57 protein-coding genes, 1 tRNA gene and 1 pseudogene (2 of these 59 only partly in view) are annotated in these 55,757 nt (G+C 63.7%); 31 read left to right on the top strand and 28 right to left on the bottom strand.

Features of this window, described 5'->3' with window-relative positions:
* A protein-coding gene (locus ACIA8C_RS13470; RefSeq protein WP_397134256.1) for a lysophospholipid acyltransferase family protein crosses the window boundary here: on the top strand, positions 1 to 264 show its 3' portion. The gene continues 612 nt to the left of window position 1, outside the view; the window shows 264 of its 876 coding nt (coding positions 613-876); its start codon lies beyond the left edge, outside the window; the stop codon is at positions 262 to 264.
* 20 nt (positions 265 to 284) lie between these two features.
* Here the strand turns inward: ACIA8C_RS13470 and ACIA8C_RS13465 are convergent, their stop codons facing one another.
* From ACIA8C_RS13465 to ACIA8C_RS13445, 5 genes are all read right to left on the bottom strand, one after another.
* Positions 285 to 731 (bottom strand): nuclear transport factor 2 family protein, encoded by a 447-nt coding sequence (locus tag ACIA8C_RS13465; protein ID WP_397134254.1) that lies wholly within the window; start codon positions 729 to 731, stop codon positions 285 to 287.
* A gap of 109 nt (positions 732 to 840) precedes the next feature.
* A complete protein-coding gene (locus ACIA8C_RS13460) occupies positions 841 to 1,038 on the bottom strand; it encodes a hypothetical protein (protein ID WP_397134252.1) in 198 nt (65 codons plus the stop codon).
* Between the two features lie 94 nt (positions 1,039 to 1,132).
* Positions 1,133 to 1,777: a class I SAM-dependent methyltransferase gene (locus tag ACIA8C_RS13455; protein ID WP_397134250.1), complete on the bottom strand. Its 645-nt coding sequence runs from the start codon at positions 1,775 to 1,777 to the stop codon at positions 1,133 to 1,135.
* Positions 1,778 to 1,876: 99 nt separating this feature from the next.
* Complete coding sequence (locus ACIA8C_RS13450; RefSeq protein WP_397134248.1) at positions 1,877 to 3,223, bottom strand: M14 family zinc carboxypeptidase; 1,347 nt, start codon at positions 3,221 to 3,223, stop codon at positions 1,877 to 1,879.
* 152 nt (positions 3,224 to 3,375) lie between these two features.
* Complete coding sequence (locus ACIA8C_RS13445) at positions 3,376 to 4,302, bottom strand: NADP-dependent oxidoreductase (RefSeq protein WP_397134246.1); 927 nt, start codon at positions 4,300 to 4,302, stop codon at positions 3,376 to 3,378.
* 79 nt (positions 4,303 to 4,381) lie between these two features.
* Between ACIA8C_RS13445 and ACIA8C_RS13440 the strand changes: the two genes are divergently transcribed.
* Positions 4,382 to 4,951 carry a TetR/AcrR family transcriptional regulator gene (locus ACIA8C_RS13440; RefSeq protein ID WP_397134244.1) on the top strand — a complete coding sequence of 190 codons (570 nt, stop codon included), beginning with the start codon at positions 4,382 to 4,384 and terminating at the stop codon, positions 4,949 to 4,951.
* A 40-nt stretch (positions 4,952 to 4,991) separates the two neighbouring features.
* Here ACIA8C_RS13440 and ACIA8C_RS13435 read toward each other — a convergent pair whose 3' ends face one another.
* Positions 4,992 to 7,310: a GH92 family glycosyl hydrolase gene (locus ACIA8C_RS13435; protein WP_397134243.1), complete on the bottom strand. Its 2,319-nt coding sequence runs from the start codon at positions 7,308 to 7,310 to the stop codon at positions 4,992 to 4,994.
* Positions 7,311 to 7,649: 339 nt separating this feature from the next.
* Here ACIA8C_RS13435 and ACIA8C_RS13430 point away from each other — a divergent pair, with 339 nt between their 5' ends.
* Positions 7,650 to 8,501: an EamA family transporter gene (locus ACIA8C_RS13430; protein WP_397134241.1), complete on the top strand. Its 852-nt coding sequence runs from the start codon at positions 7,650 to 7,652 to the stop codon at positions 8,499 to 8,501.
* Between the two features lie 3 nt (positions 8,502 to 8,504).
* Here the strand turns inward: ACIA8C_RS13430 and ACIA8C_RS13425 are convergent, their stop codons facing one another.
* Positions 8,505 to 9,434 carry a hypothetical protein gene (locus ACIA8C_RS13425; protein WP_397134239.1) on the bottom strand — a complete coding sequence of 310 codons (930 nt, stop codon included), beginning with the start codon at positions 9,432 to 9,434 and terminating at the stop codon, positions 8,505 to 8,507.
* Between the two features lie 137 nt (positions 9,435 to 9,571).
* Between ACIA8C_RS13425 and ACIA8C_RS13420 the strand changes: the two genes are divergently transcribed.
* Positions 9,572 to 10,387, top strand: coding sequence for an alpha/beta fold hydrolase (locus ACIA8C_RS13420; protein ID WP_397134237.1), 816 nt, complete (start codon positions 9,572 to 9,574; stop codon positions 10,385 to 10,387).
* Here the strand turns inward: ACIA8C_RS13420 and ACIA8C_RS13415 are convergent, their stop codons facing one another.
* From ACIA8C_RS13415 to ACIA8C_RS13405, 3 genes are all read right to left on the bottom strand, one after another.
* Entirely contained in the window at positions 10,388 to 11,419 is a 1,032-nt protein-coding gene (locus tag ACIA8C_RS13415) for an esterase/lipase family protein (RefSeq protein ID WP_397134235.1), read from the bottom strand.
* A gap of 561 nt (positions 11,420 to 11,980) precedes the next feature.
* Positions 11,981 to 12,313 carry a hypothetical protein gene (locus tag ACIA8C_RS13410; protein ID WP_397134233.1) on the bottom strand — a complete coding sequence of 111 codons (333 nt, stop codon included), beginning with the start codon at positions 12,311 to 12,313 and terminating at the stop codon, positions 11,981 to 11,983.
* On the bottom strand, positions 12,313 to 12,600 hold the full coding sequence (locus ACIA8C_RS13405) for a hypothetical protein (protein ID WP_397134231.1): 288 nt from the start codon (positions 12,598 to 12,600) through the stop codon (positions 12,313 to 12,315). The genes ACIA8C_RS13410 and ACIA8C_RS13405 overlap by 1 nt, the downstream gene beginning before the upstream one ends.
* An 88-nt stretch (positions 12,601 to 12,688) precedes the next feature.
* On the opposite strand from ACIA8C_RS13405, the gene ACIA8C_RS13400 reads away from it, so the two are divergent.
* The 4 genes from ACIA8C_RS13400 (at position 12,689) to ACIA8C_RS13385 (ending at position 16,032) form a co-directional block, all read left to right on the top strand.
* Positions 12,689 to 13,570 carry a phosphotransferase enzyme family protein gene (locus tag ACIA8C_RS13400; protein ID WP_397134229.1) on the top strand — a complete coding sequence of 294 codons (882 nt, stop codon included), beginning with the start codon at positions 12,689 to 12,691 and terminating at the stop codon, positions 13,568 to 13,570.
* A 236-nt stretch (positions 13,571 to 13,806) separates the two neighbouring features.
* Positions 13,807 to 14,415, top strand: coding sequence for a DUF4360 domain-containing protein (locus tag ACIA8C_RS13395; protein WP_397134227.1), 609 nt, complete (start codon positions 13,807 to 13,809; stop codon positions 14,413 to 14,415).
* Between the two features lie 172 nt (positions 14,416 to 14,587).
* The gene (locus ACIA8C_RS13390) at positions 14,588 to 15,145 is read left to right on the top strand and encodes a GrpB family protein (protein ID WP_397134225.1); all 558 of its coding nucleotides are present in this window, start codon (positions 14,588 to 14,590) and stop codon (positions 15,143 to 15,145) included.
* Positions 15,146 to 15,153: 8 nt separating this feature from the next.
* Entirely contained in the window at positions 15,154 to 16,032 is an 879-nt protein-coding gene (locus ACIA8C_RS13385; protein ID WP_397134223.1) for an aminoglycoside phosphotransferase family protein, read from the top strand.
* Here the strand turns inward: ACIA8C_RS13385 and ACIA8C_RS13380 are convergent.
* The 4 genes from ACIA8C_RS13380 to ACIA8C_RS13365 are packed head-to-tail and all read right to left on the bottom strand — an operon-like array spanning position 16,029 to position 20,642.
* Positions 16,029 to 17,453: a beta-N-acetylhexosaminidase gene (locus tag ACIA8C_RS13380; protein WP_397134221.1), complete on the bottom strand. Its 1,425-nt coding sequence runs from the start codon at positions 17,451 to 17,453 to the stop codon at positions 16,029 to 16,031. The genes ACIA8C_RS13385 and ACIA8C_RS13380 overlap by 4 nt on opposite strands.
* A 1-nt stretch (position 17,454) precedes the next feature.
* Positions 17,455 to 18,324: a carbohydrate ABC transporter permease gene (locus ACIA8C_RS13375; protein ID WP_397134219.1), complete on the bottom strand. Its 870-nt coding sequence runs from the start codon at positions 18,322 to 18,324 to the stop codon at positions 17,455 to 17,457.
* Complete coding sequence (locus ACIA8C_RS13370) at positions 18,315 to 19,274, bottom strand: carbohydrate ABC transporter permease (RefSeq protein WP_397134217.1); 960 nt, start codon at positions 19,272 to 19,274, stop codon at positions 18,315 to 18,317. Before ACIA8C_RS13370 ends, ACIA8C_RS13375 begins: the two co-directional genes overlap by 10 nt.
* A 6-nt stretch (positions 19,275 to 19,280) precedes the next feature.
* On the bottom strand, positions 19,281 to 20,642 hold the full coding sequence (locus tag ACIA8C_RS13365) for an extracellular solute-binding protein (RefSeq protein WP_397134215.1): 1,362 nt from the start codon (positions 20,640 to 20,642) through the stop codon (positions 19,281 to 19,283).
* Between the two features lie 279 nt (positions 20,643 to 20,921).
* Between ACIA8C_RS13365 and ACIA8C_RS13360 the strand changes: the two genes are divergently transcribed.
* A complete protein-coding gene (locus ACIA8C_RS13360) occupies positions 20,922 to 21,152 on the top strand; it encodes a hypothetical protein (RefSeq protein ID WP_397134213.1) in 231 nt (76 codons plus the stop codon).
* Positions 21,153 to 21,155: 3 nt separating this feature from the next.
* On the opposite strand, the gene ACIA8C_RS13355 is transcribed toward ACIA8C_RS13360, so the two are convergent.
* Positions 21,156 to 21,515: a winged helix-turn-helix transcriptional regulator gene (locus ACIA8C_RS13355; RefSeq protein ID WP_397134211.1), complete on the bottom strand. Its 360-nt coding sequence runs from the start codon at positions 21,513 to 21,515 to the stop codon at positions 21,156 to 21,158.
* Positions 21,516 to 21,661: 146 nt separating this feature from the next.
* On the opposite strand from ACIA8C_RS13355, the gene ACIA8C_RS13350 reads away from it, so the two are divergent.
* Positions 21,662 to 22,531 (top strand): NAD(P)-dependent oxidoreductase, encoded by an 870-nt coding sequence (locus tag ACIA8C_RS13350; RefSeq protein ID WP_397134209.1) that lies wholly within the window; start codon positions 21,662 to 21,664, stop codon positions 22,529 to 22,531.
* Between the two features lie 158 nt (positions 22,532 to 22,689).
* Positions 22,690 to 23,148 (top strand): CinA family protein, encoded by a 459-nt coding sequence (locus ACIA8C_RS13345; RefSeq protein WP_397134207.1) that lies wholly within the window; start codon positions 22,690 to 22,692, stop codon positions 23,146 to 23,148.
* Positions 23,149 to 23,309: 161 nt separating this feature from the next.
* Here ACIA8C_RS13345 and ACIA8C_RS13340 read toward each other — a convergent pair whose 3' ends face one another.
* Positions 23,310 to 24,185, bottom strand: coding sequence for a glycosyltransferase family 2 protein (locus tag ACIA8C_RS13340; protein ID WP_397134205.1), 876 nt, complete (start codon positions 24,183 to 24,185; stop codon positions 23,310 to 23,312).
* A 121-nt stretch (positions 24,186 to 24,306) separates the two neighbouring features.
* Here ACIA8C_RS13340 and ACIA8C_RS13335 point away from each other — a divergent pair.
* Positions 24,307 to 24,394: transfer RNA gene (locus ACIA8C_RS13335), tRNA-Leu, on the top strand.
* On the opposite strand, the gene ACIA8C_RS13330 is transcribed toward ACIA8C_RS13335, so the two are convergent.
* The 7 genes from ACIA8C_RS13330 to ACIA8C_RS13300 all read right to left on the bottom strand — a co-directional run bounded on the left by ACIA8C_RS13330 (position 24,373) and on the right by ACIA8C_RS13300 (position 32,939).
* The gene (locus ACIA8C_RS13330) at positions 24,373 to 26,112 is read right to left on the bottom strand and encodes a recombinase family protein (protein WP_397134203.1); all 1,740 of its coding nucleotides are present in this window, start codon (positions 26,110 to 26,112) and stop codon (positions 24,373 to 24,375) included. The genes ACIA8C_RS13335 and ACIA8C_RS13330 overlap by 22 nt on opposite strands.
* A 1,407-nt stretch (positions 26,113 to 27,519) precedes the next feature.
* Entirely contained in the window at positions 27,520 to 28,713 is a 1,194-nt protein-coding gene (locus ACIA8C_RS13325) for an AAA family ATPase (RefSeq protein WP_397134201.1), read from the bottom strand.
* 458 nt (positions 28,714 to 29,171) lie between these two features.
* Positions 29,172 to 29,528, bottom strand: a complete 357-nt coding sequence (locus tag ACIA8C_RS13320) for a hypothetical protein (RefSeq protein ID WP_397134199.1) — start codon at positions 29,526 to 29,528, stop codon at positions 29,172 to 29,174.
* Positions 29,501 to 30,214: a DUF1152 domain-containing protein gene (locus ACIA8C_RS13315; protein ID WP_397134197.1), complete on the bottom strand. Its 714-nt coding sequence runs from the start codon at positions 30,212 to 30,214 to the stop codon at positions 29,501 to 29,503. The genes ACIA8C_RS13320 and ACIA8C_RS13315 overlap by 28 nt, the downstream gene beginning before the upstream one ends.
* Positions 30,215 to 30,253: 39 nt before the next feature.
* Entirely contained in the window at positions 30,254 to 30,550 is a 297-nt protein-coding gene (locus ACIA8C_RS13310; RefSeq protein ID WP_397134195.1) for an MTH1187 family thiamine-binding protein, read from the bottom strand.
* 257 nt (positions 30,551 to 30,807) lie between these two features.
* A complete protein-coding gene (locus tag ACIA8C_RS13305; protein WP_397134193.1) occupies positions 30,808 to 31,701 on the bottom strand; it encodes a phosphotransferase enzyme family protein in 894 nt (297 codons plus the stop codon).
* Positions 31,698 to 32,939: an XRE family transcriptional regulator gene (locus tag ACIA8C_RS13300; RefSeq protein WP_397134191.1), complete on the bottom strand. Its 1,242-nt coding sequence runs from the start codon at positions 32,937 to 32,939 to the stop codon at positions 31,698 to 31,700. The genes ACIA8C_RS13305 and ACIA8C_RS13300 overlap by 4 nt, the downstream gene beginning before the upstream one ends.
* A 51-nt stretch (positions 32,940 to 32,990) precedes the next feature.
* Between ACIA8C_RS13300 and ACIA8C_RS13295 the strand changes: the two genes are divergently transcribed.
* From ACIA8C_RS13295 to ACIA8C_RS13280, 4 genes are read left to right on the top strand one after another with little or no spacing between them, the layout of a single operon-like run.
* Positions 32,991 to 34,280 (top strand): Gfo/Idh/MocA family protein, encoded by a 1,290-nt coding sequence (locus tag ACIA8C_RS13295; protein WP_397134189.1) that lies wholly within the window; start codon positions 32,991 to 32,993, stop codon positions 34,278 to 34,280.
* Positions 34,277 to 35,530, top strand: a complete 1,254-nt coding sequence (locus tag ACIA8C_RS13290; protein ID WP_397134187.1) for a DegT/DnrJ/EryC1/StrS family aminotransferase — start codon at positions 34,277 to 34,279, stop codon at positions 35,528 to 35,530. The genes ACIA8C_RS13295 and ACIA8C_RS13290 overlap by 4 nt, the downstream gene beginning before the upstream one ends.
* A 6-nt stretch (positions 35,531 to 35,536) precedes the next feature.
* On the top strand, positions 35,537 to 35,977 hold the full coding sequence (locus ACIA8C_RS13285) for an NUDIX domain-containing protein (RefSeq protein ID WP_397134185.1): 441 nt from the start codon (positions 35,537 to 35,539) through the stop codon (positions 35,975 to 35,977).
* Positions 35,978 to 36,030: 53 nt separating this feature from the next.
* Positions 36,031 to 36,378 carry a hypothetical protein gene (locus tag ACIA8C_RS13280; RefSeq protein ID WP_397134183.1) on the top strand — a complete coding sequence of 116 codons (348 nt, stop codon included), beginning with the start codon at positions 36,031 to 36,033 and terminating at the stop codon, positions 36,376 to 36,378.
* A gap of 155 nt (positions 36,379 to 36,533) precedes the next feature.
* Here ACIA8C_RS13280 and mobF read toward each other — a convergent pair whose 3' ends face one another.
* Positions 36,534 to 40,766 (bottom strand): MobF family relaxase, encoded by a 4,233-nt coding sequence (mobF, locus tag ACIA8C_RS13275; protein WP_397134181.1) that lies wholly within the window; start codon positions 40,764 to 40,766, stop codon positions 36,534 to 36,536.
* 421 nt (positions 40,767 to 41,187) lie between these two features.
* A pseudogene (locus ACIA8C_RS13270) lies at positions 41,188 to 41,454 on the bottom strand (arsenate reductase ArsC); the annotation flags it as partial.
* Positions 41,455 to 41,580: 126 nt separating this feature from the next.
* Between ACIA8C_RS13270 and ACIA8C_RS13265 the strand changes: the two are divergent.
* The 8 genes from ACIA8C_RS13265 (at position 41,581) to ACIA8C_RS13230 (ending at position 49,741) form a co-directional block, all read left to right on the top strand.
* Positions 41,581 to 42,696, top strand: a complete 1,116-nt coding sequence (locus ACIA8C_RS13265; RefSeq protein WP_397134180.1) for a hypothetical protein — start codon at positions 41,581 to 41,583, stop codon at positions 42,694 to 42,696.
* Positions 42,693 to 43,397, top strand: a complete 705-nt coding sequence (locus ACIA8C_RS13260) for a hypothetical protein (protein WP_397134178.1) — start codon at positions 42,693 to 42,695, stop codon at positions 43,395 to 43,397. The genes ACIA8C_RS13265 and ACIA8C_RS13260 overlap by 4 nt, the downstream gene beginning before the upstream one ends.
* A 29-nt stretch (positions 43,398 to 43,426) precedes the next feature.
* Complete coding sequence (locus ACIA8C_RS13255) at positions 43,427 to 43,954, top strand: hypothetical protein (RefSeq protein WP_397134176.1); 528 nt, start codon at positions 43,427 to 43,429, stop codon at positions 43,952 to 43,954.
* Between the two features lie 93 nt (positions 43,955 to 44,047).
* Positions 44,048 to 44,896, top strand: coding sequence for a Crp/Fnr family transcriptional regulator (locus ACIA8C_RS13250; protein ID WP_397134174.1), 849 nt, complete (start codon positions 44,048 to 44,050; stop codon positions 44,894 to 44,896).
* A 118-nt stretch (positions 44,897 to 45,014) separates the two neighbouring features.
* A complete protein-coding gene (locus tag ACIA8C_RS13245) occupies positions 45,015 to 45,797 on the top strand; it encodes a hypothetical protein (protein WP_397134172.1) in 783 nt (260 codons plus the stop codon).
* The gene (locus tag ACIA8C_RS13240) at positions 45,797 to 48,052 is read left to right on the top strand and encodes a hypothetical protein (RefSeq protein ID WP_397134170.1); all 2,256 of its coding nucleotides are present in this window, start codon (positions 45,797 to 45,799) and stop codon (positions 48,050 to 48,052) included. The genes ACIA8C_RS13245 and ACIA8C_RS13240 overlap by 1 nt, the downstream gene beginning before the upstream one ends.
* 10 nt (positions 48,053 to 48,062) lie before the next feature.
* A complete protein-coding gene (locus tag ACIA8C_RS13235) occupies positions 48,063 to 49,145 on the top strand; it encodes a hypothetical protein (protein ID WP_397134168.1) in 1,083 nt (360 codons plus the stop codon).
* 125 nt (positions 49,146 to 49,270) lie between these two features.
* A complete protein-coding gene (locus tag ACIA8C_RS13230; protein WP_397134166.1) occupies positions 49,271 to 49,741 on the top strand; it encodes a Pycsar system effector family protein in 471 nt (156 codons plus the stop codon).
* An 891-nt stretch (positions 49,742 to 50,632) separates the two neighbouring features.
* On the opposite strand, the gene ACIA8C_RS13225 is transcribed toward ACIA8C_RS13230, so the two are convergent.
* Both ACIA8C_RS13225 and ACIA8C_RS13220 read right to left on the bottom strand, forming a co-directional pair.
* Entirely contained in the window at positions 50,633 to 51,103 is a 471-nt protein-coding gene (locus ACIA8C_RS13225) for a pyridoxamine 5'-phosphate oxidase family protein (protein ID WP_397134164.1), read from the bottom strand.
* A gap of 50 nt (positions 51,104 to 51,153) precedes the next feature.
* A complete protein-coding gene (locus tag ACIA8C_RS13220) occupies positions 51,154 to 51,483 on the bottom strand; it encodes an SDR family NAD(P)-dependent oxidoreductase (protein ID WP_397134749.1) in 330 nt (109 codons plus the stop codon).
* Positions 51,484 to 51,794: 311 nt separating this feature from the next.
* Between ACIA8C_RS13220 and ACIA8C_RS13215 the strand changes: the two genes are divergently transcribed.
* A complete protein-coding gene (locus ACIA8C_RS13215) occupies positions 51,795 to 52,475 on the top strand; it encodes a phosphatase PAP2 family protein (protein ID WP_397134162.1) in 681 nt (226 codons plus the stop codon).
* Here ACIA8C_RS13215 and ACIA8C_RS13210 read toward each other — a convergent pair.
* Complete coding sequence (locus tag ACIA8C_RS13210) at positions 52,431 to 53,030, bottom strand: hypothetical protein (protein WP_397134160.1); 600 nt, start codon at positions 53,028 to 53,030, stop codon at positions 52,431 to 52,433. The two genes, ACIA8C_RS13215 and ACIA8C_RS13210, sit on opposite strands and share 45 nt — an antisense overlap.
* A 302-nt stretch (positions 53,031 to 53,332) precedes the next feature.
* Here ACIA8C_RS13210 and ACIA8C_RS13205 point away from each other — a divergent pair, with 302 nt between their 5' ends.
* The 6 genes from ACIA8C_RS13205 to ACIA8C_RS13180 all read left to right on the top strand — a co-directional run.
* Entirely contained in the window at positions 53,333 to 53,602 is a 270-nt protein-coding gene (locus ACIA8C_RS13205; protein WP_397134158.1) for a PAS domain-containing protein, read from the top strand.
* A gap of 44 nt (positions 53,603 to 53,646) precedes the next feature.
* Positions 53,647 to 53,955: an ANTAR domain-containing protein gene (locus tag ACIA8C_RS13200; RefSeq protein WP_397134156.1), complete on the top strand. Its 309-nt coding sequence runs from the start codon at positions 53,647 to 53,649 to the stop codon at positions 53,953 to 53,955.
* Positions 53,956 to 54,154: 199 nt separating this feature from the next.
* Entirely contained in the window at positions 54,155 to 54,445 is a 291-nt protein-coding gene (locus tag ACIA8C_RS13195; protein WP_397134154.1) for a hypothetical protein, read from the top strand.
* A gap of 410 nt (positions 54,446 to 54,855) precedes the next feature.
* Positions 54,856 to 55,161 (top strand): WXG100 family type VII secretion target, encoded by a 306-nt coding sequence (locus ACIA8C_RS13190; protein ID WP_397134152.1) that lies wholly within the window; start codon positions 54,856 to 54,858, stop codon positions 55,159 to 55,161.
* A complete protein-coding gene (locus tag ACIA8C_RS13185; RefSeq protein WP_397134150.1) occupies positions 55,158 to 55,457 on the top strand; it encodes a WXG100 family type VII secretion target in 300 nt (99 codons plus the stop codon). The genes ACIA8C_RS13190 and ACIA8C_RS13185 overlap by 4 nt, the downstream gene beginning before the upstream one ends.
* A 131-nt stretch (positions 55,458 to 55,588) precedes the next feature.
* Positions 55,589 to 55,757, top strand: partial view of a polymorphic toxin type 34 domain-containing protein gene (locus tag ACIA8C_RS13180; protein WP_397134148.1) — the 5' portion only. 968 nt of this gene lie beyond the right edge of the window; 169 of the gene's 1,137 nt are visible here — the first part of the coding sequence; it begins with the start codon at positions 55,589 to 55,591; its stop codon lies beyond the right edge, outside the window.

Raw genomic sequence — 55,757 nt, 5'->3', positions numbered from 1 at the left:
CGGCTGCTGCGGTTGGATCAGATGTTGCGGCTCAAGGTGTTTCCCATCTCGCTCGCCTTGCCGTGGGGGCTCAATGTGGGCGATCTCGCCGGGCACATTCCGTTGCCGAGCAAGGTCACCGTCGAGTTCCTCGAGCCGATCGATCTGCGTGCCGAGCTGGGACCGGAGCTCGATCGGGAAGCGGCTTACGAGCACGTCACCGGCGTCATGCAGGAGGCACTGAGTGGCCTCGCGGACGAGCGTGGGCTGCCTATCGTCGGCTGATAAGCAGCGCAGGGCGGTGTTCAGCTCGTGCCGGGAAGGGCTTGTGCGACAAACATGTAGCTCTTCTCCTCGACCCGACGCGCGATCCGCCACTGGCCGTCGACGCGGGCGAACGTGTCCAGGTACCACAGCCCGCACAGCATCAGACTTGGCGGCCCGTCGCCGCCGGACAGCATCATCGGGTTGTGACACATCGTCCGTCCGGTGGCGGTGTCGCCGTCGATGGTGATCGAGGAATTGCTGATCAAGTGTTGGAACGCGGGGAAGTTCGGCAACATGGCGGCGAGGAATTTCTTCGTCGCCGCCACGTCGCCGGCCGAGCCGCCCATCGCGGTGTAATCGATGTGCGCGTCATCGGTGAAGATGTCGTCCAGCAGGTCCCACTGTCCGGTATCGACCGCGTGGGAATACCGGACCAGCAGGTCCTGGATCTCCAGGCGGTCCGAAATCTCCGGTAGGGACAGCATGTTTGCCTCCGAGTCGCGCCGATCTCCTCGGCGCTATGCCACCAGGCTCGAGCCCGGGAATCAATAGCCGAAGGCTCAGTGTCGCAGCGGTGGCGGAGGCGAGAGGGGGTTATGCCTTGTGCGGCAGGATGGTCAGTACGAGTGCGAGTCCGGCCGCGATGCTGGCGAACGCGAGGACCGTGGTGGTAGCAGACTGCGTAATAGCGGCGATGCCGATCGAAAAGGCAAGGCAGGTAGCGAATGCCAGTACCGCGGTCCCCGGCTCCACGCCGGCGATCCGGGCTGGTCGGTGATCCGTCGATGTCATACATCTCTCAATACCCACTCGGCGCCGTTACGAAACCGTGATTGTTGAATCGCAACGTCAGCGGCTTGTCCGTGCGCCGATCGTGGTTCACCACCTACCGGCGAAGCGCCCGCACGATCCAGATCGGCATCGGAATCCGCCCCTGAGCGTCGGCCACCGCGCCCGGGTACTGCGTCAAGAACTCGTGCGAGGACCCGGTCACCGCGAGCAGCTCTCCGGACGTCAGGTCGGTGACGTCCCAGCCGCCGGCGGCCAGCGTGTCACGAATGTTGCGCTCCGGCACGGGAAGCGGCGCAGGTACTCCACTGACCAACCCGTCGGAGAAACACAACATGCTCAACAACGCGCCGGGTTTCGTGGCGCGATGCAAGGCCGCGACGAACCGTACGCGCTGCTCATTGGTCAGACAGTGGTAGAGCGCGCAGTCCAGCACCGTGTCGAACCGGCCGTCGAACCCGTCGAGTCGAGTGGCATCGGCGACCGCGAACTCGACGTCAACCCCACCCGCCACCGCCCGCTTGCGGGCCAGCTCGACAGCACGCGCGGCGGCATCGATCGCAGTCACCCGGTAACCCCGTCGAGCCAGATAGATCGCGTTGTCCCCAAGGCCACAGCCCACATCGAGCACCGAACCGGATATCCTTCCCGCCTGCTCCAATGCGACAACAGCCGGTTGCGGCTCGCCGAGATCCCACGGCACGGTAGCGGTCGTATACAGGTCATCGAAGTCGAGAATCATGACCCCAGCTCACCGGACCGGCCGATCCGTCACCAGCTGGCTAGCTAGTCCTGGCTGATTCCGTCACCAACGGCAGCCAGATGATGGAATTCAGCGCCCTCAGAGCGGGAGGTTGGTGTTCAGGCGGATGGCGGCGATGAGGATCGCTGCGGATTGGATGGTGACCAGGCGGTGGATGGGAATGGGGTGGCCGGGGGCGTTGGTTTCGATGTCGGTGCACCACTTTTCGAAGATGGCGGCGAATTGGGCGCGCTCGGTGGCTATTTGGGTGGTGGCGTGCTGGCGGGCCGCTTCGTCCAACAGGCGTAGCAGCATGCCACCTGCCCGGAGCCGGGCGACGCCGACCCAGACGTAGTTTTCGATGAAGATTTCGCCGAGGGTCGCGGTGCGTGAGTCGGTGGCGGAGCGTTTGGCGGTGGCGTTTCCGCGTAGGGCTCGGACCGTGTCGATGAGTGCGCGTTCGAAGGGACTGCGGCCGGTCAGGCGATCGGCCAGTCGGTCGAGGACGCCGTGCACGATGTCGGCGATTTCCTCGTAAGCGGTTGCGGTGGAACACAAGACACTCGCCAGGGAGTGTCCGCTAGGGGTGTCGTCGGTAACCCGTGCGTCGACCCACATCGGCAATTCGCAGACCAGGAGGGCGGTTTCGTGGACGGCCGCGTAGTCGCGGATGCCCGCGCCGTACATCATCGCCAGTGGTTCGACGCCTTCGGCCGTCAGGGTTTCGGCTATCCGCTGGAACGTCGGAAGTTCGAAAACCCCTGGCGCCCAGGTTCTGGCGCCGGGCACGTCGGGTTCCCCTTCGTAGATCGGCACGCCCGCGGCAGTCAGCTCGTCGGTGAGTCCGGTCCAGTAGTCGCGATCGCCGCCGGTGGTGTAGAAGAAACCGCCGCCGAAATCGGCGTTGTGCAGCGACACGATCAGCGCCGGACGGGTGCGATCGATCAAGCCCATCAGTGCCCGAGTTTCTGGCAGGGGTGTGCCGACATCGTTGCCGCGCCAACGGGTCGGGAAGCACCACTCCGGCTGCTCGGCCGCGGGCGGACGATAGAAATTGCGCGCGACGCCGGTCCTGGTCCGCGCCTCGGCGAACCATCCCTCGTTGAGTCGCGTTCCGTCGGGATCGATACAGAGCACGAAATGCCAGGTGGCGCCCAAGCTTTGCGCGTCGTCCGCGGTCAGCCTGCCGAGCAGGTGGCGGATCGTCGCCATCCCGATGGGTTCGTTCGGATGCGGATTTCCGATAACAACCACCTGCCGTGTCCCCGACCCGACCCGCACCTCGCGAATCGGGTCGCCCCCGCGTGACCTGCCGATCTCGGCGACCGTCACCCGCTCCGGCACCGCCTCGGCCAACTTGTCGGCGAACTCACTCAATTCGTCCACCGTGGGAAACGAGTCGATCCGCTCGACAACACCGACGATCTTGTTCACATCATCCGCCACCGCAACCTTCATCCTCCGCCCTCATCAATAGTGGGCGCGGCGCGCGGGCTACGGGCCAGTTTGGGCCCAGCAGAAGGGATCCCGCAGGATTGGCATACCTCCTGACATCCGATGACCGAACCAATTATCCGCCGGGGTTCCTGGCTTGCGAGTTACAGCGTTACCACGACCTTGCCGTGGACATGGCGCCCGGCCTGAAGTGTCACAGCATCGCGGATCTGCTCGATCGGAAAGGTCGCGGCGATCGGCACGGTGATCCCGCCGGCCAGGATCGCGTCGGTGATGCCTTGGTGCGCATCAGGGCTCGCGTCGAAGCCGCCGGTCGCGCGCACTCCACCGGGCGGGTTGGGCCCGGCGGCGATCGTGCAGATCCGCTCGGGAGGTACGCCGAGCGCGAGCGCGGTCTCCGCCGTCTCGGTGCCGAACAGGTCGGTTGCCGCGGTCACGCCGCCGGGCGCCATGGTCCGTACGCGGTCCGCCAGTCCGGGGCCGTATGCCACGGGCTCGGCACCGAACTGCCGCAGGAACTCGAACGTGCTCGCCCCGGCGGTCCCGATCACCCTGGCGCCTGCGAGCTTCGCGAGCTGTACGACGAACACCCCAACGCCACCGGCGGCACCGCCGACCAGGACGGTGTCGCTGGGCCGCAGGTCGATCGCCGCCACCGCGGCGGCGGCGGTCATGCCTGCCACCGGAAGCGTGGCCGCCAGCTGGTCACTGATGCCCTCCGGCGTATGCCAGAGCGGCTCGGTCGCCCCGCCGGGCGCCTTGACCACCACGAAATCCGTGACGGCTCTGCCGAGCGCTCCGCCGTATACGCGGTCGCCCACCGCGAAACCCGTGACGCCGCCGTCGATCTCGTCCACCACGCCGGCGAAGTCGTAACCGAAGCCCGCGGGCAGGGCAATGCCGAATTGCGCCGCCAATTCGGGCCGTGCGGCAATACCCCAGTCCATGGGATTCAGCCCGGCGGCCGTCACGCGGACGCGGACCTCACCCGGGCCCGCGTGCGGTTCCGGCACCTCGCGCACCTCCAATACCTCGGGACCGCCGAACGTCTCGTAGATAACAGCTCTCATGGTGGCCTCCGATAAGTGATGGGACTTGGTCCTGTCACCATACACGGAGTGACGGGACCAAGTGCCGTACGCTGTTCGCATGGCCCGCTGGCAGCCCAACGCATCGGAGCGACTTGTTGTCGCCGCCCTCGAGCTGTTCGAGGAGCGCGGTTATGACGACACGACGGTCGTCGAGATCGCCGAGCGGGCCGGGCTCACCAAGAGCACCTTCTTCCGGCACTTCCCGGATAAGCGAGAGGTGCTCTTCGGCGGGGGCACGATGGACGGACTGGTCGTCGACGGGATAACCGCGGCGCCTGCTGCGGCAGGCCCGCTCGAAGCTGTGGCGCATGCACTGGACTTCATCGGGCGGGAAGCGTTCCCACTCGATCGTCGCGAGTTCAGCGCGCGGCGGTCGGCGGTGATCGCCGCCAGCCCGGAACTGCGGGAACGCGAGGCGCTGAAGGGGATTCGCCTCACCGCATTGATCATCGACGCGCTCGAACGCCGCGGTGTGCCCGCCCTGACCTCCCGCGTGGCCGCGGAGCTCGGCGCGCTCGCCTGGCAGATCGCCTTCGAGCGCTGGCGCGACCCGGCCAACGGCGACGAGTTCGGCGAACTCGCCCGGCGAGCACTCCGCGAAGTGCAAGCAGCCAGTACCTTGTGCTGACAGGTAATCAAGCCAGCAGGGCCAATTGGCGCCCGGAGTGCTAGCGGGGGACGCCGAACGAGGGTGGCGCGTCGGCTTCGGCGGTGCCGAACTCCAGGCCGGGCTGGGCACCCATGGTGAAGTCGAGGCGGCCGCCGGACAGCGCGAAGGATTCGGGCAGCCACGCCTTGGTGGTGTTCTCGCCGTTTACCTGCAACGACTGAATGTACGGGGCGGCATCGTCGAGCTCGGGGGCGCTGATGGTGAACTGCTCGCCGGACGAACGCCGGATCTCCGCCCTCGTGAATGCCGGGCTGTGCACGAAAAGCTCAGCGCGGCCGGGGATTACGGGGTAGATGCCGAGTGAAGCCCAGACATACCAGGCCGACATGGTGCCGAGATCGTCGTTGCCGACCAGACCGTTCGGCGTCGGGCCGAACAGTTCGGTGCGGGCGCGGCGGACCACGTCCTGGGTGCGGCCGGGCAGTCCCGCCCAGGCGTAGAGCCACGGCGTTTGCAGCGTCGGTTCGTTGCCGAGATAGGCGAAGGGCGCATGCGGGCCCGCGTTCAACTGGGTGAAGAAGGTGTCCAGCCGCCCGGCCGCCTTGGCCCGGCCGCCCATCAGGTCGAAGAGGCCGCGGACGTCCTGGAAGGTCATCCAATGGTATTGCGCGCCATTGCCTTCCACGTATCCGTCGGTTCCCGACGGGTCGTATAGGAGGGCGAAGAAGCCCTCGGCCGAGCGCGGTTGCAGCCAGCCGGTCAGCGGGTTGTACAGATGCTGCCAGCCGTGTGCGCTGCGCAGGAACTTATCGCTGACCGCGCGGTTACCGAGCCGCTGCGCCAACTGGGAGATACCGAAGTCGGCGATGTTGTACTCGAGCGTGTCGGACACCTGGCCGGGCACCCAGCCGAGGCGCTGATATTCGTCGTTGGCCGGTCGTTCGGTGTAGCCGGCCTTCTCACCGACGCGTTCGGCGCCCGCGACCATCGAATCGAGCGCGCCCTCGGCGTCGAAATCGTTGGCGCCGAACGCGTACGCGGTGGCCACGACCGAGTGGTACGGGTCGCCGTTCATCACCCCGGTGATGGTGTTCTGATGCGACCAGCGGTCCCACACGTCGCCGAGGACGTGCGCGTTGTCGTACATCGACTGGGCGATGTCGGAGGCCACGTCGGGTGCCAGCCAGGCGAGCAGCTGGGCCTCGCTGCGGTAGATGTCCCAGCCGGAGAAGGTGGCGTAATAGTGGTGTGCGGGTTGCCCGGGGGCCGCGGGACGCACCTGGTGGGTCTGGCCGTCGAAGCCGGTGTAGCGGCCGTCGACGTCGTCGAAGATGTACGGCTGCAGGAACACGTGGTAGAGCGCGGAATAGAAGGTGCGCAACCGATCCTGGTCGCCGCCGTTCACCTGGACCTGATCGAGCCTGCGCCGCCACGCGTCGCGCGCGTCCACCCGGACGGTGTCGAAATCTTTCGCGCCGATCTCGGCGGCGAGATTCCGGCAGGCGCCGTCGATGCTGACATAGGACAGGCCGGTGCGCATCTGTACCGGCTGCGCCGAGTCGAATTGCAAGAAGGCGCCGGTGCCGAGGCCGTTGCTCGCGATATCGCCGGAATTCGTGCGTCGCGTCGGTGCCGCGCCGCGGGTGGTGGTCGTGCCGGGCTTGATGACATCGTCCTTCCAGATGCCCGACGCCGTGATCGGGCGGTCGAAGGTGGCGTGGAAGTAGACGCGGTATCGGGTGCGCGCTCCACAGAATCCGCCGGTCAGCGCCCAGCCGGACACGGTGTTGCCGTCGATGGTGATCTCGGCGTCGTCGACCCCGTTCACCGAGCCGGTGACATCGAGCAGCAGCGTGCCCGGCTTGCTCTGCGGAAAGGTGAAGCGGGCGACGCCTGCCCTGGTCGACGTGGTCAGTTCGGTCTGCACGCCGGAGTCGGTGGTGACGCGGTAGTAGCCCGGGTTGGCCTGCTCGTTCGCGTGATCGAAGGTCTGCAGGTACCCCGCGCCGTCGACGGCCGGTGACCGGCCGATGATCCCGGATATCGGGAGCACCGGAAAGTCCTGTGCGCCAGTGCAACCGGGGCCGGAGATGTGCGTCATCGAGAACCCGTAGATCCGGTTGTCCTCGTATTTGTAACCACCACCCGCCGTGCGCACCGTATCCGGGCTCCACTGCATCATCCCGAATGGCGCGACCGCGCCGGGAAACGTCATCCCCGCCCCGCCGCCGTGCCCGAAATCGGGCCCACCGTCCTGCGTTCCGACGAACGGATTCACATACCTACTGGAATCGCCCACCGTCTCAGCGTGCGCCACAACGGGAATCAAGGGAAGCAACAATGGCACAACGATGCCGACAAGCCGGCGACGCGACATACCTCTCCTCGACGAGCGTGGCGACAACGTTGCCTCTGTGCCTGCCCATCCTGGCAGCCCTCGGCGTGCCTCGACCCTTCGACACGCCGCTGATCAGCACGTTTGTGGTTTCGTGCCGACGGAGATGGACGCAGATCGCTGCCTACGCCGGGTAGCCGACCAGCTTTCGGGGTTTCGAGATCGCGAGCGCGAGTCTGCACGCTCAGCGTGCATTGCGGTGGCCGTCTCCCGGTCGGTCGATCGGCCTGCCGTGTTTTGCGGCCGCGTGGCCGGTTATGCGGCAGGAGTACAAGATCGGGCCCGCGGGCTGGATCACGCCGGGCCGGATCGGAGGTATTGATGATGGGTACGGGGGAGTCACTGGCACTGGCTTCGGCGGTGTTCTTCGGTACGACGCACTTTCTCAGCGCACTGCTCGCTCGTCGTGCCGACGCCACCGCCGTGGCGTTATACGCGCAGGTCGGCGGCTGCGTGCTGATTCTGGCTGCCGCGCCGCTTGTTCCAGCGCACGACGTCACCGCGTCCGCGCTGGCATGGGGTGTGTTATCCGGCCTCGGGACCGGGCTCGGCGTCACCTTCTTGTACCGCGGGGTAAGCGGTGGCCGGTTGAGTGTGGTGGTTCCGCTGAGCGATGTCGGCGCGCTGATGTTGCCGGTGCTGGTCGGCGTCGTGCTGCTCGGCGAGCGGCCGTCACTGCTGAGCTGGGCGGGCATAGCCGTCGCCATGCCCGCGCTGTGGCTGGTCTCGCGGTCGCCCGGCGACGCGGACGGCGAGGGGCGTTTCGGCAACGGCAGCGTCGACGGCCTGATCGCGGGGGTCGGATTCGCCCTGCAATTCGTCGCACTGGCCAGGGTGGACTCGGCAGCGGGGCTCTGGCCGCTGGTCGCCAGCCGGTTCGCCTCGGTGGTCGCGATCATGCCGCTCGCGTTGGGTGCGCACGCGTCACTGCGGCTGCGTCCCAGACTATTGCTCGGTGCGTTCGGCACCGGTGCGCTCGGTACGGTGGCCATCGCGCTCTACACCTGGGCCACCTGGCAACAGTTGCTCGCGATCGCCGTGGTGTTGGCCGCGCTCTACCCTGCTATTCCAGTCGTGCTGGGGCTCACCGTGTTACGCGAACGCGTTTCGCGCGCTCAGGTGCTCGGGCTCGTTCTCGCGGCGGGTTCCATCGCGGGTATCGCGCTCGCTTGAGGATCACTGGCCGAGATTGATCTCGTTGTCGCGCAAGGTGTCTCGCAGGTCGTCGAGCCTGAGGATTTGATGGATCCAGGTCGGTCCGGTGGGTTGTCGCAGTATCGCCGCGCGCACAGCCGCCGCGGCGACTACGGCGGTTGCTTTGGACTGGCCGCGACCGGCGGCCCAGCGTGCCGAGCCGTTCGATGCGCGCGCGAGCACGACCCATTTATCGCTGCCCGGCATCCGTTTCGGTGCCAGTGCCCGCAGTGCGGGTGCTCTGGTGAGCATGCTGAGTCCGAGCGTGGCCAGGCGTGTGTCCATGCGGAGATACGTACGGACCGGGACACCGAAGTCGCGGGTGAGTCGGTGCTGGTCGGCGAAATCGGCGCGCACGGCCGAGGCCGATTGATAGCCGGAATCCTCCGGCACCTCGAAATGCCTTGGGCTGGTGAAGTTTCGGACGGAAGTGCCGTTGGGATCGGAAAAGTGTTTTCCCAGTAGGCCATAGGTCCACGCGGCCGCGGCGTCGCCGTGGCGTTCGCCGGATCCCAAGCCGATCATGATGTCGATCGGGCTGCGGTGACTGGACCAGGCGTCGACGGCAAGCAGGGTGGTCAGGCCAGGTGCCAGCCCGACGCCGAGCACAACCGGCCCAGCGACGTCTTCCAAACTTCGTACATATTCGCTGGTGGCGGAGATGTCGAGGAACGGGATCCCGCGCCCGGCGCACACCTCGGCCAGCCGAATGTCCTCGGCGCCCGCGCAATTGAGCACCGCGGCGACGCCGTCCAGCGCGGACTCGAAACCGGCTACGTCGGACAGGTCGAGCAGCGCGTCCGCGCGCGCCCTGTCCCGCCCGGCGGCCAGCACCGGCAGTCCGTCCGCCCGGAGCAATCGCACGGCGTGCCCGCCGACCGCTCCGTATCCTCCCAGCACCAGCACATTCATCGGGACCCCCTCCGGATATAGTTGCACCGCAAGGACATCCGCGTCCCGCGTGCGCACTGCCACCCTAGTGAAGCCCCGGCGGAAGTGGGGCCCTGTCTGCCCGTTTTCGTGGGCGCGATCGGGGGTAGCGCTATTGTATGGACCTTTCGGAATGTTTCGAATGGCAGGGTCGGCGGATCGCGTGGGGGAGCATCGGGCGGGGACCGGCGGTCGTGTTCTGCCACGGGACGCCGTTCTCGTCGGTGCTGTGGCACCCGTTCGCTGAGGCTTTGAGCGGCGATTTCACTGTTTATGTGTGGGACATGCCTGGATACGGCCGATCGTCCAAGCGGCCCGAGGATGCCGTCGACTTCGGTAGCCAGGCGGCGGCGTTCGCCGCGTTGCTCGAGCATTGGGGACTCGACCGTCCGCACGTCATCGCGCACGACTTCGGCGGGGCCGTGTCGTTGCGGACGCTTCTGGTCGAGGGCGTGCCGTATCGATCGCTGATGCTCATCGACGTCGTTGCCATCCCGCCGAGTGGATCACCATTCTTCCGGTTCGTGCAGGAACATCCCGAGCTGCTCGGGCAGCTGCCGGCTTACATTCACGCCGCGATCGTGCGGGCTTATATCCAGGCAGCGAGTCACCGCGGTCTGCGCTCGGACGATCTCGAGACACTGGTCGCCCCTTGGACAGGGGACGACGGCCAGCCCGCCTTCTACCGCCAGATAGCCGCCTACGACGAACGTTTCCTGCGGGAGAACGAGCAGCGACTCGGCCGGATAGACATCCCGGTCCGGGTGCTGTGGGGCAGCGAGGACACCTGGATCCCCGCTGCCCAAGCCCGCAGGCTGACCGATCTCATTCCCGGCGCGACGCTCCGGTTGGTCGGGGATTCGGGGCATCTGATGCATTACGACGCCCCGATTCCGCTGACCGATGAGATCAGGAACTGGCTCAGCCGAGACTGATCAGAGCAACCACGGGTTCATCGAGCAGACCGGCGCGGGATGGGTGGCCGGATTGAGCGCGCGCAGCGCCAGGGAGACCGCGCGAGGGGAGTAGAGCATCGAGTTGTGGTCGGAGATGTCCTGCACGCATCCGTCCTGCAGGAGGACATCGTCGACCGTCGCGCCGGGACCCGCCGCGAGGTAGGTGCGGGTGAACGGGCTGGACACCTCGTCGTAGCGGTCGGCGACGATGGTGTACTCGACGCCGGACATCGTGTCGCCGCCCTCGTTGAGCCGGGTGAGCACCGGCGATCCGATGAGCTGCTGGATGCCCGCGTGACCGATGAGCGCCTCGGTCGGGGTCGAAAGGTCAAGTCCTATCGTGTTTTTGAACACGTCGAGGAGATTGCCGAGGCCGCTGAGCGTGGTGCCGTGGTTGGTGGCGCCGTAAGTGATGAGCTTCTTCACCTTGTTCGCCGCGGGGTCGCCGGCGTTCGCGCCGCCCTCGAATTTCAGGTACTGGCGTGCCACTACGCCGCCCTGGGAGTGACCGATCATGTCGACCTGTCCGGTGCCGGTGGCCGCGAGGACTCGATCGACGAAGGTGGCAAGCTGCTTCGCGGAGTCCTCGATGTAGCCGGTGGCGCCGATGGTCGGCTGGTTGAGTCCGGCGCCCGCGACATTGGCGCGGCCGTAGTTGAAGGTGAAGACGCAGTAGCCCGCCTTGGCGAGTTGCGGGGACATGTACGAGTAGGCCCCGAAGGCACTGGCCCAGGTCCCGTGCACCAGCACGACCGGGCGCGGGTGCGCGTCATCGGGCTTGCACGCCCAGTCGTTGGACCCCTGCGGCGCGACGTCCGGATTGACGAGTCCATAGGCGAAGGCCGCGGCCTCGTCCGTCAGCACCGGACCATATCCGACGGTGTCGGCCGAATGCGTTTCCGAAACCGGACCCGGATCCCCAACGGCCACCGCGGCATTGAGCCCTAAACCGACAATCGCGGCTGCCATGATCGCCGCGACCGAGCGCGACGAACGGAGGATGCTTCTCATTTGCTGATTCCTAGGAAGATGGTGCTTTGGGCACAGGCGTGTGGAGGTGAATAGAAACTGGTCGTACGACCAGTTGGAGGAAGACTAAAGCAAATTCGCTAGAAATTAGCCGTGACCACTTTCACGCTGATTCGCTCGTCTTGAGCCGTCCGCAAACCACGGCCGGTCGACATGCGAATCACCACACATCGCCGAACTGGCCCTAACCCACAGTTCACCCAACGTTCCACCAGTTCAGCACTGTCGAACGCACCTCGTTGCGCACCCCCGCCCCGACCGCCCGCCACCGCCAAAGACCCGAACCCAACTCGGGATCCGCACTCGAAATACGGCCCTAAAGTGAGGATCCCGAGTTGGGGTGCGGATTCGGCCGCTAGCGGTGTGGTTGCGGGATTGTGAGCTGCTAGCCACGCCTGCCGGTCGCGGTTGATGCGGTGTCGGTGGTCGTGCCGCGGCTAGTGCCGAAGATCCGCATTGTCTCTCGGGATCTGCACTTGGAATAGGGCCCTGAAGTCGGGTCCCGAGTTAGGGTGCGGATTCTGCCCCGAGCGGGGCGAGGGGTCAGCTGGCGCGGTGGTGGATTGGGCGGACACCGGCGAGGGCGCGTAAGGCGTCGGCGCGGGAGATGGGTTGGTCGTCGGCTAGGGCGGCGAGTTCGACGGCGAGCCAGTCGCGGATGAGTTCGCTCATGGTGATGCCGCGGGATTGGGCTTCGGCTTTGATGGATTGATCCATGTCGAGGGGGATGCGCAGGGATCGCACCACCATGATGTCCTCGCCGGGCGCCATCGGGGGTGGTACGTCGGCCTCGCGCACCGGTGCGTCGTCGAAGACGAGGCTGTCCATCAACTCGTCCACACCTCGGGGGGTGGCGGGGAAGTCGTTGTCGCCCATCACTGGTTCTCCTGTTCCCACTTTTCGAACTCGGTTACCTGCTCCGGGCTCATCGTTCGGGCGGCGACGATCTGCCATTGCCAGGGTTCGGCCTGGCGCAGGCCGACGATCAGCGGGCGACCCGCGGCCGTGCGGCCCCAGATCGTCAGCATCTCCATGCCCGCAGTGCCGCGTCCACGCCGTGGCCATCGTCGCTGCTTGGTCAGCACCTGCATCACCTCGTTCGGAGAGATCCCGATGAGCATGTCCAACGCCCAATCAGGCCACTCGAAACCCACATCGGCCATAATACGCGTGTATTACGCCTGGTGGCTACAGGTGGCCCCCGGAAAACCCTGCTGCGTTCCGGTCGATCGCGCTGGTACAAGTGGATGCGTGATCTACGTCGACGTTCCGCTTACCGAGGATATTCGGGCTGCTGTCGCGGCTGAATGGGGATACCAGGGCGACGGTGTGCGCCTGTATGGCGGTGAGGAGTCCGCCGCGTATCGGCTCGGCGAGGTGGTCGTGCGGATCGGGGCGGTGCGTCGCGACCCGGCGGAAGTGGAGTGGTGCAACGGGATTGCCGTTGCCGCTGCCAGTACGGTGCCGGAGGCCGTTGCGCCGCTGCCGCGCGCGAATGGGGCGACGGTCGAGGTGGTGGCGGGTCGTCCGATCACCGTGTGGCCGCTGATCGAGGGGCAGTGGGCAAGTAGTGCGGATCCGGTGCAGGTTGCCGAGGCGGCCGGGCTGCTGGCGCGGGTACACCGTGCGTTGGCCGACTATCGGCCGTCCCCGCGACCCAAGAAGTCGTTCCTGGAGATCGGGCTCGACGGTACGCCGTCGGCGGAATTGCCCGACCCCGACTTGGACCGTTGGCTGGCCGAGTTCAGCAAGTCCGTGCGCGCACAACCGCTGCACGGTGACTACTACGAGGGCAATCTGCTGGCCAGGGACGGACACGTCACCGCCGTGCTCGACTGGGACGAGGCGCTGATCGGCCCGCCGGAGGTCGAACTGGCCTCCGCCGCATTGGAATTCGCCGACGTGCTGGGGCGTGATCTGACCGGCGCGCGCCAGTTCACCGACGCCTATCACGCCGAAGGCGGCACGGCCGGGTGCCTGGACGACACCGCGCTCGCGCAGCTGATGCGGCACCGGTTGCGCAGGGAGGCAGTGTATTTCGGCATCGCAGTCGGCCGTGGCGTTCAACACGACGCGGACGACCTGGCGTACCATCGACAGCGAATGGACACCTTCCGCCTGCTCCGGCCGTAAACGCATCGCGGAGCAGTCAAAACTCCAACATTCAACGGTTATCGACGTATCCGGAGAACCGACCGCCAATTATGTAGGGGCGGTAAGAGTTCCGGATTTTCCCCACTTCTGCTGGGGAGCTTCGAGTGGGTATAGACGTCTTACAGTGAGATCTGTCCGATCCGCCCATTGTGAGGCATCCCATGTACAAGAAATTAGCCACTTTCGGTGCTGCCCTATTCGCGCTTGCTATTCCGATGGCCGGCTCGCCGGCATCTGGAGTGCCGTTGCCCGATTGGAACGGCCCCGTTCCGCCGGACAAGATTGTCATCGACGTCGCGACCGTCAATGGCACCGGTTGTCCGGCGGGAACCGCGGCCGTCGCGGTCTCACCCGACAACACGGCCTTCACGGTCACCTACAGCCAGTACACCGCGAAGGTGGGAATCGGAGCCGGCCCGACCGACTTCCGGATGAACTGCCAGCTCAACCTGAAAGTGCATGTCCCACAGGGCTTCACCTATGGCATCGCGTCGGCGGATTACCGTGGATTCGCCTCCCTGGCGAAGGGTGCGACTTCACTGGAGCGGGCCAGGTACTACTTCCAGGGCAATTCACCGACCGACTTCGCCGATCACACGCTCAAGGGCCCATTCGGCGACGATTGGCAGAATACCGACTCCACCGAGGTCGGGGCGATCGTTTACCAGCCGTGCGGCGAGTCCCGCAATTTCAACATCAATACTCAATTGCGCGTCGACGCAGGCACGTCCGACCCGAAAAAGACCACCAGCTTCATCACGATGGACTCCACGGACGGAAGTATCACCACCACTTATCACTTCGCATGGAAGTCGTGCCCTTAGTGAAATACGCCTGAGAGTGTCAATTCCTGAATCAGCATGGTGATCGGTGGGCGATCAGCATGCCGACGCGAATTCGACCGCTATCCGCAGAGGCATCTCCGGATAGCGGTCTCCGCTGCCCGTTCCAGCGCCGGGTGGCATGGTGGCCCGTCGGCGCGCAAGGATGGGCGGTATGCGTGATCGGATGGAGTTGATCGGCGGCATCGAGAAGCGGGAGATCCGCCTTGTCGGTTACTGCCCTGCCTGGCCGGAGCGGTTCGAGGAGGAGCGTGGCCGCATCGGTGCCGCGCTCGGCGATGTCGCCCGTCGCATCGACCACATCGGCTCGACGGCTGTGCCGGGTCTTGTGGCAAAGCCGATCATCGATATCGACCTCAGCGTGCCCGATGTCGAAGATGAGGGTGCTTACCTCGAACCGCTACTAACCGCGGGCTATCGACTTCGCGTGCGTGAGCCGGGGCATCGAATGGTGCGAACGCCGGAACGGGATGTGCACGTGCACATTTGCACGGTCGGCAGCGATTGGGAACGTCGCCACCTGCTGTTCCGCGACTGGCTTCGACACGACGCCCGGGACCGAGCGGCCTATGGGCGGCTGAAACAGCAACTAGCGCAGCGAGACTGGCCTGATACGAACGCTTACGCAGATGCCAAGGGGCCGTTGATCATCGAGATCACCGGACGGGCAGAAGCGTGGGCCCAGGCGGCCGGCTGGACACCGGGTGATTGAATCGCGATATGGACAAGGTTGACGCTGTCCTAGTGCGCTCCCTCTTGATCGAGCAGCACCCGGACTTGGCCGAGCTCGACCTGCGACCGGTAGCCGGCGGGTGGGATAATCAAATGTGGCGTCTCGGTGCGGAATTGGCGGTTCGGCTGCCTCGTACCGAGCGGGCGCCGGGCTTGCTGGACAAGGAACGGCGATGGCTGCCGATGCTGGCCGAGCGCCTTCCGCTGCCGATCCCGACACCGTTGCGGTTCGGCGAAGCGTCGGACCACTTTCCACGGCCGTGGACCATTGCGCGATGGGTTCCCGGAGAGCCGAGTGACCGGGCGACGATCAGGCGCGGCGACCACGCGGCGGACGCTTTGGCAGGCTTCCTCGGTGTGCTGCACCAGGAGGCGCCTGCCGATGCGCCGGTGAATCCGAGTCGGGGGGTTGCGCTCGAGACGTGCGATGTCGGCGCGCAGTTCGACGCCGCCATCCCGGACAGAATCGCCGACGACGTCCAACGGGTATGGGACGCAGCCGTTTCGGCTCCCCAGTGGGACGGGCCGCCGGTGTGGCTGCACGGTGACCTGCATCCGGCGAACGTCGTGGTCTCGAACGGCACGCTCGCGGGCGTGATCGACTTCGGTGAGCTCTGCGCAGGCGACCCGGCCACCGATCTCTCGGCCGCATGGCTGGTGCTGCCCGCGGGCGCGGCCGAGCGATTCTTCGACACTTACGCGAACGCCGACGCCGCGACGATCCAGCGCGCGCGAGGGTGGGCGGTCCTGCGTGCCGCTGGGCTGATGAGCATCGGCCTGGCCTGGCAACGCGGGCTTCCCGGTGGTCAGCCGACTTGGGGAAAAGCGGGTCGGGCGGCACTTGACCGCGTGCTGGCTGATCGTTAGGACCCTGACGTCATTGGCAATTGGTTCGGGCGGTGTGCGGTCGGTGGGACGTCGGGTCGGGTTTGCCAGGGATGTGGGCCGTCGAGTGGGCGGTATTCGACGCCGAGGGCGTCCAGACGGGGGAGATGGTGGTCGCGTAGGCGGGGGAGGAACTCGGCGTAGTCGCGATCGGCTGGGCTCCAGGCGAGTTCGGCGATGGCGCACAGGCGGGGGAAGGCGGCGTAGTCGACTCGGCGCACCGAATCCAGGTGCTCGCTCCAGAGTTGGGCTTGGAGACCGATGACTCGTGGACCGTCACAGGTGGGCTCGTAGCTGTACACGTCTTCGAGGGTGCGCAGGTAGCCGACGGGGATCGGTTCGTCGGGATGATCGGATTGGCGGTGGTCGAGGTAGAAGTGGTCTTCCGGGCACAGCACCACGTCGTGGCCTGCCGCCGCCGCTCGGCCGGCGGCGGTCGCTTCGCGCCACGCGGCGATCACCATGGGCGGTAGCGGGCCCGCGTCGAGCACCTCGTCCCAACCGAACGCTCGGCGTCCCCGGGTGGCGAGATATGCGGCGAGGTCGGCGACGAGACGGCCGTGTTCTGGTGTCGCGCCGGGAACTTCGTCGCCGCCGATGCCGATGACCTCCGACGGGAAGACGGCCAGCACATGGTCGAAGACTCGGCGCAAGAAGTCGAGTGTGTCGGGTGTGGGATTCAGCAGTGAGGTGCTGATGCCCCAGGACGTCCATACGTCCCAGGGGTTTTCGGACTCGGGGCCGAGTTCGGGGTAGGCCGCGATCGCGGCGCGCGCATGGCCGGGGACATCGATCTCCGGTACCACGGTGATAGAACGATCGCCCGCGTACGCGACGATCTCCCGAAGGTCGTCGGTGGTGTAGAAGCCGCCGTGCGGTCGGCCGTCGCGTTCGGGGCCGTCGTGCCGCCCGACCATCGATCCGGTGCGCCACGAAGCGATTTCGGTCAGCTTCGGGAAGTCGGGGACTTCGATGCGCCAGCCCTGGTCGTCGGTCAGGTGCAGGTGCAGCACGTTGAGTTTGTGCGCCGACAGCAGGTCGATGAACCGCAGCACCTCCGCTTTGGTGCGAAAGTTCCGCGCCACGTCGAGCAGGCAACCGCGCCAACGGAATCGGGGGCTGTCCTCGATCACACCACACGGCACGACAACCTGGTGAGTGTCGATGATCGCGGCGCGCAACGCGTTCGGGCCGGCGAGTTGGCGCAGCGTCTGCTGCGCGTGGGTCTGCCCGGCCCGATCCGCCGCGGTGAGCGTGATCCCGTTCGGTGTGATCTCCAGCCGGTAGCCCTCGGGCGGCAGGTCCGGGTCGATGCGGACGTCGAGTTCGGTGGGCCATGCGCAAACGCCGGGCGCCGGGGTCGCCGAAACGGGCCGGGGGAGCAGAGTATCGAAACCTGGCATGTCAGCCTTTCACCGCTCCACCGAGGCCGGAGACGAGCTTGCGTTGCACGAGCACGAACAGCACGAGCGCCGGAATGGTCATCAGCGTCGAGGCCGCCATCACCGCGCCCCAATCGGTGTCTTCTGGTTTGAAGAACACCAGGATCGCCTGCGGCAGTGTCTGATTCTCGGTCTTGGAGATGATGAACGTCTTCGCGAACAGGAAGTCGTTCCAGGCGTGGATGAACGACAGCACACTGACCGACACCAGCCCCGGCGCCACCAGTGGCAGCAGGATCTGCCACGCGAACCGAAGTCGGCTCGCCCCATCGAGTTTCGCCGCCTCTTCCAACTCGAGTGGCACCGCCGCGACGAACCCGCGCAGTAGCCAGATAGCCAGTGGCAGGCTGAACACCAGATCTACCAGCATGATCGAACCGAGTTCGTTGAGCCCCAACGCCGGAACGGTGCCGCCGATCGAGCGCATCAGGAAGAACAGCGGAATCGTCAGCGCTTCAACGGGAACCATCTGCGCCACCAGGATCATCACCAGCAGCACGGTCCGGCCACGGAACCGGAAGCGGGCCAACGCCACCGCGGACAGGAAAGAGAGCAGCAGCGAAAACAGCACGACCACAACAGCGATCAGCAGGCTGTTGAGAAAGAACCGGCCGAAACCGTTCATCGAAAGCACCCGGGTGAAACTGTCCAGACTGGGCGCCAAGGTCCACAGTTTCGGTTCGGCCGACTGAATCTCGCCCGCCGGCTTGAGCGCCGAGAGCACCATCCAGTACAGCGGGAACGCCACGAATCCGGCGATCACCACCGTCACCGCCTCGGCGAGCAGCCTGCCGGGCTTGCGTGGGGCGCGCAGCATCGGTTTCACTGCCATGGGGTGCTCCTGCGCTGGGACCGGACATAGAGTCCGGTGATCGACAACAGCAACAGCGTCATCAGGACTCCGATCGCTGAGCCGAGCCCGTATTCCTGCCCGGCGAAGGCCTTTTGGTAGGCGTAGACATTGAGCACCAGGTTGCGCCCGGCGACGCCGCCACCATTGGTCATGACGTAGATCTGGGTGAACACCTTGAAGTCCCAGATGATCGACTGGATCGTCGCGATCAGCAGCAGCGGCCGCAACATCGGCAGGATCACCGAGCGGGCCGACCGCCACACCGAGGCGCCGTCCAGCGCGGCGGCCTCGAGCACCTCTTCGGGGATCGCCTTGATACCCGCGTACATGGTCACCATGACGAACGGGAACGAACACCAGATCACCTCGGCGGCAACCAGTCCGAACGCGCTGAGGGTGCCGAAGGTCCACGAGTGCCCGTCCATCGAACGGAACCCGAGGCCCGAGAGCGCCTCGTTCACCACACCGAAGTCGGTGTCGAACAGGAAAAGCCAGACGTACGAACCCGCCATGGCTGGTGTCGCCCATGCGCCGAGTGCGGCGAGGAACAACAACATTCGGGGGAGTGCGCGGACTCGGGTGGCGAGCACGGCCAGCGCCGTGCCGACCACCAGCCCGCCAACCACGCAGACCGCGCCGAATACGAAGGTGTTTGCGAGTACCGTCCAGAACTGGCTGTCCGACAGGAGTTCTCGATAGTTACCCAGGCCGATGAACGCCAACGGCGCCGCGCCGGTGGCCTGCGGCTGGCCGTAGTCGTAGAACGAGATCAGCACGATCTGATAGATCGGATAGATCAGCACGGCGGCCAGCAGGATCCCCGCCGGGGCCAGGTACAGCCACGCGGTGATCGTGTCTCGGCTGAGGCGCCGCGGTTTCGGCGACGGCCGCGGGGCCGCGGTGGTGACCGGTAGTTCTCGAATTGCCATGCCTGCCTACCTGAATGCCTTGTTCATGGCGGCGGCCGCCGCGTTCAACGCCACCGAGGGCTCCTTGGCGCCGGTGGCGATCTGCTGCACCGCCGTCGGCAGCAGATTCTGGCTGTCGATCTTCGACCACGCCGGTGTGCTCGGCACGAACTTCGTACCGGCCCTGAGCGACTCGACGAACGGCGTCAGGAACGCGTCGTTCGCCGCGAGCTTGTGCTGCACGCTCGACAGCGTCGGCAGGTTCCCCATCGCCACGTACATCTTTTCCTGATACTTTGCGCTGCCGAGCAATTCGACGAAGTCGACGGAAAGGCCGCGCCGCTGGCTCGCGCGGAAGACGCCGAGCAGGTTGCCGCCCGCGAAGGCCGGTGCGATGGAGCCTGTTTCGGTGCCGGGCAGCGGGATCACCGCGTATTTGCCCTTCGAAGCACCCTGGTCCATGGCCTTGCGGCTGAAGTCGCCACCGATCGTCATCGCGGCCTTGCCGCCCGCGAAGGCCTGCACGCTCTGGGTTCCGGTGAAGTCGGCGCACTGCGCGGGCGGGCAGATGTCGTCGTGGATCAGCTCCGCGTAGCGGGTGATCCCCGCCTTCGCCCGGTCCGAGTTGACCGTGGCGTTCCACATCGTGCCGTCGTTCTCGGCCAGCTCGCCGCCGTGGGCCCACAGGAACGGCAGCATCGCGTAGGTGTATTTGCCGCCGACCGAAATCCCGTACAGGTCCGGCTTTTTCGCGTGGATGCGGCGGGCTGTGTCGGTGAGTTCGGCCAGGGTGGCCGGTGGCCGCAGGCCCAGTTCCGTGAAGACGTCGGTGCGGTAGTAGAGCGCGCGGATGCCCGTGTACCAGGGCAGCCCGTAGACCTTGCCGCCGGATTTCGCGGTTTCCAGGACCGACGGGTCGATATCCTTGCCCTCCGGCCAGGCCGCGAGGTCGGCCCCCATGTCGGCGAACGCGCCCGTGACGGCGTAACCGGCTAGGTCGGTGTTGCCGAACTCGGCAAGATCGGGTGCGCTGGCCGGATCGTTGAAGGCGCCCGCGAACTTCTCCGCTCTTGCGGCGACCGGCACCCACTGCACGTCGACGTCGACATTCGGCCGGGTCGCCTTGAACTCGGCGATCGCCTCGTTGATCACCGCTTCCTTCGGGGCGCGAGTCGCCTCGTCGAAAAGCCAGACCCGGATGGTGCCGGTCTTCTCGTCGCCACCCGAGCCGGCCGGACCGGACTGCACCGGCGCGCACCCGGCGAGCAGGAACAGTGCGGCTCCGAGCGTCAGTGCGCGTCGCACGGCCCCGCCCGGCCGGAATTCACGGTGCAGCATCAAAGTCCCATTCATTGCATATAATGCAACGTGTATTGCGTTGCGTGCCACAATGTTTAGCATCAAGCGGGGTCACATTCAATAGGCAAATGTGATGCGGGTCGCAGAAGCGTGTGGGTGCCCATGGCGGGCTCGATGAGATTGCGTGCTGGCGTCGGTTGCGGTGATGGCGGCGTCCGACTGTCGGTTCGGGTTGACCCGCAGCGTTGGCGTAGTCATCGAAACAGATTGTGTCGGAATGGTATTGGTGAAATGCAACACTCGCATCGCCGCCGACCCCACCGCTGCGCTGAGGGAGGCTTATGCGCGGTCGTAGGTAACGGATCGGGCATGGGATCCGATCACCTGCATGTGCGCGTTTACTGCCGACCGATTCTTGGCGGGTTGGCAGCTCTGCTGCTCATCATCATGGCCCTGCTCCTGATGCCCGAAAACGAGCCCCCGATGCCCGCGAACGACCAGCAGGTGCGGACGTTGCCGTACATCTCGACCCCCTCGACGACAACCGTCGACCAAATGCCTTCCGTCACAATCGATAAGCCCACACCCGGTCGGGAGTAAACGTTAGGTCGTCGCCGGGTGAACGCGACCCGCGCCGATCCGATCGATGCGCTCGCGCCCCCAGTCGCCGAGCGGTTCCAGTGCGCGGTTGAGGGCGGCGCCCGATGCGGTGAGCCGGTATTCGACGCGCGGCGGCACCTCGCGATAGACCTCGCGGGACACGATCCCGTCCTCCTCCAGCTCGCGCAGCTGCTGGATCAGCATCTTCTCCGAGACGCCGGGCAGGCCGCGGCGGAGTTCACCGAACCGGCGGACGCCGTGCGTCTCCAGCTCCCACAGGATCAGCGCCTTCCATTTGCCACCGACCACGTCCATCGCCGCGTCGATGCCGCAGAAGTATGGTCCGGATCTCTTCTCACCCATCGCCCGACCTCGCTACCTGTTCACACACCCATTGGTAAGTACCCGACCAAATAGTAGGTACTTGTCGTCATCGCGGGCAAAGAGCAGTGTTGGTTTCAGCGCGCTGACCACCCCGTTCACTGACTTTCCAAGGAGTTGACCCCGCAATGGCGGAAACCACGAACACCCCGGTGACGGTCCTCGGGCTTGGCGCGATGGGCCAAGCACTGGCCGCGACGCTGCGGAAGGGCGGCCACCCGACAACGGTGTGGAACCGCACCCCCGGCAAGGATGCCGACCTCGTCGCCGCCGGTGCGGTCGGTGTCGCGTCGGTTGGCAAGGCTATCCAAGCCGCCGGGCCGATCATCGTCGTCCTGTTCGATCACGCCTCCGTGCACGCCACCCTCGACCCAGTGGCCGGCCAACTGTCCGGCAGGCAGGTCATCAACCTGACCAGCACCGCCCCCAACGAGGCCCGCGAACTCGGCATGTGGGCCGCCCGGCACGGCATCGACTACCTCGACGGCGGCATCATGGCCGTCCCGCCGATGATCGGACAGCCCGGCGCGTCCATCCTGTACAGCGGTTCGGGCGCCGTCTTCGAAGAACACCGCGAAACCCTCGAATTGCTAGCGGCCGCAGAATATTTCGGCGACGACGCCGGCCTGGCCTCGACCTACGACTTCGCTTTGCTCGCCAACATGTACGCCATGTTCACCGGCTTCATGCACGGCGCGGCCATGATGCGCTCGGTAGGCGTCTCAGCCAGCGCCTTCGCCGAGCGCTCCACCCCATTTGTCACCGCCATGGCCCAAAGGCTCCCCGCCTACGGCCAGATCATCGACGGCGGCGACTACACCCAACCCATCCAATCCCTCGCCTTCCACAAAGCCGCCCTCGACGCCATCAACCGAGCCACCCGCGACGCAGGCGTCACCGTCGACTTCGTCGCCCCCATCAAAAACCTCATCGATCGTCAGGTGGCTGACGGCCACGGTTCCCAGGAGTTTGCTCGAACTATCGAAGAACTGGTCTGACAGACCGGATCTGAGCCCTCTCAAAAGCCGGACTCTCATGCATCACAGGGGAGTTCGGCTTTTTACTGGGTTCGAGAGAGCACTCGGATGCGTTTGTCTCGGGCAAATCCGGTTATGTGCTGACAAGACACCCGTGACCACTAGCAGGAGGTACCGCAATGAAGTCCGCGGTGAAACTTGCCGAGCTCGCCAAGCGTGACGGCCTGACGATCGCCGTCGCCGAATCGCTGACCGCCGGAAACCTCGCCGCGACGCTCGGCGCCGCGCCCGATTCGGCCCAGTGGTTCCGTGGGGGAGTTGTCGCCTATTCCGCGATGGTCAAGTATCGCGTGCTCGATGTTCCCGACGTACCCGTTGTCTCCGAGGTAGCGGCCAGGGCGATGGCCGAAAGCGTTCGGGCACTGATGGATACCGACATCGCCGTCGCCACCACCGGCGTCGGCGGTCCGGATCCGCAGGACGGCGAGCCGGCCGGCTCGGTCTGGTTCGCCGTGGCCACGCGTTCGCGCGTCGACGCGGAACATCAGCATTACGACGGTGAGCCGGAAGAGGTTCTCGCCCGGTCGGTACGTCATGCGGTCGGCATGTTGCTCGCTGCGGCGAAGTCGTTCAGGTAGTAGGTGCCTGCCTGTGGGTGGCGTTGATCGCCGGTTAACGGCGAAGTTGCGGTTCAGCGGCTGCGGTAGTGATTGTCGGCACGCTGCCGGCGCGCATACGTAATGGCCACGGTTAATCGCTAGGCCAATTCAGCCTGGTCCTGACGGGGTTCGTGTACAGGTTATTGCCTAGCAATGCGTTGAGTGATCGCGGTGCGTAGCCCTGATATCGCACCGCGAACCACCAGCCCCACTGCCACCACCGGCGCGAATACCAACCATGGCGACCGTCGGTGATAGTCGCAGTAGAACCGCAACGCGCTGCGGTGGTGGCAGCGGATCTTGCGAAACGGCGCCGACCGCATGCTGCCACCTTCGCGGTGGCGGATCTCGACATTCGGGTCCAGCACCACTCGCCAGCCGGCACGGTGCATATCCAACGCTGCTTTGGTCTCTTCAAAATACAGAAAGTACCGCGTATCGAACCCGCCGATCGCATCGAATGCACTGCGGCGGAATAACATACAGCAACCAGAGATCCAGTCGACAGCACTGACCGTGGTGACAGGTTCACCGAAGTACCTGCGCGTCGCAGGATTGCCCGGCCAGACCCCACCGAGCAGTGCGTGCGCGGTCCCCACCGTAAGCGACGGAAACCGGCGCCCGGTCGAGTACTGCGTCCCATCGAACCTGGCCACCCGCGGCCCGATCATCCCGATACCGTCATCGCTCATCGCCGTCTCAACCAGCCCAGCTATCGACCCCGGCGCGAGCCAGGTGTCGGGATTGGCGACCAAAATCCATTCCGCGTCGGTCGCCGCAGCACCCTGGTTGATCGCCGCAGCAAGACCAACATTCTCCCGGTTACGGATCACCCGACCACCGAACGCCTCGACCAGTTCCACGCTTCGATCAGCGGAAACGTTGTCGACACCGACCACATCCAGCGCGAACGGCGCCACCGCGGCCGGCAATGACTCCAGAAATGGCGGCAGATCCTCCGCGCTCTGATACGTCACCAGAATGAGGCCGACGCTCGTACCCTCGCCGCGAGACATGCGCGCGAACCTATCAGGTGAACCCCGCCGCCCCCACACCACCTAACTCTCCACAAAACACGTGGTCAACCGGCGATTTGGTCCACGCCGCGAGATCCTATAATCTTGCTGAGCACCACCGGTCCGGGTGGCGGAATGGCAGACGCGCTAGCTTGAGGTGCTAGTGCCCTTTAACGGGCGTGGGGGTTCAAGTCCCCCTCCGGACACCAGTGCTAAACCCAGGGAGGCTGGCACTGACAACAGCAAGCTGTTGTCGGTGCTGGTACCGGACCTGGATGTTCAGGGCTTCGTAGAGAAGTTGCTTATCTTCTGGGGCTCCAGCCGTGAGTACGGCGCGGATGTCTCCTGCTGATTCGATCAGCTTGTGCATCTCGGTTTCGGTCAGTCGGATCGGCTTCGGTATGGCGTCGAGTTCGGCCCGCGCTGCGGCTTTCTCTGCTTGTGCTGCGTTCATCGAAGTCACGAAGGCCGCCGGGTCTACGCCTGCTTCGATGGCCGCTAGGTGGCGCTGTAACTTCGTGTCCGCGTCGGTAATTCGGCGACGCAGCAGTGCGCGAACGGCATCTGTGTCGTCGGTTTCTTGGGATTCCAGGAGGGTCGCGATGGTCTGGTTTCGATGCTTGCGATCGAAAAGGGTTGAGAGCCAGCCGTTCAGCGGGTCCACGATTACTGACTCTCGCAGGTTGACCGTCTTCGGGTGATCGGTCAGCGCATCGCTGCCGGGCGCGAGAGTTCTTGCACGGCAACGGTAATAGACATTCTGGCCGACCAGTTCGGCTTGCATCTTGCGGTTGCAGGTATCGCAGCGGATGTGCCCGCGCAGCAGGTATGGACGTGGGATCAGGGTTCTGGTTCGCTCGAGTTTCGCGCGGTCTCGGTTGGTGACGCCGGCGCGGCCTCTGCGGATCAGATGTGCCTCGGTGAACTGTTCGACGGAGACGATATGCGGATGGGCAGGACGTCGGGAACGGACGATGCGATCCGCAGTCGCTCGCACGAACCGGATCGCGTAACCGGCGGCGACATCATCGGGATCGATCAGTTCTTCTCGCTTGGTCCATCGACCGAATACCGCGTAGCCGGTGTAGCGCGGGTTCTGCAGGATCGCCGCGACGGTGGGCGCCTGCCAGCCGTCGCCGGAGCGGTGGCGGTTCTGCTCGGGGCGATGGGCTGACGGACATGGGATGCCGTCGCGGTTGAGTCCTTCCGCGATCGCCTTATCGCCTCGGCCGCCGATGTATTCGCGGAAGATGCGCTGGACCACCGGAGCCGCGGCGACGTCGATCGAGAGGAGGCGAAGCTTCAGTCCGTCTGCTGCGCGGTGCGGGTTGGGGTGCGGCGGTCCGTCGACCACGACGTACCCGTAGGGCGCGCGCCCGCCCTGGTGGCGTCCCTCGTTGAGTACTTGGGCGTCCATGCTGGCGCGCGTGCGCTGCTGAACGTGCTGGCGCTCAGACTCGCTGAGCCCGCCCAGCATGCTCATCATCATGTTGTGGGTGGCGTTCTTGGCGTTGTACTTACCGCCCAGCTCCGGCACCCAGATATGGACCCCGTGAGCTTGGATCCGCGGGGCAACGAGACTGAACTGGTTGCCGAACCAGCAGCGTGTGCCCTCGCCGACGACGATCGCATTCCAGCCTCGATTGGGATTTTTGAGATCGGCGAGCAGCTTCGCGGCCTGCGTACGGCGATGCCACGGCACCGATCGCGACTGCCCAACGTCGAAGTACGAGGCGACAATTGAGCCAGGGGCAAACTTCTGCGCATTGCCCGACTGCCAGCCGTACGAGGTCTCGGGGTCCTGGTTGTCCTCGGTCGAGCAACGACCGTAGAACGCGAGCCGCTGACTCCCATCGGACTCCTGGTCCGCAACTTCGATGCCGAGCAGCCCATCAAGCACCGCCCACTCGTTGGTCTCGCTCGGCATCGCTTCCTCCTTGGCAGTCTGTTGGCGCGCGTATCCCATGATGCCCCCGGACATCATTCGCGATCACAGATGGAGGCCGCGACGCACAGGTGCGGCATCGCGACGGGACGCAAGGTCTGCGCGCTAGGAGCCCGCACGGTCGGCCCGTGTAGTCCGTCGTCGACGAGATCGTCGACGACCTGACCGCGGTGGTTTCTCAACGTTCTCGACCGCACGAGTTGGTGGACGAGAAGGGTCTCGGGAATCCGTCGATCGCTGGCGGGCACCCGGATTGGGAGCGTCCGTCGAAGGCGGTTTGCCCGCTCTATTGGTCTCGGGCGATGCGTTTGACCCACCGGGCTCGGCATCTCCTACGGCGCCGTGATGCTCGTCCACGGAGCGCAGGATGAGTCGTAGAAGTGCCATGGCCGCCGCCGGATTCAGCACAGGCGGGTCACCTGGACAGACCACGTTGACCTCTCTACGCCTGCCATGATCGGAACTGTCACGGCTGGAGCGATCGCGACGCGTCATACCGAGTCCCGACCGAGAGCGGGCTGGTGTGCTCGGCATCGGCGGTCGGGGACATTGCGATTCCTCTGAGCGTCCGCTGACTGGAAGAGGCGGGTTTCGTGCAGAGACATGGAGGACAGCTCCTCACCGTCCGCCTGATTCTCCCCTCACCATGAAACCTGATATTCAGCATTCGTGCCACATCTGAAGGCTGTACACACGGTACCTAGCCCCTCGTGGAGCCGGAGTGTCAAGCATCAGTCGAACCACGACAATTACGTGTACGAGTTGCTGCCGAATTCGGCCATACAGGATCAAGAGCGGCGCTGCGCGCCGCCCGCGCGGCTACCGCCGCGCCGCGCCGCGCGACCGCCGGCCTCCGCAAGCTGCGGCAGGCGGGCGCGTCGGCACGTCGGTAACCGCGCTTGCGCTCACAACGTCCACTCCACGACACTCTTGGTCGCTTTGGGCATATCCGAGTAAGTGTGGGCACGACGTGAGCCGTACCCGACCTACCTCCGCAGCGGATCACATCGTCCAGCACCTGACGGGGTGACTGGCTGTGGTCCCGGTCGCCGGAGGCCGGACGGGGAGCAATCCGCGGTGAGACGGTGGCCGATGGTCGCGTAGATCCCTGCCTCCTCATGCCGCAATTGTCTGACCTCACTCGGACGAGTCAAGGGAAAGAACGCCCTTGACACGCCCTCCCTCCGCTCAGGGATGGCCAGGACGAGGAAACAGGGGAAGGAAAAGTCACCAAACACGCAAAGCGGCGGATAAGCGACCTATCCGAAAAGAAAGTAACGAAGTGTCAGGCGGCTGTCCTAACCCTTGTGCCGACAGGCCTGAATTTGTCTCCGGAGCAAGAACGCCGCAGATCTAAACAAGCCCGCGTGGAGACGAAAGAGCGTCGGACTAGGCCTCGATGTTGTCGAAAAGCTCACTCCTAAAGCCCTCCTGAACTAATTCATTCGCGAGGGCCGCGAGGATAGCAAATGGTTGCATCAAGGGGTCACGGAATCGATACTGATAGTTCTTCGGCACCCCTCGCCGGACCAGAACCCGCCCTCGATCGTCCTCAAGGAAACTAGCCAAGTGTCGGGAAAAGTGAGGGATCTCAACCGTCTTCCCCAAAATCGATGACAGAGGCTTCGCCACTGACTTCGCGGTGAAGAACCCGAGCGGATCCTTCTTAGCGAGTGCACAAGCAGCTAGAACCTGTGCATACTTCGCTTCCGGACGACTGCTATGTGTGGCGGTGTGGTAGTCCGCAGTCATCGAATGCTGACTGGATACAACCTGCTTGGTCGACTGTTCGATGTCCACCAATGTCACGGTGTCCCGATCATCAGCGATCGCCCGCTCGCCAGACTTCAGAGAGAGAAGGTGTGCATATGTCGGCAGCCCCTCGGACAGTCGCACAATTCGATGCTCAGCCTCGGACGTAATCGTCAGCTCCGCAACTCCGAATCCACGGCGGACAAGCTGACTGACTTCGTTGCGGTCCATCCTCGGCATCTGCACTTCCTCAAGCGCGCGACGAACAGATTCATGCTCACCTATCAGCCCCTCAATCGAGTCTGACACGCCGACGAGCACCAACTTCGTCTTCACCAGATGGTCAGAGAGAGCCTTTATTGTGTCAGCCATCAGAGATAGCGCAGCGTCGTCGTCGATCCGGTCATATTCATCAATCACCAACACTCGCGGTGGCTGAAGCTCGCCCAGCATTCTACGGATATCATCAGGATTTGGATTGGTATGGCGCCACGAATCGGGTCGATCGACCCGAAGCTCGTCGAACACCTTTCCCCAAAGGACACCGTATGAGTCATCGACCGCGCAGTTGATACGGACCGCTGACATGCTTCTGCCTTCTTGTGGAGGCAAGATGTCAGACAATACATTCGCCAATGAGGTTTTCCCAACGCCCCTTTCCCCGTACAGGATTACATGCCGCCCTGGCTGCGCGACAGCCGAAGTCGTCTGCATGATCTGATTCAGGCGGCCAGTAAAGGCTTCCAGCGTCGAGACCGGCGCTGCAGGCGTGAACACCCCAGCCAGGCGAGCAGCCCTCTGCACCTTGTTGCGAACGTTATCGTCGGTCACGCACCCCACACTAGTGCCAACATCGGCGTCACATCTGCACATATCGTGCCCACTTCTGTATGTTGCGGGGGCGGCCAGCCCTCTCCGAAGCCGCATGTCGCGATAGCCGGAGGTCTCGATGCCGGGCCTTCGTAGGACAACCCCAGATACCTGCCGACGCCCATCAACAACGCGCATTCACCAGTTCGGCGACGACCAGCCGAGGACCCCCGGAAACCGGCCCGAGTCTGCCTCCGGAGCAGAAGCCCTACCACGGCAACGACGATTCGAACCACTCCCGCATTCGTCCCGCAGTTCGCCATGGATTCGCTGTCACCGCCGTGTCGCTGTCGGGGCGGAATCGCCTGGATGCCGGACCACACTGCCTCCCTGGAACGCCGGAACCCGGGAATCTCCGGAAACACCGAGTCCGCCTTAAACGCGCATCTGCATGGGCAGACGTTCGTTGGGTTTGAACGTCACACCAGGTAGAGGGGCGGGCGCATGTTGTCCGGCCGTTCGTGTTCGAGCATTTTGCGCAAAGCGTTTCCAGCGTCTGCACCTGTTGCGCCGGTCAGCTCGATGACCCGGCGAAGCGTCAGGGCGTTGACGCCGCGCCGCGAGGCGTTGTGCCTGTACCGGTCGATGTCGCCAATAGTTTCGGTGGTCGGGGCGCGTGGTTCTCGTCGCGTGGCATGGCGATTGCGTTCGGTATCGATGTCGCTGTAGCCACGGCGGGCTCGGGTACGCTGCTCGGCTTGTTCCAGGGAGAGGGCCTCGATCAGGTCGACTGCCAGGGAGCGCGCGGCTACTCCGGCGGCGTCGACTTCGTACACCCTCGTGGCGTCGTTGGTGATGTCGATGAGTGCATTGCGCTGGGTTTCGACCTTGCCACGCCACCCTGTGCAGCGACATAGAGCAGCCCGTTGGCCTCGGAGGGGTGCCAGTTCCACACCTCGGCGACTGTCGAGACATCGGTGGCGCTGAGTTCGGCGACCACTGTCGAGTTGTGACGGTCCAGCAGTGTGCTCAACTCGCGCGGTGTCAGCTCTCCGTCGAGTCCGACTCCGGCGATGAGAAGCTGCACCAACAGTCCTGTTTGCACGGCGGCCGCGAGCGTGAGCGAGTCGCCCAACGGGCTACGTAGTCCTGGCTCGTGTCCTTCGGCGAGGACGTCTCCGCCGACGTCTATGACGATCAGTGTGTCCGCATCGAAGACCTGAGATGCGGCGCGGAACTGGGCAGCAAGGCCAGCCGCTCCGCCGGCTGGATCCATCAGTAGTAGTGGGTGGGCCAGGTAGCGCACCAGTGGCGGCAGTGTCGACCAGCCAGGGCCGCGGAGCCGCGCCGACGCGGTCACCTCGGCGACGAATTCGTGATGAATGGTTAGACCGTCGAAATCGTTGTAGCTACGTGGCCCAGGGGTCGGGTCGACGATAAAGCGGTCCCAGGAATAGCTGGCGAGGGCCACGACGTCGAAGCGGTCCCGAAGTCGCTGCGAGTACCGACGCGGCGACGACATCGCCACCTCCGCCAGCGGCGATTGCAATAGCTCTACTGGTCACTGCTGGGCGAGGTGGCGCTCGACGGATTCGAGCTTGGTGGTCAGGGTGTTGTTGTAACCCGGGCGGATGTCGGCCTTGATGATGATGCTGCACCTGGCGGAGACGGCCATGACGGCGTCGGTTGCGGCCTTGATGACTGCCATCACCTCGTCCCAGTCGCCTTCGATTTCGGTGAAGCTGGCTGCGGTCCGGTTGGGGAGACCACTGTCGCGGATAACGCGGACGGCTGCGGCCACCTGCTCGCCGACACCTTCTCCAACTCCGACCGGGGTGATCGAGAACGCTGCGAGCATAGCTTGCTCCTCCTCTATCGATACGAAACCTGTTGTAGGACTGTAGAGTACGCAGCGAAGCGTGGGTGCTCGGGTGAAGTTCGGGCGTGCTGATGGATCTTGTCGTGGCACTGCCGCAGGTTCCGCATGAGGTAAACGGCTACTCGTCGTGGCGAGCCCGGCAGTAAGATTTGTCAAGTAGATTGTGCAGCAATCGATTTAGTTGTTCGCGAGCTGAGAACGAAGTGCGTGCCCTGACGTTACGTGGCGAACCGTCCCTACAACGCCTCCCATTGCCACGGTCGCGGCACCTGTCCGCGTAAGCACGCGATCCGGTGCTTGGCTTGTAGAGCGGCCTTGCCGTTGCCTGTCGATTGGGCAACGGCAAATGCGACCCACCGCAGCTCTTGGATGTCGGCGAGGGTTCGGAATCCTGGCCACTGGGTGACGTCATCGCCGCCGTAAGCTGTGACGAAGGACTGGTAGTCGTCGTGGGGTACGCGGCTGAAATCGGTGTAGTCCACGCCTAGTTGGGTGAGGTCCCATTCGCGTCGGCCGATTGACACCTTGTCGAGGTCGAGCACTGTCGGGATGCCTGAGGGCGGTACTACTAGGTTGCCTTGCCAGGCGTCACCGTGAATCACGCAGGGGGAGAGGTTATTTGGCAATTCATCATATTGGGCGCGTAGTCGTGTGTAGTGCTGGAGCAACCACGTCCGGTCGTCGTGGTCGAGCATGCCTGCAGAGTCGATGCGCTCGTCGAGTCCTGTGAAAGGGTCGTAGGCGGGGAGCTCGAATTCGGTTGGCGGTGGCAACGCGTGCAGTGCCCGCAGCATTGCGCCCAGCTCGCCCGGTGTCGACGGGCGGTGGTCGGGGATCAAGCGCCACCAGGTGACGGGACGATCGGCGACGATGATCGGTTGTGTCAGTGAGGTTACGGCCTCGACGGTCGGAATGCCGGAATCGTTGAGCCACTGGGAAATCCGGAGTTCGCGCTGGGCATCATCGCTGCTTCCTGGGTGTCCGATCCTGGCGACGATGTCGTCGGCCAATCGGTAGATGGCGTGTGAGCCGTCGCGAATCAGTTCGGCACTACGCAGATCGACACCGCTGATTTCCGCAGCCTTGGCCAGCACCTCGTCGGCCGAAGTGCGTGCGCTTGCCGGACTCATCGCACCGAACCTGTTGGTGCGCTGCTGGCGATGGCATACCGCAGTTCGGCGACCTCGGTCATGCGTCGCCGAGGCGCGGCGGCTGCGGCTAGGGTGCGGAGTTCGTTCTGGATGCGCTGCGAGCGAAAGGCGGTGGCCTGCTGGGTAGCTTGGAGGCCGATTGCGGCGGCCTCTCTCGGGTCGTCCAATTGCATTGTCAGGGTGGCTAATCGAGTGAGCGAGAAGGTTCGCGACCGCGGGTACTGCGTTCCTTGCAGCGCAACGGCTTCACGAATTCTTGGTGCTGCCAGGTCGATGCGCTGCCGTGCTTTTGCGACTGGAATCAATGCCTTTCCGGTGCTGCCGAGGTGTTCGGCGGTGTCGTAGTAGCACAGCCAAGGAGCATCGGTGTCGGGCGCGCGGTTAGCAAAATGCTCGTCGGACCTGGCGACTTCGTTGAGAGTCTCCTGGATCCGTCCTGCTGCGGCCAGGAACTGGGCGCGCAGCGCGCCGAGCATCGCGCGAGCAGTGGCAGACAGCCGGTCTGATCGGACTTGTGCAAGTTCGATCAACGACAGCGCGCCATCGGTGTTGCCGACGTAGGCCATCTTTCGGGCCATGTCCGCCAGCGTGCTGGCGCGTAGTTCCCAGGATCCGGCGTTGTCGGCACACCAGAGGGCTAGCCGGAAGCGGCGCTCGGCCACCGGGTAGTTGCCGATGTCGAAGGCGGCGTAACCGGCGACGCTGCTGAGGTTTCCGATCGCTTCAAGCAATGCACGGCGAGTGGTCAGTGTGGAGTGCCCATCGAGCAGTCGAACGAAGCGGCTGAGTTGAGTTCCCGCGGTGAGGCTGGCCGAGCCGCCGCCATGCAGATTCTCGGCTGATGCCGCCTCCTTCGTGGCGGACCGCACCTGATCGACGTCTGTCCAGCCAACGCGGCTGACTGGCTTGTCGTCCGGTGCGCTCAGCCCAAGATAGGTGGTCGGGACGGCGCCCGGATCGAACGGGCTGAACAGATTCACGGCCAGCGTCGCATCGGGGTACTGGGGGTCTTCTCGCCGCTGACGGGTGGGTATGAAGCCGAGTTCGCTGTCGGTTGCGCTCAGAACTGCGCGGAACGCTTCGCGGTAGCGCTCGTTCGGCCAGCGGACAACGCCGCGCTCGTACCGAGCGATGGTGCGGGCATCAAGGTCACAGCGCTGCCGGTGGGTACGCCACAGATAGTTGTTGATCGCTTCCGCAAGCTCGGCGCGGCCCATCGCACGCCCAGACTCAACCCGTGATGGTGTCGCCTCGCGTCGCCGCTGCAGATGCACGTTTGGTGGCATATGCCCCCTTGCCGAGTAACCGGTCGGCTCAGTTTATCCAGCCGCACTGACATGACGCGGCCGGACTGCTTTCTGCCCCGTAACTTGCCCTCTTCCCGGGCCTCGTCAGCGCCGACGCTAGAAGTCGACCATCACGAGCACTACCTCACAATTCTGGGGGATCCAATGAGATCGTGCGAATCGCTTCGAGGCATCATCGGCAGTGGACTAGCGCCCTGCGTTACTAGGCCAGAGATCGAACAATCCTGGCGGACAAGCAGACTCACGACTCGGAGTCGGCCAGCATTACGAGCCGGTGTCGTAGGCCTGGGCCGCCAGGCGGTGGATGACCATCTGCCGGGGTTGCTCGCGTGCAGTACAGCCGAGCTTGTTGCCGTCTGTGACGAGAATCCCGCGGTCGTTGCCGAACAGAGGCAGCGGTATCAGGTGTCGGGCTACACCGATTTCTGGGAGATGTTCAACGCCGAGCAGCTCGACTTCGTCATCGTCTGCGTGCCGCACGATATCGGGCGACGTGTGATCGAAGCCGCCGCGGAACATGGGGTTCACGTACTCAAGGAGAAGCCGTTCGCTACCAGCTTGGTTGAGGCCATTGAACTAGCCGAACTTTGTCAGCAGTCCGGCATCGAGTTGATGGTTACGTTGCAGCGCCGCTTCAACCCGATCTACGGCAGCTTTATCCAGCTTGCTGATCAGATCGGGACGCCGTTTCTGGTGGACGCTCGCTATACGGTGCACGTGGAGGACCCGTCCGACGGCTGGCGTGGCGTTACGGCCAAAGCCGGAGGTGGCTGCATCATCGATATGGGCTACCACCTGATCGACTTGATTCTGTGGTATTTCGGTCTGCCGGACAGCATCACAGCCGACGTGTCTGTCAGTGCGCGGCCGGATCGTAGCTACGATGCCGAAGATACTGCGCTCGTTCACTTCTCGTATGACGGTGGCTTGTACGGCTCATTGCTGTTATCCCGTTTTGTCGGTCCCAAAGCCGAGGAGATCCGGCTGATCGGCTCCGACGGCATCGTCCATCTGGAACGTGGTTGCATTCGTCGGCTGACCAACGGCGGTGAGGTCGTCGAGTCGCTGCGGCGCGAGCAGGCATGGCCATCGGCTGCGGCGTGTCAGATCGATTACTTCCACCGCGTCATCGATGGCACCCGACCGAACCTCAGTACCCCAGTTGACAACCTGGCCCACATGGCTTTTGTCGCGGCCTGTTACGAGGCAGCACGTGCCCGCACTTCTATCAACCCACAGGAGTTGCTGTGACTTCTTCATTGGCTCTTTTCGGCGGCACACCGGTCATTAGTGAAGCGGACCCGCACTTTTCGTGGCCACCGCTGACTGACGCCACCGCTGGTGCGGTGCTCGATCAACTGCGTGATGGCATCTCCATCTACAACCGCTCCGGCGTGATCGCCGAGCTAGAAGATGCCCTGCAGCGCTATTTCGGCGTGCAGTATGCCGTCCTCACCAGCTCGGGCACCGCCGCCCTGTACTCGATGTATGCCGCGTGCGGAATCGGGCCGGGCGACGAAGTGATCGTGCCTGCCTACACCTTCTTCGCCACGGTAACCCCGCTTTTGCATCTGGGTGCGACGCCGGTGCTGGCCGACTGTGACGCGAATGGCAATCTCGATCCGCACGACCTACCACGGCGGATCACCGACCGCACCAAAGCCATTGTGGTGACACACATGTGGGGAATGCCTGCTCAAATCCAGAGCCTGAAACAGCTCGTGGACACCTACGGTCTGCGACTGCTCGAGGACGCGTCCCACGCTCACGGGGCGAGCGTCGCTGGCAAGAAGGTCGGTACTTTCGGGCGCGCTGCCGCATTCAGCATGAACGGACCCAAGCCCTTGTCCGCCGGCGAAGGTGGCTTCGTGCTGACCGATGACGACGAGGTCTATCACCGAGTCCTGCTACACGGGCAGTACAACAAGCGTTGCCGTAGCGGGATCCCAGCCGACAGTGCACTGCACCGCTACGCCGTCACCGGGATGGGCCTTAAACACCGCATCCATCCGTTGGCCGCCGCGATTGCGCTGGAACAACTTTCGCGTCTGGATGACTACCTCGATGGGCGTCAGCGCATTGCCGAACATATCGCCGAAGAACTTGGCGAGTTGCCCGGCGTAACGATGCCAGGGCATGAACAAGGTGTTCGCTCGTCCTGGTACGGATTCACCATGCAGTACGACGGCGACTCCTTCGACGATGTGCCCGTCGAACGTTTCCACGCCGCACTGCTGGCCGAAGGTTGCGTTGAGCTCGATCGTCCTGGTTCTACTTGTCCGCTGAACCTGCTACCGCTGTTTCAGGAGCCGGGGCCGTTGTTTCCGGCATTCACCGGCAAACTGGCCTACGGGCCCGGCGACTACCCGCGGGCCGAGCAGATTCACCACGCCACGCTCAAACTGCCGGTCTGGCACCAGGAACAAGACCTGCCGATCGTTGATCGCTACATCGAAGCCATCCGCAAAGTCACCGAACATCACACCGAGTTGAAGGGATAAGAATTGATGATCGACACCACGCTGCTGGAGGCACTGACCAGCGACGCCGAACGCGACCAGGTTGAACAACTCGTCGTCGGCGCGGTCGTCGCTCACGACGGCAAAGTCCTGCTGCTGCAACGACCGGCCGACGATTTCATGGGCGGCATCTGGGAACTGCCCAGCGGCAAGGTCGATCCGGGCGAAACCCTCGACCAAGCCCTGATCCGTGAAGTGAAAGAGGAGACCGGACTCGACATCGCGAGCATCCGAAAGTACCTGGGCGAGTTCGACTATCAATCCGGAAGCGGCAAGAAGAGCCGACAGTTCAACTTCACCGTCGACGTGGTCGATCCCGAACCGGTCGAGCTGACCGAGCATGACGCCTACACCTGGACAAATCTGGCCGAAGAGCCGCCCGTCACCGACGCCGTTAAGGAAGTACTGCACCGGTATCGGACTGTCTGACCGCAATTTCGGGAACGGCCGCCAGCGCAGGCTACTCGTGAGCACCAACCCGGTTGAAGCCCGCCGAGGGCCGGATCGCCGAGCCATTCCGCACGAAGGGAACGAGAGATATGCCCGACAGCAAGCTGACGGTTGATCGGATAGCCAAGCGGCTCGAACGTGAAAAACAGTTCGCCCGTGACGTTGGTTGCCCGACCAGTGATTTGCCCGTCGCCGACTACCTACACGCCCCGGTGTGGTCGTGCTCGGCCGATCCGGGCGCGATGACCACCGCACAGGCGCACAAGGCGATGCAGGTGCACCTCGAATGTTCTGTGGACCGATGCCGTGTGCGCCGACGCGCTCGCAATACGTTGGTCGACAACGGCCGGATGGTTCTCGATGAACGGGCGGATGGCTAACAGCCATTCACGCCGGACTGCGTGCATATTCGATGGATCAAGTTGTCGCGCTGCGGGTTTGGAACTGGACGACAGGCCGTTCGAGATCAACGACCACGCGGTCATCGTCGACGGCTGAGCGAGCAGCTCCGCGCCGCCGACGGATCGGATTGGGGTTATAGACCTAAGTCGATGTCTCGTTGCCATGCGACGATCTGGTCATCGTCGGTATCGAATCCGAGCTCATCCGCGGTACTCCAACCGCACTGCTGCTGTAGGTCGGCAGCTTCCACTGCTGATTGATAGTGGGCGCCGTCGTCGCTGTCGGTGCTCTGTGTTTCGGCTGCCGGGCCGTGAAGGAGTTCGTCGTTGTCTACCAAGGCAGTACGTGGTTCTGGTTCCGTGAATATGGTGGTGTCGCGGCCCGCCGGGGTCTCAATCGCGGGGTTGGTCGTGTCCTCGCGGTTGGGTGCGTCGGCGGGTGAGGTGTCGAGTTCCAGCCGAGACCAGAGTGCGGCGGCGGGCATCTCATCGGGCAACGGCCGCGTTCGGGCGGCGTTGGTGAGGCGGGTTTCGATGTCGATTCCGGCGTGGTGAGCGGTCTCGATCTTGGAGGCGATGCTCGGCCACCACGGGTCGTTGACGACCCGTGGTGCGATGGTTTGCACGAGAGGTGCCCACTTGTTGGCCGGGAGGTGCGCGTCGCCGCGGACGTTGGTGACGCGGGTGTCGAGCAGTTGCTGGTGTTCTCGCTCGAGCACGGTGTGCCGGGGCGGTCCGGTTGGACGTAGGTCGCGGTCATCGACATGCAGCGAAGCGCGCCACACGGCGAGATCATGGACGAGTTGTCGATCGGTGTCGAGGAGGGGGTGGACCCACGGCGGTGCTGAGGCGGGTGTCCACGTTGCGGCGTCGGCCCGGATCTGGTCGGCAAGGTCAACGACGATACGTGCGCGGGCGGCGAGCTGTGTGGTGTCGCGCTCGGCGTCTAGGCGGGCGGGGATTCCGACAGCCCAAGGGAGTGGTCCGGGTCCGGTGGAGTGGGCGCCGGTTGGGTCGAGTCGCCAGTCGAGCACGGCGGCAATGTCGTCGGCGGTGTCGAGTTCGCGTGCGTTCTTCGCTTTGCGTAACTCGGCGATCGGATCATGTCCGGACAGCGCGATGATGGCGAGATGTTGGCGCAGGACTGGGTAGGCGGGGCAGTCGGTGAGGTGTGCGAGGACCGCCTCAGCGTCGGCGTCGAGGCGATCCAAACCCTCGGGACCGAGTGCGTTTTCGGCGGCGACACCGATCGAGTCGAGGTAGATATCGAGCGCGCGGCTGATGCGTTGGTGTGGATCGAGCGCGTCTCGCAGCGTGGTGTGCGCGGATTTCTGTGCGCCATCATGGGCGAAAACGCGCAACAAAATCTCGACAGCGGTGCGCGGATTCGCTGCGGGTTCGGACCAGAACGACCCCTCCGAACCGTCCAAGGCGGTCGGGACGTAGACGTGGTTGGCGAAGATTCCGCGGGTGAGTGCGACGTAAAGTTGCGGCAGAGATTCACCTCCGGTGAGTGCGACGTGACAGGTTTCGGCGGTGATTCCTTGCGCGGAATCAATCGTTGTCGCGTACCCGAGGCGCACATGTTCGCCGACATAGTCGGCGGGCAGTCGCACACTGTGGACCGGTTTTCGGCCGGGGCTATGGTGGGTTGCTGTGAGACTTCCGTCGTCGTGGACTGCGGTAACGATCCATGTGTAGCCGTTGCGGACCCAGTCACGTTCGCCTAAACGCAGTCTCGGATTGTTGCGTCGGGTGCGGATGACGTCACCTACCGACGCCGCCAAGCCGTCGCAGAGCACCGATTGCACGCCCACCGGTCTACCAGCGCGGGCGAGGCGATCGGCGCGGGCACGCGCATTGAGCTCGGTCACCACAGAATGCGTCGCGGCCAACATGATGGTGTCGCGGCCTGCGAGATGATCCGCGGTCCAAGCGACGAACGCGTCATCGTGGACCGCACCTTCGTGTCCGCCGTGGATGCGGCCGTTGTCCAGATACCAGCCCAATGCGGCCGGATCTCCTTCGCGCAGCTGCAAACTCGCGATCGCTTCGCCGCTGGAGTTGAACCGGACGACGTGGGTCAGGGTCAGTGTGGCGTCGGGAGTCGTGGCGGCCATGTCCATGTCGGCTCCGCCGGCTTCGATCGATGCGAGCTGGCGCGGGTCACCGATACAGCGGATCGTCGCTCCGCGATCGGAGAGAAACCGCAGCAGGCGAAGGCGTTTGCGGTTCCCGATTTTGGTGTGCTCGTCGACGATCACCAACGTGTCAGGATCGATATCGAGGACCCATTGCGGCAACGACGGCGGATACTCTCGGTCGAGATACGGGTTCGTCGGTGTGGGGGTGTGCCGGTTGAGGACGTCGAGGACCTTGTCGACGGTCTCGACTCGTTGGTTGATCGACTCGCCGAGTACTGCCGCCGCAGCTGCGGTAGGGGCGAGTCCGAGGACTCGGCCGCCGCTGGCCGTCCACGCGTTTCCGAGCACCGCCATCGCCGTGGTCTTGCCCGAACCGGCGGGCGCGTTGGTGGTGCGGACCCGCAGATTCGACGCGCCGAAACCCTGGATCACGCTGACCTGCCCCGCATTCAGCGGCCGATCGGGATGCGCGGCGTTGTAGTCGTCGACTGCGGCGGCGATCGTTTCTGCAGGGAGCTGGCGAGCGCCGGGTTGGATCGACAGATCGATCAGCTGCTGTTCGACTGACAGAGTGCGCGCTGAGGTGTAGACCTGGCTGCCCGCCGAGGTGTACACGCTCGTGCCGTCTCGGCGCCGCAACACCACCGGGACCGTGCGGAGTTCGGGCTCGTCGGTCAGATCTGGATCGTATTGGGCGACGGCATGTGTTGGGGAAATGGTCTCGGCCAGCACTGCTTCTGCGACGTGTTCCCAGTCTTCGCCGCGCACCTTTCCCCGCAGTTGGCGTTCGATTTCGGCCCTCAAGTTGTTTGCCTGCCAGGTCGCTCGGTGCTCAGAAATGACCTCGATGACACGCTCGGCAGTGTGCGTGATCCACTGCTCGGTGATCGGTGGGCGGGTCGTCCGTCGTGGATTCAACGCCGTACTCACCATGCGAGCCAACGCTTCTCGGCCTCCAAGAAGTGTTGCGGCCTCTTCGCGCCAGGTGTTGCGTTGCTCGGCAAGGGAGCGCAGGAGGTGTTTGGCGGGGCGGGTTTCGAGGGTGGCGCGCTCGGCGAGGTCGAACATTTCTCCTGGTGTTGGTTCGCGCCCGTGGAGGGTTTGGAACTGTGCGGTGAGCTCGCCGAGTCGGGTGGTGATCGCGGTGTCGCGGCGCGACCAGGCGGTGATCAATGGTGTTGGGATGCCGACGATTTCCCGGATCGGGCGTTTGGCGGGGTCGTGGCCGGGGCGTTCGGTGAACTCGACCCCGGTCAATCGTTCGAGGTGATGTTCGAGGCGGGTGTTGTATATCTCCGAGGTTGTCACCGACGCGCGATAGATTTCGGAGCCGTCGAGGGTGCGCCACTTGCCGTCCAGGGTGCGTACGCGGTTGGCGATGAGCACGTGGGTGTGTAGGTCCGGGTCACCTGCGCGGCTGTCGCGGTGGGAGAAGACGGCCGCGACGATACCTTCGACCTCGGCCTGCCGGACTCCGTTGCGGCCCAACCTAGTGAAGATCGCGTGCTCCTCGAGCCAGCGCAGTGCGTCGGTGATGGCGGCATGGTGTGCGGCCTCGATCTGCTCGGACACCGTGCGCGGCGCAACCGCCCACAGCACCGAGACCGACTTGACCGGCGAGAAGGTGATGTCGAAACCGGCGACCGCGGTGGTGTGCGGGCGCGAGTTCTTGGCCACCCACCCCGACAATTCCCGCGCATCAACCGGTGGCCGGTCGTAGGTTCCGGTGAACATTTCGAACGCGACATGGGTACGAATCTGCGCCCGATCTGCATCGGAAATAGCATCGCCGGGAGGTAAATCGTGCGCGATATTGTATTGCTCGAATGCCTTTGCGCACCGTTTCCGGTACTCGGAAGTATCTGCATAAAGCCGGAATGGATGACCTAAACGGGTTGCCTTGTCGGCGGCTCGGGCGGCGTCCTTGTGCTTCGCGCCGAGTCGGATCTGCTCGTCGTAGACACGGTCTTCGATCACCTCGGCGTTCGGATGGCGCCCCAGTCCGAACAGGGATTTCATTTGTTCCTCGGTGACTTCCTCACCTGCATGGATGTCCAGGCCGGCCAACCCGGAGCCGCGCCAGCGGCCTGGTGTCTCTCCCCGCTCGGAGTAGTAGCCGGCGAGACTGGGGCGGCCTCGGGAGAAGACATCGTTCGCGGCGACATTGCGGAGATAATATTGATACCCATTGCCTGCCACGACTTTGTGGATCGTCGCGGTCATACCTCCAGCAAGCATTATTGCGGCCACAAAGTCCAGGGGTTGGACTTGCTTCTTTAGTATCAAATCCACCAAATCCCCTGGTGGTTATAGGATCGTTATCCTCGATGCAAGAGGTCTGCTTGCTGAGAATGTAGGGGAAGGTGGGGAGGGGTGCGAGTAGCAGTGGGGTAGGTGCGAGTTTGATTGAAGTGCTGAAGGTTTGGAGGCGTGGATGGTTGGTGCGGCTTGCAGTGGGGAGGAGAGGTGAATCGCGATCCGGTTTCTGCTGCGGGAGTGACGTGACGGCGGACCGACAACCGCGGCGCTTCGATCGCAGGGAGCGCGGAGCCGGCGTGCACCGGTCCCGGCGGATCGCGGGCGGGTGCCAACGGTGGTGAGGATGCCCTCGCGGAGGTTCACCGCGTCGGGATGCCGAGCTCGTGAGTAGATGCCGGACACGGGTTTCGATTTCTTCGCGGATCGGTCGGATGGTGTCGAGGTCTTGTCCGGCGGGGTCGTCGAGTGCCCATTCTTCGTAGCGGCGGCCCGGGTAGAGCGGGCAAGCGTCGCCACAGCCCATGGTGATGCCGATGACGTCGGCGGCTTGCAGGATTTCTTCGGTCCAGGGTTTGGGGAATTCGCCGGTGATGTCGATGCCGACTTCGCGCATGGCTTCGACTGCGGCGTGGTTGATTTCGTTATCGGGTTCGTTCGGATCCGCCAGTGCTTGTCGGGCGCAGTCGCTAGTATCACGCGGATGGACGCGGTGCAGGTACAGAAGAAGCTTGAGCTCTCTCCCGATGAGGACTTCGTCCTCACAGCGTGGCAGTACCAGATGATGCAGCGCGACATCGCCGCATCGAAGGGCAAGCACCTTCCGTCCAAGCGCGAAACCCGTAACTCCTTTCGCGACAACGCGGTTGCGGCCATCGTGCAACGCAACCAGGGCGACTGGTCGCCTGCTGTTGCAGAAGTCGTCCACCAGATCGCTGCGGATGGTGAGTCTCCGAATCTCGAGGCACTCGAATCCGCTGGGCCACAGATCTCCTCGGTCGTGGCGAGACGGTCACGGGCCCTGCTTCTGCTGATCGACCTGTATGGGTTCGAGCCGTGGGTGGAAGGCAAATGGGAGAAGGCTGTCCGCGCCGAAGCTCTCACCGCCGCCCATCGGTCGATGGATCAACTCCATCCCGAAGACCTCGCTGCTGTGGAAACCGCATACAAGGACGCGATCAAGAAGCTCTCGAAGGCAAGCAACTGGACCAAATACGCACTCCTCGCTGGTGCCGGGCTCGGACTCGGCGTCCTGACCGGCGGCCTCGCCGCGCCAGCAATTGCCGGAGCGTACGGGGCGCTTGTCCTCGGATATTCGGGCGCGGTGGCGACTTCGGCGGGCTTGGCCGCGATCGGCGGCGGTTCCATCGCTGCCGGTGGCCTCGGCATGGCCGGTGGTGCCGCGCTCATCACCGGCTTCAGCGGTGCTGCGGGAGTCGGGGCAGTCACGCTTGCGGGAAAGGCTGCCGGGTTCACGGCAGCTCGCATCGCAGCCGACGCCATCCGACTCCACGTCGTGACCCAACTCGTGCTGCGCGATGTCGACGGCAACGAAGAGGCAGCAAAGGCCGTCATTGTCAGTCTCCGCGAGCGCGTGACAAACCTGGGCAAGACCGTCGTGACTCTCGCCGAGCGAATCGAAATCCTTCGTGCGCAACTCGAGACAAAGCAGGCCGAGTTGAACGCGGAGCGGGATCAACGCCAGCTGGCCGAAGACCGCGTTGCCCGCTTCCGGAGCGTCGCTGACCGGCTCAAGGAGCGGGTCACAGGACCCGAGAATGAGGAACTCCAGGCCTTGCTAGCCGAACTCGAGGAAGTCGAGGGCCAGAAGAAGACCGTTGAGACCCTTGCCCAGGGGGTCTCTGTCCTCGCTGATGACCTCGAGGAAGCAGCGTGAGCGCCGCTGACGGTAACTCCAGTGACCGGGTCTCGCCGATCGATGACGACTATGTCGGCAACTTGGACGCACTCACGCGCGACCTCGAAGACATCGAAATGATCGCTGCGTCAGCGCTTTCGGACAAGCCGATCGACCACGCGGCGACACAGCGCATCGTGAGCACCTCGACTGGCCTCACCTATTCCGACCTAACGACCCACCATCAGCAGCGTCGCGAAGTCGAGGGATGGGGCGAGTCCGACATTGCCGACATCCTCGATCCGATCGCGCTGCGGCAGCGCGATGGGTGGCGGGCGGCCCAAAGGGTTCCGTGGGAACGTGGCGACCTGGTTGTCGTGGGTGTCTCCGGGCTTATCGGCGCACTCGGAAACCTCTACGACAGCCAGGTAGACGCAGCAGTGCTCAGCGGTCTGTCCTTATTGAAAAGACCGACCTGCTGCGCCGATGGGAGAGGGAGACCGCCCGACTCCCCATCGATTACACCGGCCCGAAATTCGGCGGTCCGGCACATCGCGTTCGGTCCGCCGGGCACGACATCGGCAGGTTCTTCAACGCCCTCAATCAGATCCGCACTGGGACCTTCGAAGGTACGTGGTGGGAAGACGGACAGCGGATGTTCGAAACGGTTGCGACAACTCGCTCCGGTCTACCGTTCGCGCAAGCGCCCGAGCGGCATCTCGCAGTCGCGCTTCTGTTGAAACACTGGGCGGCAGATTTTGTCACCCCGATGAACTTGCCGCTGCCGGGTTGGACACTTCTCTACGAGATGTCGAACCCTGACTTGCGGAAGTTTGCCAATGACGCTTACGCCGGAACGAACTCCGGCGACGGGTTGAATCTTCGCTCCGGAATGTTGACGCCGGGCCTAGGGATGCTCGCGACCGAGGTCGTCATCCGAACTCACACGCACCTCGGGGCATACCGTTCCACGGGCACTTCACGGCTGGCGACTCCCGCAGCGGCCAAACACGCGGAGATGCTGCTTGCCGCGCACGCCGCAGCCGGAGCGATCAGCTTGTCGAAGACCACTGCAGCGGCGATTGCTGGTGAAACCGTAGTCGCCGCTCGACACCTCAACGTTCCTGTTCTCATTCGGGTGGGCATGCTCGCGCTAAAAGTCCGCTGCGATGCCGCGGTCCGCGCAGAAGCCGGTGCACCATCGTGGGAAACGCTGCTCGCTGATGAAGCGGCGACTTGGACCCTGCCCGAAGCAATCACTATCGCGGACCTCTGGGACTGCCCCGAGCTCGGTTGACCCATCCAGCTACGCCGGCGGGGTCGACGACGTAGTGCCGCGCTGTACGAATTGGGAACTGTCGCGGCAGGCACTTGTTCAGAAGGTGCTCCTATGCCGTTGATCTGCAGTATCTTTCAGATAAGGGTGCCCGCGGCAGCGGTCTTTCTCTGGCTCGACGAGGCAGATCCGGCCGAGCGTCTCGGAGGAGGCCGTCCGCCGTGGTGCCGACGATGGGACTCATCGGGGGAGGAGTTTGCTATGGCCGGTTCGGCATGGCCTGCTGGCACATTGATGGCTCGGTTGACTGTCGAATCGGGCCGAGATCTGCTTGGGTTGGCACCCCCGCAGCGGGTTCCGGCGGGTACGGTTCTAATCAGCCAGGGTGATCTGCGAAGTCATGTCCTCCTGTTGCGTTCTCATGACCCGGCGCGTTCGGCATGTGTGAAGATCACGGCTGCCTCTCGTAATGGACAGCAAGGCCTGCTCGGCATCAGGGTCAGCGGCGATGTGGTCGGTGAACTCGCGGCATTGCGCGGCACGCCGCGGATGGCGACCGTGATTACCTGCACCGACACAGTGACACACACCATCGCGCACCGTGACTTCCTCAGTTTCCTCAACACCCGAGTCGACGCGTGGGAAGCGCTGTGCCGGATGATCGCGGATAGGCTGGACTGGGCGAACCGCCGCCGCCTCGACTTTGCTGGATACGAGGTACCGATCCGATTGGCCCGAGTGCTGCTTGAACTGGCAGAACGGCATGGTAGTGCACTCGCGGGCAGATACGGACTGGGAGTACGGCTTTCACAGACGGAGCTCGGCGCACTCATCGGGGCTCGCGAGGACACCATCAGTTCGGCCATGCGGCAGTTGCGCGCGCAAGGGCTAGTGACCACGGCCTACCGCACCGTCACTATCACTGACCTCGACGGTTTGCGCGTCTTCGCCGACGACTTCTGAGGTTTCAGCAGACTCCGGATTAATACGGAGTCTTGATATTTGATCGATGTCACGCTTGAAGTGCTTGTAGGAGTGTCGGTCGGGTGATTCATCCTTCGACACATCGGTCGACGGAGGGATGGCAGTCTTGGCCAGGAATACGGAATTCAGTCGGCGCCTGCTGTTATCGGTGGACGCGGTTGGCTACGGAGCCGGTGATGATCAACGCCATCGAGTGATCCAGACAGGTCTGCTTGCGGTCTTGGAACACGCTGCCGCACAGGTCGGCCTCGATCGGTCTGCCTGGGCCAAGCAGCCAGCGGGAGACGGGGAACTGGCGATTTTGCCACGTGATCAGTCCGATCGGGAACCGGTCATCGTCGATGACTTCGTTCGGGAGTTGAATGTAGCGCTCTCCGAACACAATGAAGAGCTGCAGGACAGGTCGCGACTGAGACTGCGACTAGCCATACATTTTGGCGCCGCGGCACCGGCGGACAATGGATTCGCAGGAAAGGGTGTCGTTATCGTTTCCAGGTTAGTCGAGTGTACTCAGATCAAAGGTGCACTACGTGCAGTGCACGCAGCCAACCTGGCGGTGATTCTCTCCGCACAGGTGTACCGCGACGTGGTCGTACCGCGATACACCTCACTTGCCAGAACATCATTTCGTGAAGTGCTGGTCCGGAACAAAGAGTATACCGAATCGGCGTATTTGTACCTGCCGGGACATGATATATCAGCCGTCGAGCTTCCGGCGTCCGAGGTAGATGACCACGTCAGTGCCACTGAACCGTCGGTCGAAATTGGTAATAGTGGTCCACAATCGGGACCGGACAGACGACAACCTAGTGTGTCGACGACGATTAACGGCGACGTCAACAACTCGAACGGTGTGATCGGAATGGTTTGGAATCAGTGATGGCCGAATACGATGACAGAGCTCCGGAATCTGCTCCTGGTCCAGCACGGAATGACGGTAAGCCTGCTGATCTCGAGAATTCGCAGCCTGTAAATTCGGCGAACAGCCAGGGCGCAGTCGAACAGCCATCCCAACCTGATACATCTGAATCGGCCGCAGCCACCGACTTGGCCGACAGTGTTGACGATCGATCTCTTGAGTACGATTCGGATCGAAGTTCGGGAAATCGGTCGGTGTACCTAAACCAGTACTTCACGGGGACGGTCAATGCCTCCGGTTCTCGGTTCGGCGTTTCAGACATTCCCAAAACTCCCGTGCCATTGACTGGAAAGCTGAATGCCTCTGATATCGAAGAGCTTGCGGTCGGATACGTCCGGCCTGCCGCGTTCGCTGCTGCTTTCGAGGCTTTGCAGAGAGTTCACGCCGTCGTGCTCGAGGGGGCATCGGGCACAGGAAGACGAGCAGGGGCGACGATGCTGCTCCATGAGCTGGCAACTGGTCCTTTGAAATCGCTGCCGCCTATGCCGGTGGAGGAGCTCGCAAAGTATGAGTACGAGGTGGGGCTGGGCTATCTGGTCGCTGACAGCGAGTTCGCCGGACCTCGAGTCAACTCAGAGCATGGGTGGCATACGGTCCGTGATCAGGTCTGTGATGCTGGCGCCTGGTTGGTGATCACTGGTCCGGCGACCAATGGACGAGGCTCTGAATTCGTTCCCAGTGTCAAGTGGCAGCAACCCGAGACTCATGCTGCTGTCAGGACATGGCTGGGGTTAACCGACATCGCAGACTCCGAGTTCGATGCGAAGCTAGCCGAGATCGAATCACACGTGCCGTCCGAGTTCGCGCTCTCCGAATTGCGGCAGGTCGTGACACTGGTCGGTAATGGAGTCGAAACGGCGGATGCGATCCAGGTGTTCAAGGAAGGGGCCCGACAGCGGGTAGGCGAATGGTTCGATGCTCACGACGAGCGCTCACGAAGAACCATGCTGACCGTCACTGCCGCTGCCTTTCTCGGCCGTTGCGGTCAGCGGCTATTCGAATCGTACCTGATCGAGTTGGAGCACCACTTCGTGGGTACTGAGTCGGCAGCGGATGGTGTGAACGAGACGCTCGTGATTCGCGGCGATCTTATTCCAGAACTTCGCAGCATCATGGTCGACGACAAAAGCTTACTACGTCTGAAGTCGGCCGAATCTAGTATCACGCCGAAGTCGGATGTCGCGTTTCGAGAGGACTCATATCGAGAGTATGTCATCGCAGAGTTGTGGCGGCGAATGGATGTCAATTTCTGGAACATAGTGCGTGATTGGTTGTGCGATATCCTCGCTGAGTCTTCCGATAATGAGGTCACGCATGAGCACGGGGTAGCGCAGGCGCTGCTGGAGCTGGCGAATATCGCCTTTGATGAAGTCGCCGAGGCCTACCTGGAGCCCTGGTCGCGAGGCGAGCGAGGATTGGCCTGCCGAGATATGGCGATTTTCGTGCTCTGGGATATGTGTGCGGGCAAAGTGCTGGCTCCCGTGGCATTGCAGATCGCAGCGCGTTGGGCGGAATCGGGTACTGCGCACCAGAAATGGACTGCCGCATACGCACTGAGCGGCGTAATCGGATTCAGCTACCCTGAGGAAGCGGCAGGAAAACTGTGGCGGTTGATTATTCGAAGCAGCAACCGCGACGCGGAGGAACGATGCGATGAACTGGCTGAACTGTTCGCGCGGTTAGCAACGAGGTCTCCGCAGGCGGATGCAGTGCTGACCTTCCTGGTTGCCAAGCACGGTGATGCGAGACTGGGCCGGAGGGGTCGATTATTGGTGGAATTTGCGATTACCCGGGTACTCGCGATCCGGGACAGTGTGACCGGACGATCCGCCATATTCAGTCACCTCGATGATTTTCCGAGCCAAGAAGATATTGTAGCGCAATTGTGGACAATCGCTTTGCGCCGCAATGATTTTCGTCGTCGAGTGCTCGATGCGCTGCTTGACGGCTTGCATGATCTAATTGAGATCTCTGCGGAACCGGAGCGGACAACTCGCACGCTCGCCAGTGCTTTCGCGCGGACTCTGCCGCCGCGACAATGTCGGGCGCTAGCACACAATCTGACGGCTCGACATCGGCAGCGCACCGTCGTGGCCTCGAAACGGCGGGCTATCCGGCGTTCGAAGGCATCCGAAAAGGCCGCGCAGCGCGAAAGTCGGGTGACGGATTTGGTGCGAATCCTGCTGGCGCCCTTGGTAATCAACCACACAGACTGAAGGAGATGCGATGCGATATCCGATTCTCGATCAGCGGTATCTCGACGTCGTTCCCCGGCGGTGGTTACACCGAAGGGTACGTGAAATGGACGAACTGCCGAGGCCCAGTGCGCACGAGGTACTGGTCTATCGGGTCAACGGTGAATTTGTTGTCGACACAGGAGGTTTCAGAGCAACGAACAGTCGGGTGGTGGAGGCATCGCACGTGAGCTTGGTCGACATAAGCCTGCGCGCCCCGGTAGTTGTCGAGATTGTAGTCCCGGCGGCTGGCGCAACGACGTTCACTGTTCAGGTGACGTTCGAGTGCACCGTCACGGACCCGGCACTGATAGTTCGGCACGGCCGAGCGGATGCACGCTCCTTCCTTGAGAGCTATCTCCGTGCGAGCCACCAGATCTTCGAGCTCGCCCACGTCCATACCCTTGCCGAGATCAGCACGGTCCGACGAAAACTCAACGAGTGGCTACTAGGCGACGCAGTGCAGAACCCGCCGGTCGAGCCGGGTATGGAGATCCGGGTGTCGAGCGTCGAAGTGCTGATGCCCGCCGAGTTGGCGGTTTTCGAGCGTCAGCGTCGGGAACTGTGGCAATCGACCGTCCTCGATTCCGAACGTGCCGACCTTACCCATTCACTGGCAAACAAACTCGGGGAGCAGCACCATGAGATGCGGGCGGTAAGCCAGCAGCGCGAGCAGAAGCTCTCCGCTGAACTGCGGCGCTTCCATCTGCACGAGGTTGAGAAGCATTTCGAGAAGATCGGCGCAGGCCCCCAGTTCGCGCTCTACCTGGCACTGATTCGCGGGGAACTCACCTCGGTCGAGTTTGCGAACCGCGTGCAAGGCGAGTCGGAGCGTGAAGACACTCGTCGCCAAGAAGCAGCGAAGCACGCGGTGACCGAATACGTCAGCGTGCTGAAGGAGTGGTTCAACCGAGGTGGGGCCGACTACGCGAATGTAGATCCCGACAAGCTTGACGGCTTGCTCAACCGGTTGGTCGATGACACGACAGCAGCGATTCATGAGCTGCCCCTTGGCGAGCTGCTTAAAGAGGTTCAGGCAGGGCCGTCGGATCACCACCATGGCGACGCGGACTGAAATCGATGTCGGGAAGAGGGGTAGGTCAGATGCGGCTATCAGTTTCCGAGCGGTTGCACACGGCGTTGCGGTGGATGGACGGAGGCCGAGATGGACTCGAAAATGCTTGGAAGACACTGGATCTTGTGATCGCACTGGTCAAGCATGCAGAGACGAAAGCGATTGCAACGCTAGCGGCAGCAGGAGTACTTGGCCAGGTACTTTTCACGCTGGTCCACCCTGGGTCAGGGAAGACGCGAGCCGAAGTGCTCGCTGTAGCGAGTTCCTGTGCCTTCTTTGTTACTGCGGCCGGTGTCTGTGCTGTATGCGTCCTTTGGCCGCGGCTGAAGTCCGGCGACCCGGCGCTCAACCTGCTATACCTCGGAGATGTTGCTGCAAACCGGGGTCTCACGCGTGACCGATACATCCTGGCGATATCAGAGTTGGGCCGGCGGCCCAACGACGTTGTCGAGCAGGTGGCGGCGCAGATATGGGCGAACGCGGAAGTGGCTCGTCGTAAATATCAGTTTGCCAACATTGCCACCGGGTGTCTGCTGGCTGCGGTGCTGACGTTGGCAGTGACTGTATTCATGTCCGTGATGCTGGCTCGGTCATAGACACAGCTTTGCGGTCAGCGTTTCCGCAGGTCGAGTTGTGTGTTTAGCACGTGTGTCCCCCTCCGGACACGTACAGTACGTCCACGGGTTGTGTTGGCTGAACTTCAGCTAGCACAACCCGTTTTTCGTGGTTGTAGGTCATCTTGAGGCCGAGTTGGCGATAGACCTCGAGCTTGGCTGTGCCGTCGACGCGCCGCAAGATCTGCACAAGGGCGCCCAGGGATTCGACGAGTTGGCGAATCTCATTGCGGCTCAACGTAGGGCGTACTTCCATTGCGGCCTGCGTGGAGGCGAGTTGTGCGGCGGCGACTTCTCGTTCGGATTGGACCTGTCTGGTCCAGGTCGCGATCAGTTGAGGGTCGGTGCCGGCTTCCAGCGCTGCTCTATGACGGACTGACGTTGATCACCAACGGATCGGTGCTGGTGACCAATTTCGGTGTTGCCGTCGTATCCGCGGTCATTCCTTATCTGCTGGACTGGGCTGCCTTGCGCCGCATCACTTCCCGTGTCTTCGGCATCCTTGGCAGTGGAACCCGCCGCCGGCGGGTTGGCTGCGTTCTTACTACTGGGCGAGGTGCTTACCATCGTCCAAATGGTCGCCGTCGGGTGTGTGGTTGTCGCGTCCACTGCCGCCTCGACGACCAGCCGTCCCGCCACACACTGAAGACAAACCCGAATTGTCACTGTCGAAGCCGAGCAGCCCTGGTAGACCCGTGAGGCTGTGCCGGTGCTCGACTACACGCTGTTGGTGGGATTGGTCAGCTCGCTACGACGGTGCGCGCACAGGAGGGGCGTCGTCTGCATCCCGCTCATCGTCGACGACCGCACCAATCACCGAGCCGCACAACGTATCCGCACCGAGATCGATGTCAGGCGATGATGAACGGCCGATCAGTCGTCGAGCCGAGTGGCGGCCAAGCCGAGGTAATGGTCTCGCCACTGGTCGATGACCGTCGTCTCGTCGGCGCCGAGGTCATAGGCGGGTGAGATCAGCGGCGCGGCGTGGTCGACGCGGATGTAGATCACTGCCCGGATCCGCTGCGGATCGGTGCCGCGTTCTCGGTGGAAGTAGTCGACGACGGCGGTGTAGGTGTCGCCGCTGGTCAGTACCTCGGCTCGTCCTTTGAATCGGTATCCCTTGCGGGCGAATGGATCTACGACGTTGATCTCGATGGCGGGATTGACTGTCAGGTTCGCCACCGTGGTCGGAGAATGCAGATGCAGGAACACCAGGTGCTCGTCGTCCCAGACGATCGTCGTGCCCTTCGGCGAAAGGTTGGGTGTGTTGTCGGGGCAGACTGTCGCCACGAAACCCAGACGCTGCTCGCTTACCACGCGCCGCATATCCTCGTCGATCCGCACGAAGCGTCCTTCCTACGATCGGCGCGCTACGCCGAATCCCGGTGCCGCTCTCACCAGAATGGAGCGTTTGTCTTTCGCATACAACTGCCGATCCATCTGAGCGGACCGTGGTGGTCGTTCGAAACGGCTGTTGCCACGTACGGCCCGAACATGGCGGTGCCACCGTGGCCCATGGCCGAGCCGATGTTGACGACCGCTCCGCCGCCTGCGCGTCGCAACGACGGCGCTGCGGCTCTGATGCCGAGGTAGGTGCCGGTGAGGTTGACCGCGAGCACCCGTTCCCAATTCTGTCGGTCGGTATCTTCCAAGGTCGCCGCAGGATTTTGGATGCCTGCGTCGTTGACCAGCACCGACACCGGCCCGAACGCGGTTCTGGGCAGCGAAATCCGGCGGCGCAGTTGGTTCCACAGTGGCCAGATTCACTGGGATTCAGGGCAATCCGTCGTCTCAGTGAATCTGGCCAAAACCCAGTTCATTCCGCCCAGTCCTGACCAGATCCATTGCGAAGGTGTGCGGTGAGGTCGTCGTAATCGGCTTTGTAGAGGTGTGGTGGGGGAGTCGAAACGGCCGGGCGCGGTGAGACCTAGGCGGTGGTTCTCACGTGCGTCTCAGCAATTTCTGCGATCCTCGCAGCATGTCGGTACCTTCCTCTGCTGATCGGCGACCAAACCGGTCGCGGTTATCGTTTCCAGTGCCGGGCGCGGTGCTGCGGATTCCGGTGCTCGCCGTGGCCGTGGTGGTGGCGCTGACCGCGTGGGTGAGCGAGCTCACCGACAATGTCATCGACCATGACGGGCTATCCAGCATCGACGCGGTGGGCCTGCAATGGGCTCTCGATCACCGCTCCGCCACACTCACCCCTGTTGCGAAGGTGATCAGTGATCTGGGTGGCACCGTCGTGATGGCCGCGGTCGCCGCGCTGGCCTGTGCGCTGCTGGCGTGGCGGCGGCAGTGGCCGCACGCGGTGCTGGTGGCAGCCGCGGCTGGGGGCGGGGCGGTCTTGGACGTGGTGGGCAAACAGGTCATCGGCCGGACACGCCCGCCGGAGGTCGATCATCTGGTCATCGAGACCAACCAGTCCTATCCGTCCGGGCACAGTCTGGGATCGGCCGTGGTCCTCGGTGTCCTGGCCGTCCTTGCTGTGCAGCATGCGCGGCGGCGCGGCCAGCGGGTCGCGGTCCTCGCGGCCGCGGTGTGCGCGGTCGCCGCGATCGGGTGGTCGCGGCTGTATCTGGGGGTGCACTGGCCGACCGACATCCTCGCGGGCTGGTCGGTCGGTGCCCTGTGGCTTGCGGTGTGCCTGATCGTTTATCGCTGGGTGGGTCGGTCACGGCCGCAACCGAGGCAGGCCATCGCTGGAGCCCGATCCTAGGATCTCGAGCGCGGTCGGGGCGCGGTCCACCTGAGGTCGCATCGCCTGTTCGTAGCGGCCGAACGCCCGGTCGAGGTTTCCGTCGCCGGTGGCCCATTCGGTGGCCAGGACGTCGGCGCCGATCATAGCCAGCGATGTTCCCTGGCCGGAGAAGAACGATGGTGCGAACGCCGAGTCACCGAGCAGCACCACCCGGCCGCTCGACCACCGGTCCATATGCACCTGGCTGGCCGAGTCGAAATAGAAGTCCTCGGACTTTTTGAGTGCGTCCAGCATCTCGGCAACCTTCCAGCCCCGCGCGGAGGAGTACTCGTCGAACACCAGCTGCCGTTGTTGCTCGACGTCGTGGTAGTCGTATGCGATTTTCGTCGTAATCGTGACGTATATCGCGACTGGGAAATTGGCTGCGGAGGGCGCGGCCGTGTCGGATAGGTGCTGGCTTTTTCTATCCGTCACAAACGTCATCGCGCAGATTCTTTTCGGCATCGGCGGGGCCACGCGCATATGGGGTACGCCAAACACGAACCCGGGTCGCATCACGACGTTCTTCGCCAAATTGTTTGCTACTGAGCAGTGGGGCCAAACTCCGGCGCCAACCGCAGGGGTGGAACCGCCTCGGCCAGCAAGCACTAGCGAGGGCGACGTCCTCTAATGCTGCATTCCAGTCGTTCAGACGAGGCGTGTCGGCAAGCTAACGGAGCGAGAATCGGTTCTACTTCTACATACCCGACGGTGGTTTCACGACTGGCAACGCAGTGGTCCCACGACGATGACAATCGACAACCGGAACCTGCATCAGGCTGAGGCGAATACCCGCGATGCGCCTGCAGGGTTCCTGTCATCAGCGTTGCGGGAATTTGCGAACCCCGCCCGTTTCTACGGGATACGGGTACGAGCCGGGTGAGAAGGTCCCCACCACCGAGTTGCTGTTGTCGCACAACCATCCCGACGATCGTGCCGTGGTCGCCGACGCGCTGGCGGCCGCGGTGCGTGATCATGGGGCACTCGGTAGCCGCCATCGCGTCATCGACACCGCGGGGGTTCATCATCAGGTGCTGGTCGTGGCCGACGGCATGTTCGACGCGACCGGAGCCGTCGTCGGCACCGAGAGTATTTCATCGACCTGACCGCCAGCATCAAAGCGAGTCGGCGCGAAGCTGTCGAGGAGACGGTGCCTGAGCTGATGTCCGCTCGCGCGGACATCGAGCAAGCCAAGGGAGTGCTCATTCTGGCCTACGGCCTCACCCCCGACCGGGCGTTCGCCACCCTGCGGTGGCGCTCGCAAGAGACCAACGTCAAACTCCGGACGCTGGCCGCGCGCCTGGTCGCCGCGGCGACCGCGTTGCGTGGCGGGCCGACGCAACTGCGGATCCAGATGGATCACATCGTGCTCCGTGGCCACCATTGTCCTTGTCCGCCACCAGGATCCGGCACCGGACGAAGCAATACCGGCCATAGCCTCGACGTCATAGCGCCATAAAACGCGGGATGCTCAGCTCGGAACGCGCCCAATGCCTTCGTGCCGGGGCCGCCTGATTCCAATGGGTGTAGCTCGTCTTCAGTGACTGTTGATCTATGGAAAGACAAACGTGAAGCCCGGGCCGATGGTGGGTGAGCCCGGGTGCTATACCAATGTTGAAGTAACTTTCGAGCGACCACATTAGAATATCGGAGAAAAGTTGAGCGACGACGAATTGCAAAGAATAATTAGAGAAGGCGCCCCTTTTTTGGAAGTTTTAGGCTATCTCTCGGGACGTGAGGGTCGTCCAATTACGCCCATGCGTTTCCTGTGGATTTTCCAGCACGAGCTCGGAATATCATTCGTCGAATCAAGAGAGATCCTCGACTGTTTCGATCCGGGCATGAATCCGCTCGTTGACGCCGACCAGATCAACGAGCGCGGGCTTCTGCTTTTGAACAAGGCTCGTCCCGATACGGATGGTGGTTTTTCGGAAACGTCGCGAGAATAAGTGGGGAATAAGCTTTAAAGGCAGATCTGGCCACCGGCGACGCACGCGTTACCTTCACCGGCCATGCCTCGGACGCATAGCTGGGAGCTATTTCGGCTGGTAGGAAGGGGCTAGCGCGTTTAAGAACGGCATCGAGTTGATCAAGAAGAACGCTCCCGTTGCTGAGGTCGTCGGAGGTGATGGTGGCGCGGTTGGCCGGGCAGTTGAAAGTCGATGCCGCACATATCCATTCGTATGGCAAGCGGCTCAGACCCGCCAATTCCGTGGTCACCGATCCCGGAACGACCGGACAACGCACCGGGCGTTGATGATCTTCCCGAAAGTTGTTGCGCCGCTGCGGCAATCCGCTGTTTACACCGGCATGGCGGCTCTAGTACCCTGACGTTCAGGGGAGGACCTGAGGGGGTTCGATGGAGCAGCAAGTTTTCGTCATATCCGGTGCGTTACGCGCGATCGGTGGCTATGCAGACAGCCAGGCTCAGGTTCTTCGTTCGGCGTTGAACTCAGTGGGCGAGGAAGTCGATGAACTGACCTCCAGCGGCTGGACCGGCGACGCCGCCAAATCATTCGCCAAGGGCTGGTCCGAGTGCCGGGACGCGGGTGCCGAGATCATCGCGACGCTGACCGAGCTGGCTACCGGACTCGACGCCGCCGCCACCGCCTACGTCGACCAAGACATGCGATCCGGCAGCGACATTCGAGGCGCGGGCCAGTGAGCGAGAACAGCTTCACGGTGGACTTGGGGCTCCTCGACGATATCGTGGCCCGCTTGGCGGCACTGGCCGGATTCTTAGATGACACGTTCGAGGAAATCGACCGGCAGATGAAGACACTGCATGGCGGTAGCTGGGATGGCATCGGGGCTCAGGCGCACGCCGCCGCGCATCGCAAATGGCTCGGCGAGGCACAGGAATTCGCGCAGGGTGTCACTGACGCGGCCGACGCCGCCAGAAGAGCACATGACCGCTACCACCATGCCGTGCAGGTGAACATCAGAATGGTCACGGGCTGATGGCGCCCGATCCAAGGCTGCGGGTCGATCCGACCGCATACGGTGCCGCTGCCAAGAAGTGTTACGACCTGGCAACCGCTCTCAGCACGACCATCGGCCCGCTTTATCTAGCCCTATACGACTCCGCCGGAATGGCCGGCGATTACGCGCAGGTCAGGGACTGGGCGAGCGCGTACGACAGCCACGTGCGCGAATTCGTCACCACGGCAACAACGCTCGCCAACGCGGTGCAGAACATGGGCGACCTGCTCGCCTACGCGGGCTATAACTACGCCCTCACCGAGCACCTGAATATCGATC

It is taken from the genome of Nocardia sp. NPDC051321, assembly GCF_044455225.1.
Taxonomy (GTDB): Bacteria; Actinomycetota; Actinomycetes; order Mycobacteriales; family Mycobacteriaceae; genus Nocardia.
This window is presented reverse-complemented; position numbering and strand designations above follow the sequence as displayed.

Excerpts from the sequence above, each read along its gene's own strand:
- ACIA8C_RS13465 (WP_397134254.1), bottom strand. The coding sequence starts at position 731 with ATGCTGTCCCTACCGGAGATTTCGGACCGCCTGGAGATCCAGGACCTG.
- ACIA8C_RS13460 (WP_397134252.1), bottom strand. The coding sequence starts at position 1,038 with ATGACATCGACGGATCACCGACCAGCCCGGATCGCCGGCGTGGAGCCG.
- ACIA8C_RS13455 (WP_397134250.1), bottom strand. The coding sequence starts at position 1,777 with ATGATTCTCGACTTCGATGACCTGTATACGACCGCTACCGTGCCGTGG.
- ACIA8C_RS13445 (WP_397134246.1), bottom strand. The coding sequence starts at position 4,302 with ATGAGAGCTGTTATCTACGAGACGTTCGGCGGTCCCGAGGTATTGGAG.
- ACIA8C_RS13440 (WP_397134244.1), top strand. The coding sequence starts at position 4,382 with ATGGCCCGCTGGCAGCCCAACGCATCGGAGCGACTTGTTGTCGCCGCC.
- ACIA8C_RS13435 (WP_397134243.1), bottom strand. The coding sequence starts at position 7,310 with ATGTCGCGTCGCCGGCTTGTCGGCATCGTTGTGCCATTGTTGCTTCCC.
- ACIA8C_RS13430 (WP_397134241.1), top strand. The coding sequence starts at position 7,650 with ATGATGGGTACGGGGGAGTCACTGGCACTGGCTTCGGCGGTGTTCTTC.
- ACIA8C_RS13425 (WP_397134239.1), bottom strand. The coding sequence starts at position 9,434 with ATGAATGTGCTGGTGCTGGGAGGATACGGAGCGGTCGGCGGGCACGCC.
- ACIA8C_RS13420 (WP_397134237.1), top strand. The coding sequence starts at position 9,572 with ATGGACCTTTCGGAATGTTTCGAATGGCAGGGTCGGCGGATCGCGTGG.
- ACIA8C_RS13415 (WP_397134235.1), bottom strand. The coding sequence starts at position 11,419 with ATGAGAAGCATCCTCCGTTCGTCGCGCTCGGTCGCGGCGATCATGGCA.
- ACIA8C_RS13410 (WP_397134233.1), bottom strand. The coding sequence starts at position 12,313 with ATGGGCGACAACGACTTCCCCGCCACCCCCCGAGGTGTGGACGAGTTG.
- ACIA8C_RS13405 (WP_397134231.1), bottom strand. The coding sequence starts at position 12,600 with ATGGCCGATGTGGGTTTCGAGTGGCCTGATTGGGCGTTGGACATGCTC.
- ACIA8C_RS13395 (WP_397134227.1), top strand. The coding sequence starts at position 13,807 with ATGGCCGGCTCGCCGGCATCTGGAGTGCCGTTGCCCGATTGGAACGGC.
- ACIA8C_RS13390 (WP_397134225.1), top strand. The coding sequence starts at position 14,588 with ATGCGTGATCGGATGGAGTTGATCGGCGGCATCGAGAAGCGGGAGATC.
- ACIA8C_RS13385 (WP_397134223.1), top strand. The coding sequence starts at position 15,154 with ATGGACAAGGTTGACGCTGTCCTAGTGCGCTCCCTCTTGATCGAGCAG.
- ACIA8C_RS13380 (WP_397134221.1), bottom strand. The coding sequence starts at position 17,453 with ATGCCAGGTTTCGATACTCTGCTCCCCCGGCCCGTTTCGGCGACCCCG.
- ACIA8C_RS13375 (WP_397134219.1), bottom strand. The coding sequence starts at position 18,324 with ATGGCAGTGAAACCGATGCTGCGCGCCCCACGCAAGCCCGGCAGGCTG.
- ACIA8C_RS13370 (WP_397134217.1), bottom strand. The coding sequence starts at position 19,274 with ATGGCAATTCGAGAACTACCGGTCACCACCGCGGCCCCGCGGCCGTCG.
- ACIA8C_RS13360 (WP_397134213.1), top strand. The coding sequence starts at position 20,922 with ATGGGATCCGATCACCTGCATGTGCGCGTTTACTGCCGACCGATTCTT.
- ACIA8C_RS13355 (WP_397134211.1), bottom strand. The coding sequence starts at position 21,515 with ATGGGTGAGAAGAGATCCGGACCATACTTCTGCGGCATCGACGCGGCG.
- ACIA8C_RS13350 (WP_397134209.1), top strand. The coding sequence starts at position 21,662 with ATGGCGGAAACCACGAACACCCCGGTGACGGTCCTCGGGCTTGGCGCG.
- ACIA8C_RS13345 (WP_397134207.1), top strand. The coding sequence starts at position 22,690 with ATGAAGTCCGCGGTGAAACTTGCCGAGCTCGCCAAGCGTGACGGCCTG.
- ACIA8C_RS13340 (WP_397134205.1), bottom strand. The coding sequence starts at position 24,185 with ATGTCTCGCGGCGAGGGTACGAGCGTCGGCCTCATTCTGGTGACGTAT.
- ACIA8C_RS13330 (WP_397134203.1), bottom strand. The coding sequence starts at position 26,112 with ATGCCGAGCGAGACCAACGAGTGGGCGGTGCTTGATGGGCTGCTCGGC.
- ACIA8C_RS13315 (WP_397134197.1), bottom strand. The coding sequence starts at position 30,214 with ATGTCGTCGCCGCGTCGGTACTCGCAGCGACTTCGGGACCGCTTCGAC.
- ACIA8C_RS13310 (WP_397134195.1), bottom strand. The coding sequence starts at position 30,550 with ATGCTCGCAGCGTTCTCGATCACCCCGGTCGGAGTTGGAGAAGGTGTC.
- ACIA8C_RS13305 (WP_397134193.1), bottom strand. The coding sequence starts at position 31,701 with ATGAGTCCGGCAAGCGCACGCACTTCGGCCGACGAGGTGCTGGCCAAG.
- ACIA8C_RS13300 (WP_397134191.1), bottom strand. The coding sequence starts at position 32,939 with ATGGGCCGCGCCGAGCTTGCGGAAGCGATCAACAACTATCTGTGGCGT.
- ACIA8C_RS13295 (WP_397134189.1), top strand. The coding sequence starts at position 32,991 with ATGCACGTTTGGTGGCATATGCCCCCTTGCCGAGTAACCGGTCGGCTC.
- ACIA8C_RS13285 (WP_397134185.1), top strand. The coding sequence starts at position 35,537 with ATGATCGACACCACGCTGCTGGAGGCACTGACCAGCGACGCCGAACGC.
- mobF (WP_397134181.1), bottom strand. The coding sequence starts at position 40,766 with ATGACCGCGACGATCCACAAAGTCGTGGCAGGCAATGGGTATCAATAT.
- ACIA8C_RS13265 (WP_397134180.1), top strand. The coding sequence starts at position 41,581 with ATGATGCAGCGCGACATCGCCGCATCGAAGGGCAAGCACCTTCCGTCC.
- ACIA8C_RS13255 (WP_397134176.1), top strand. The coding sequence starts at position 43,427 with ATGAACTTGCCGCTGCCGGGTTGGACACTTCTCTACGAGATGTCGAAC.
- ACIA8C_RS13250 (WP_397134174.1), top strand. The coding sequence starts at position 44,048 with ATGCCGTTGATCTGCAGTATCTTTCAGATAAGGGTGCCCGCGGCAGCG.
- ACIA8C_RS13245 (WP_397134172.1), top strand. The coding sequence starts at position 45,015 with ATGGCAGTCTTGGCCAGGAATACGGAATTCAGTCGGCGCCTGCTGTTA.
- ACIA8C_RS13240 (WP_397134170.1), top strand. The coding sequence starts at position 45,797 with ATGGCCGAATACGATGACAGAGCTCCGGAATCTGCTCCTGGTCCAGCA.
- ACIA8C_RS13235 (WP_397134168.1), top strand. The coding sequence starts at position 48,063 with ATGCGATATCCGATTCTCGATCAGCGGTATCTCGACGTCGTTCCCCGG.
- ACIA8C_RS13190 (WP_397134152.1), top strand. The coding sequence starts at position 54,856 with ATGGAGCAGCAAGTTTTCGTCATATCCGGTGCGTTACGCGCGATCGGT.